Source organism: Actinosynnema sp. NPDC049800 (assembly GCF_040656635.1).
In the GTDB taxonomy this organism is placed as follows: Bacteria; Actinomycetota; Actinomycetes; order Mycobacteriales; family Pseudonocardiaceae; genus Actinosynnema.
The window spans coordinates 66311-111417 of sequence record NZ_JBFAMT010000027.1; the positions used below are offsets into that span (position 1 = coordinate 66311).

The window sequence follows — 45107 nt, forward strand, 5'->3', positions numbered from 1 at the left end:
ATCGCCACGTTGGCGCGACCGAAGTGCGTGTGGTGGACGGCGTAGTGAGGCTCCATGCGTTCCGCCGCGTGGAGCGCTTCCTCGTGCATCGCCAATGCCGGCCCGGCGTTCTCCTGCTCGGCGGCGGAGATGGCGGCGGCCAGGTAGAGCATCCCGTAGAGGGAGAGCAGGGCGCCGGGGTCGCGCTGGACCTCGAAGCGCATCCGGTCGGTCATGCCGAGGAGGACCTCGACGGCTTCCGCGCGTTGACGGGCGGCGGTCATGGCGCGGGCGACGCTGCGGGTGGCCCGCGCTTGTGACCAGGTGTCGTCCACTGCCAGAGCGGTGTGCATGGAGCGGTCGGCGGCCAGCCAGGCCAGGTCGTGGCTCTCGAACTTGAGCAGCATCGACGACGCCAGGCGGTAGGACGTGACGAGGACGCGGTGGGCTTCCACCTCCTCGTCCGGCGAAGCCGCCAGAGCGACCACCTGTGCGTTCTCCAACAGCTTCGGGAGCTGTTGGGCGATCGTGGTGAAGTGCGATGAGGCCCAGGCGTGGTCCAGGTACTCCGCCTGGCGGGTCAGCTGAGCGACCGCACGCGGTTCCCGAACCGGGTTCGCCAGGCCCGGGTAGCGACCGAGCGCGGCACGGATCGCCGTGACCTCTGCCGCGTCCACGCAGTTCGCGGCGCGAGCCGCCGCGGACGCGTCGGTGAGGACGGTCGAGTCGATCGACAACGCGTCCGCGACCAACTCGATGATCCGGATGCGGGCCAGGTCGCGCTCACCGGACTCGACCTTGTCCAGCCACGACGTCGACCGGCCGATCATGTCGGCGAACTGCTTGCGGCCCAGGTTGCGGCGCAGGCGCCAGTAGCGGACACGATCGCCGATCTCCTCGGGGGTGTCCGACATCCGCCCTCCGCTGGTCATCGGCCCTGGGTACGACCTCAGCGTAGCCGGTCGTCCGTCACACATTTTGTACGACTTGTGACGCTCAGTGGTGCCTACCGTGACCCCGCCATCCACTTCCGCGATGGCCACCGGAGATCACCGCAGAAGGGCACGAGAGTGCGAACCAGCCCACCGGACACGCCAACACGGATCACCCTGCACGCAGCTCTGACCTACGCCGAGCTGGGCTGGCCGGTCCTGCCGGGAGCCATTTGGCACAACGGGCACTTCGCGGATCCGGAGGACGAAGCCCCGGTCACCGACCCTTGTCTCCAACCGTCCGGTAAGGCGACCACGGACGTCGCCCGGGTGCGCGAGTGGTGGTCGAAGCCCGGACTGCACCAGCCCAACATCCTCACCGTCACCGGTCCGCGCTTGGGCGCGTTCATGGTCTCCGAGAACCTTGTGATGGCGTTGGCCGACGACGCTCGGTTCGCCGCCGTGCCGACGCCGGTGGTGGCTTTCCCGAACATGCCGATCGCCTACTTCCTCGTCCGGCCACCGCTGCCCTCGCTACTGCTGGGCGACGAGGCTCGGGTCGTGGCCGAGGGCATGCCCATGCCGCTGCCACCGAGCGCCCTCGGCGACACGGCGGCGATCTGGCTGGTCACTCCGGAGGAGGCGGGCAACGTCCTGTTGACCGGCGACGAACTCGTCGAGCTGATCGAGTCGGCGGAAAGGAGGACCGCGTGAACGAGTCGATGCACGAGCTGGCGGCCGGTGAAGCTCCGCGGCTGTTCGCGATCGTCGAGGAGTACGGCGACGCGGAGGACCTCCGGGTCGCGGCCTACGGCTTGGCCTACGACGACCGCGCCGAGGTCAACTCGGTCGAGGGCGACTTCCGCCTCGACTCCCAGAGCCCGGAGCACGCACGGACCCTGTTCGAGATCAGCTCCCGTTCAGCAGGCGTCCAGCGGGTGCACGTGATCTGGCTGGACGAGACCCGAGGCCCGCAGCCGGACCACAGCGGATCTCGAAAGGGCGGAGCGAAGGCGCGACAGCGCTGAAGCGAAGCCCGCCGATATGGGGGCCAGGGGCGACAGCCACGGCGGGGGTCCGGGGGCGGAGCCCGCCGGGCGGGGTCCGGGGGGGTTGCACCCCCGGGGACGCAGTGGGCGCGGCAGGATTCGAACCTGCGACCGCTCGGGTGTAAACCGAGTGCTCTTCCGCTGAGCTACGCGCCCCCGAAGCGCCGGCCGGCTCCGCGACCGGCGCCGGACGGTATCAGGACAAGGCTGCCACGGCCTTCTTCCACGCCTCCTGGTCGCGCGGCTCACCGGGGGCGTTCACCTCGGCGTAGCGGACCACGCCGGCGGTGTCGATGAGGAACGTGCCGCGGTTCGCCAGACCCGCCTGCTCGTTGAACACGCCGTACGCCTGGGCCACCTGCCCGTGCGGCCAGAAGTCCGACAGCAGCGGGAACTGGTAGCCCTCCTGGGCCGCCCACGCCTTCAAGCTGAACGGTGTGTCCACCGACACACCGATGACCTGCACGTTCTCGTCCTCGTACGCGGCCAGCTCGTCGCGCACCTGGCACAGCTCGCCGGTGCAGATTCCGCTGAACGCGAACGGGTAGAACACCAGCAGCACGTTGCGCTCACCTCGGAACGAGGACAGCGTCACGGGCTGCTTGTTGTAGTCGTTGAGCGTGAAGTCAGGTGCCTGCGCGCCGACCTCGACCATGCAACCCTCCACTGGAACCGTGCAACCCGAAGAACGGGCTCCACCCGATCGGGGAGCCCGCCGTCGAGCCTAGGGCATGTCCGGCGGTCGGCGTGCCTGGTCGCGGTCAGCGCTTCGTCTTGGCCGACTTCGGCGCGACGAGCCTGATCGCGGACCAGTCGCCGCTCGCCGGGATGTTGGAGGTCTGGGCGAGCCCCGCGGTGGACACGGCCTCGGCGATGTCACTCGGCTCGACGTGACCGGACCGGCCTGTCTTGGGCGTCAGCACCCAGATCACGCCGTCGTCGGACAGGGCGGTGGTGGCGTTGATCAAGGCGTCGGCGAGGTCGCCGTCCTCCTCGCGCCACCACAGCAGGACCACGTCCATGACCTCGTCGGAGTCCTCATCGAGCAGATCACCGCCCACCCGCTCCTCGATCGCGGCACGGAGGTCGTCGTCGACGTCCTCGTCCCAGCCGATCTCCTGGACCACGCTGCCCGGTTCGATCCCGAGCCTGTCGGCGACACCGATCTTGCCGGCGTCTTCCGCGGCGACCACGGCTTCCACTCCTCCAAGTACACAAGAGCGGCAGTCGGGGTACGACTGCCGCGATGTCACTACCAGTCGCGGCTAGCGAACACTGTCAGCCCCACCACGCGCAACCGTAAGGGCCAAGACACGCCGCATCGGGTACCCCCGAGTGAGGTGCCCGAACGGCATGAGGCAGGCTCTGCACACCTCCTATTCGCGCGCGCGAGAGAAACGATCCAGAGTTACTCACCGGTAGAGGTGACGGGACCGTGACTGTCGGGCGACGATGGAGTTGAGAAGACCCCGGAACGAGGAGATCCCTTGGCCCCGCAGAACCCCCCCGAGCGGGTACGCGTCATCCGTGACGGTCTGGCCGCCCACCTCCCCGACATCGACCCGGAGGAGACCGCGGAGTGGCTGGAGTCGTTCGACGCCGCGCTCAAGGGCGGCGGGCAGCAGCGCGCCCGCTACCTGATGCTGCGGCTGCTCGAGCGGGCCAGGGAGAGCCACGTCGGCGTCCCGTCGCTGACCAGCACGGATTACGTGAACACCATTCCCACCGAGCGCGAGCCGTGGTTCCCCGGCGACGAGGAGGTGGAGCGCCGCTACCGGGCCTGGATCCGGTGGAACGCGGCGATGACCGTGCACCGCGCGCAGCGCCCCGGCGTCGGCGTCGGCGGTCACATCTCGACCTACGCGTCGTCGGCCAGCCTCTACGAGGTCGGCTTCAACCACTTCTTCCGGGGCAAGGACCACCCCGGCGGCGGTGACCACGTGTTCGTGCAGGGCCACGCCTCTCCCGGCGTGTACGCCCGCGCGTTCCTCGAAGGCCGGCTGTCCGCCGAGCAGCTCGACGGCTTCCGCCAGGAGTTCTCACACGCGGGACCGGGCGGCGGCCTGCCGTCGTACCCGCACCCGCGGCTGATGCCGGACTTCTGGGAGTTCCCCACCGTGTCCATGGGCCTCGGCCCGATGAACGCGATCTACCAGGCGCGGTTCAACCGCTACCTGCGCGACCGCGGTATCAAGGACACGTCCGACCAGCACGTGTGGGCGTTCCTCGGCGACGGCGAGATGGACGAGCCGGAGTCGCGCGGCCTGCTGCAGGTCGCGGCGAACGAGCAGCTGGACAACCTGACCTTCGTGGTGAACTGCAACCTGCAGCGCCTCGACGGCCCGGTCCGCGGCAACGGCAAGATCATCCAGGAGCTGGAGGCGTTCTTCCGCGGCGCGGGCTGGAACGTCATCAAGGTCATCTGGGGCCGCGAGTGGGACTCGCTGCTGCACGCCGACCGCGACGGCGCGCTGGTCAACCTGATGAACACCACGCCGGACGGCGACTACCAGACGTACAAGGCCAACGACGGCGCCTACGTCAAGGAGCACTTCTTCGGGCGCGACCCGCGCACGAAGGAGCTGGTCGCGCCGATGTCCGACGACGAGGTGTGGAACCTCAAGCGCGGCGGGCACGACTACCGCAAGGTCTACGCGGCGTACAAGGCGGCGGTGGAGCACCACGGCCAGCCGACGGTCATCCTCGCCAAGACCATCAAGGGCTACGGCCTGGGCCCGCACTTCGCGGCGCGCAACGCCACGCACCAGATGAAGAAGATGACCCACGAGGACCTGAAGCTCTTCCGGGACAGCCTGCGCATCCCGATCGAGGACAAGGACCTGGACCCGTACCTGCCGCCGTACTACCACCCCGGCAAGGACTCCCCGGAGATCCAGTACCTGCTGGAGCGGCGCAAGCAGCTCGGCGGGTTCGTGCCGGAGCGGCGGACCAAGTCCAAGGCGCTGGTGCTGCCGGGCGACAAGGTCTACGACGTGATCAAGCGGGGCTCGGGCAAGCAGGAGGTCGCCACCACGATGGCGTTCGTCCGGCTGGTCCGCGACCTGGCCAAGGACCCGGAGATCGGCGGCCGGATCGTGCCGATCATCCCGGACGAGGCGCGCACGTTCGGCATGGACTCGATGTTCCCGGCGCAGAAGATCTACAACCCGAACGGGCAGATGTACACCTCCGTGGACGCCCAGCTGATGCTGGCGTACAAGGAGAGCGAGCAGGGCCAGATCCTGCACGAGGGCATCAACGAGGCCGGTTCGACCTCGTCGTTCACCGCGGCGGGCACGTCCTACGCCACGCACGGCGAGCCGATGATCCCGATCTACATCTTCTACTCGATGTTCGGGTTCCAGCGGACCGGTGACGGCCTGTGGGCGGCGGCGGACCAGATGGCGCGCGGTTTCGTGCTCGGCGCCACGGCCGGTCGCACCACGCTGACCGGCGAGGGGCTCCAGCACGCCGACGGGCACTCGTTGCTGCTGGCGCACACCAACCCGGCCGTGGTGGCGTACGACCCGGCGTGGTCGTTCGAGGTGGCGCACATCGTCAAGGACGGCCTGCGGCGGATGTACGGCGAGAACGCCGAGAACATCTTCTACTACATGACCGTCTACAACGAGCCGTACCAGCAGCCGGCCGAGCCCGAGGGCCTGGACGTGGACGGCCTGCTCAAGGGCCTGTACCGGTACCAGGTGGCGCCGGCGCAGGCCGGGCCGCGGGCCCAGCTGCTGGCCTCGGGCGTGGCCATGCCGTGGGCGGTCAAGGCGCAGCAGGTGCTGGCCGACGAGTGGGGCGTGCAGGCCGACGTGTGGTCGGCGACGTCGTACTCGGAGCTGCGGCGCGAGGCGGTCGAGGTCGACCGGCACAACCTGCTGCACCCCGACCAGGAGCCCCGCGTGCCGTACGTCACGCAGGCGCTGGCGGACGCGGCGGGTCCCGTGGTGGCGGTGTCGGACTGGATGAGCGCGGTGCCGGACCTGATCCGGCCGTACGTGCCGACCGACATGACCACGCTGGGCACCGACGGGTTCGGCTTCTCCGACACCCGGCCGGCGGCGCGGCGGCACTTCCTGGTCGACACGGAGTCGATCGTGGTGGCCACGCTGGCGGCGTTGGCCAAGCGCGGTGAGATCCAGCAGTCGCTGGTCGTGCAGGCGGCCCGGAAGTACAAGATCGACGACGTGAGCGCGGCGGGCCCGTCCACCTCGGACGCCGGTCTGGCCTGATCGTCACCCTCGGGGGCGGCACGCGTGGTGACGCGGCCGCCCCCGAGGCGTGTCCGCAGTAGTGCGGCCGACCAGCGGAACTATCCGCTTTGCCGCTGCGGGATGTGATCCGCCCCATAGACTTGCCCCCACAATCCGGCGTTCCAACGAGGGGTCGGGGTGGGGACGCAGCCGCAGCACGCGTTGCACCGCACGGTCGTGGTCGTCGACGTGTCCGCGTTCGGTCGGCGGTTGCGCGTGCCGCAGGAGGAGATCAGGCGCGGGCTGTACGCGGCGCTGGAGGCGGCGTTCGACGACAACGGGCTGGACTGGTCGGCGACCCACCACGAGGACCGCGGGGACGGCGTGTTCGTGCTCGTGCCGCCCGACGTGCCCAAGAGCCGGGTGGTGGACGGCGTGCCGCACGCGTTGCTCGGTGAGCTGCGCCGGTACAACGCGACCCGCAACGAGGACGCCCGCATGCGGCTGCGGATGGCGATCACGGCGGGCGAGGTGCAGCACGACGAGCACGGCGTGGTCGGCGACGAGGTGACGCTGGCGTTCCGGCTGCTCGACTCCAAGCCGCTGCGGGAGGCGCTGGACGGCTCGACCGCGGTGTTCGCGCTGATCGTCTCCGACCGGTTCTACGACGACGTGGTGCGGCCCGACCCGGCGCTGGACCCGGAGTCGTTCCGCCGCGTGAGCGTGGACGTCAAGGAGGTCCACGGGCGCGCGTGGCTGCACGTGCCGGACCGCGCCGCGCCCGCCCCCGCGCCGAAGCCGAAGAAGGCGCCGCGCCGACGCCCCAAGCCGCCGTGGGCTCGGCTCGGGCTGACCGTGCTGCTGGTCGGGGCGGGCGCGGTGGACGCCTTCGGCGCGCGGCCGCCCGTCGTGCCGCCCTGCCCTCCCCCGGTCCAGTTGAACGTGCTGGTGTCGGCCGAGAAGGAGGCGGTGGTCCGCTCGCTCGCGCTGGAGCTGGAGAACGACTCCGCGGGCTGCAAGGAGTTCAACGTCCTGGTGTTCACGGGCAAGTCGTCCGACCAGGGCGCGGCCGAGGCGCTGGGACGCGGCTGGCAGCCGGGCGACCTGACGGCGGAGGGCCCCGAGCCGCACGTGTGGCTGCCGGACAGCACCGCCGAGGTGCGGGCGATCGAGGACGCCCTGAGCCGGCGCTCGGACGTGGAGCTGCACGTCCGGGCAGGGGTGGCGCTGTCGCCGGTGGTGCTGGGCGCGTCGGAGGAGCTGGCCGGGCAGATCGCGCCGGACGACGAGTTCGAGTGGCGGCACGTGGCGCGGCCCGCGGCGGTGGACACGACCTCGGGCGTGGGCCTCCTGGCGGCGTCCGCGTTGGCGCAGGCGGAGCTCGGCCCGGACCTGGACTCGCACCGCGCGGCGCGGGTGCTGCACGACATCACCCGGCGCACGAGCACCGACGCGCCGTGCGCGGGCGACGTGGCGCTGGTCGGGTCGGAGCAGGCGGTGGCGCGCACCGAGGGCTGCCGGGTGCTCTACCCCCGCGACGGCGCGCTGGTGCTGGACCACCCGTTCGTGGAGGTCGCCCGGCCGCAGCGGCCGAACCCGCGGCGGCAGCGGATCGTGCAGCGGCTGCTGGAGCACCTGCGGTCCCCCTCCGCGCAGGACCAGTTCAAGCGCGCGGGGTTCCGCGACCTGGCCTGGAACGTGATCGCGCGACCGGGTTCGGGCGTGCGGCCGGACCGACCGCAGGCGCTGTCACCCCAGCTCGACCCGAGGGAGGTCCGGGAGGCGTGGGAGGCGGCGAGCAGGCCGCGGGTGATCGGGGTGGCCGGTGACGGCTCGGCGGCGGCGGACCTGTTCGCGTCCCGGGTCCGGACGTTGGCCGGTCCGCGTGACCGGGTGGTGACGCTGCCGTTGACAGAGGGCGTGTTCGAAGCGGGCGCCGCGCAGCACGCGCACGTCGTGGTGCTGGTGTCGGCGACGCAGGTCCCGTCGATCCCCAAGACCGCCGGCGGTCCCGTCCGGGTGGTGGCCGTCGGGTTCACGGAGGGCGCGTGCGCGGCCTCAGCGCCTCTCTACGAGGCCGCGCTGGCCCACGGAGGGCAGTGCCAGGGGATCTTCGACCGGAACGGCTCCGGGGCCACTCAGCGCCAGGAAGACGCCCTGGACGCCATAGCGCGCGCTGCGTGGGGAGGGTGACCTTGATCCGTGTCCCGCTGTCGCTGGTGGCGCTCCTGGCGCTCCTGGCGGCCTGCACGACCCCGGTCCGGGACGACGCGGCGGACGGCGTCGGGCCGATCACGTTCGTGGACGGCCGCGACACCACCGCGGACCGGCAGGTGCACGAGCTGGTCGACCGCTGGAACGAGCGGGCCAGCAGGCGCGAGCAGGTGGAGTTCGTGGAGATGCCGACGTCCACCGACGCGCACCGGGCCCAGCTGACCGCGCGGTCGCAGGACCTGAAGGGCGTGCGCGGCAGCCCGGAGTGCTACGACGTGATGGCCGTGGACACGGTGTGGACGGCGCCGTTCGCCGCGGCGGGGCACCTGGAGCCGCTGGACCCGGCCGAGTTCGACGTGGGCCGGATGCTGCCGGAGTCGGTGAACGCGGCGAGGTCGCCGGACGGGGGCGAGCTCTGGGCGATCCCGTGGCGCAGCGACGCCGGGTTGCTCTACTACCGCAAGGACGTGCTCGCGGAGGAACGGGTGGACCCGCCGACCTCGTGGCAGGAGCTGCGGCGGCAGGCGAGCGAGATCGCGCCGCACCACGACCTGGACGGCTTCGTCGGCCAGTTCGGGCGCTACGAGGGCCTGGTCGTGAACATGGCCGAGGCGGTCTGGGCGCACGGCGGCGACCTGGAGCGCCTGGACGCCGCCGAGACGAAGGCGGGCGTGCGTGCCGTCGCCGACGGCTTCGCGCAGGGCTGGATCCCGCGCGAAGCCCGCGACTACGACGAGCTGGCCTCGCTGGAGGCGTTCCAGTCCGGTCGGGCGCTGTTCATGCGCAACTGGCCGTTCGCCGGGCCGGTGCTGGACGGCGACGAGTCGGAGGTGCGCGACAAGTGGGGCAAGGTGGCGCTGCCGTGGCCCAGCGCGCTGGGCGGGTGGAACCTGGCCGTGTCGCGGTGCTCGGCGAACCAGAAGACCGCCCGCGAGTTCATCAAGTTCATCACCCGCGACGACAACCAGCGGCGCATGAGCAGGCTCGCCGGGTGGGCGCCCACCTCCCGCGCGCTGTACGAGGAGCCGGACCTGGTGCCGCGCGAGCTGCGGGACAGCCTGCTCGGCGCCCGGATCCGACGCCCGTCGCCGCACTACGACGAGCTGACCGGCGTGATGCAGGAGAGCCTGCACCACGTGCTGGACAACCCGGACTCGGTCGACCAGTCGCTGGACCAGCTCGCGGACGACCTCGCCAGGGCCGCCGAGGGCCGTTAGGCGGCGGCGGCGACGCGCCTGGTGGTCTGCTTCGCGGCGCGGTTCCAGTCGATCCAGCCGCGGATCACCAGGACGGCGAAGACCGTGTAGACGAGCGCGCTGAACCACAGCCCGGACTGGATCTGCAACGGCACGCCGATCGCGTCCACCACCAGCCACACCAGCCAGAACTCGACCAGGCCGAGGCCCTGGAGGGTGAAGGCGAGCACGGTCCCGACGAAGATCGCGGCGTCCGGCCACGGCGCCCACGAGGCGTCCAGCGCGTCCAGCAGCAGCGCGAACGCGACCGTGCCGAGGACGAAGGCCGCCGCCACGGCGAGGCGTTCCCGCGCGGTGCCCTTGCGGACCACCACGCCGAACACCGGGTCGCGCCGGCGCGTCCACGCCCACCAGCCGTAGAGCGTGATCAGCGCGATCACCACCTGGCGCGCGGCCGTGCCACCGAGCTGCGCGGACACGTAGACCACGAACAGCAGCGCGACCGAGACCAGCTGCACGGGCCAGGTCCACAGCGAGCGCTTCTGCGCCAGGTACACCACGACCAGCGCGAAGACCTGGCCGATGAACTCGGCCCAGGACACCTTCTGCCCGAACACCGTGAAGCCCTGCTCCATCAAGACGTGCACCGCGTCCTCCATCCCCGACAGGCGTCCCCGGGGCATGGCAGGCCGACGGCACACGCGCGCCTCCCATCCGGACTTTCACCGTCGGCCCCGGAATTCCACCGGATCAACCGCCCTGGTGGGCGGGTCGCGGGCTGTCACCGCCGGTTCGGATTTCCACCGAGCCCCGGAGCGCGTGTCTCTCATTGCGTCGGAACATCATCTCGCCCGGAACTGTTCCTGGGGTGATCGACGGCACAGTGCGCACGATCCGAGAACGCACCCACTCGTGGTCATCTCGACTTCAGCGCCGGTACACCGGCGGCCGGTAGCTTCCGCCGAATGCGAATCCTGCTCATGGCCGCGGTGGTGCCGCTGCTCATCGCCTCTTCACCCGGGCCGGACGTGGTGGTGCCGGTCGCGCAGACCCGCGCGTTCGTCGACGACGCGTCCGGGCTGCCGGCCAACGCCGACGCCGACGACCCGGCGATCTGGGTGCACCCGCGCTCGGCCCGGCAGAGCGTCGTGCTGGGCACGTTGAAGGAGGGCGGGCTGGCCGCGTTCGACCTGGCCGGTCGGACCGTCGGCACCTACCCGGCGCCGCTGCCGCCGACGCCGGAGGCCAAGCCCGGCCGGTTCAACAACGTCGACGTGCTCGGGCGGGTGCCGGTCGGCGGGCGTTCCCGGGACCTGGCGTTCGTCAGCGACCGCGGCCGGGACCGGATCCGGGTCTACGAGATCGACGGTCGCGGCGCGGCGGCGGGTGCCGCGGTGGTGCGGGACGTGACCGACCCGGGCGCGCGGCCGGTGTTCTCCTCGTCGGAGGAGGAAGTGGACGACCAGCGCACCGCCTACGGCCTGGCGGCCGGGTTCGTCGGCCGCACGCCGGTCGTCGTGACGAACCGGCGCAACGAGACCAGGGTCGCGTTGCTGCGCGTGACGGCGGGCCCGGGCGGTTCGGTCGGCACGGCGGTGGTGGCGGCGCTGGACCTGCCGTCGTCGTTCCCGCTGCCCGACGGCACGACCTGGACGCCGTGCGGCGAGCCGGGTGAGGGCCCCCAGTTGGAGGGCATGGTGGTCGACTCCGAGCACGGCGTGCTGTACGCGGCGCAGGAGGACGTCGGCATCTGGCGCGTGCCGCTGCGGGCGACCGGTTTCGGCACGCCCGCGCTGATCGACAAGGTTCGCTCGTTCGGGGTACCGCAGACCTACGACCCGGAGACCGAGGAGTGCTCCGTCTCCGGCGCCGACCCCGGCTTCGGCGGCCGGCACCTGACCGCCGACGCCGAGGGGCTCACCGTCGGCGACGACTACCTCATCGCGTCCAGCCAGGGCGACTCGCGGTTCGTGGCCTACGAGCGGACCGGCCGCAACTCCTACGTCGGCGAGTTCGTCGTCGGCGCGGGCCGGGGCAACGACTCGGTCGAGCACTCCGACGGCGCGCACCTGGTGACCGCCGACCTCGGGCCCGCCTACCCGGAAGGGCTGCTCGTCGTGCACGACGGCGAGCGCACCCCGACCGCGGGCGACCTGCCGACCACCGGCTTCGCGTACGTGAGCTGGGAGGACGTGCTCGACGAGCTGGACTGACCGAGAACGCCGACAGGCCGCCGCCCGTGCTACCGGGTGGCGGCCTGTCGGCGTTCTCGGGGGTGTCAGCGCCCTTCGGGGCGGGGCGGCATCTGCATGCCGGCGGGCGGGGTCGGCGGGTCCACCGGGCCCTGCCTGGCCGGGCGGGCCGCGGCGGTCACGGGCTCCTGCGCGCGAGCCGTCGCCGAGTCCTCCGCGCGACGCGGGGCGGGCGTGATGTGCGCCGACTCCTCCTGGATGCGGTTGAGCCAGCCCTCCCAGCGCTGCTGCATCGGGCGGATCAGGCCGCCGCCGACGCCGATCACGATCACGCCGCCGACCGTGGCCAGCACCGTGATGAGGACCGGCATGGTGACCGCGACGGCGATGCCGAGCTGGTTGAGCGCGGCGATGACACCGAGCGCGACGATGAAGCCGTACGTGATGTTGCCCAGGATCCGCGCGTACGGGCGGCCGCCCAGCGCGCCGGTCACCAGGCCCTTGAGGGCCTTGCCGATCGCGGCGGCGACGAGCACCAGGACGATGGCCACCACGATGCGCGGCAGGTACGCGATGACGTCGTTGAGGAGGGCGCTCACCGCGTTGCCGGTGCCGAACACGCCGAACGCGAGCTGCAGGGCGATCAGCAGCACGAAGTAGTAGACCAGCTTGACGATCAGGTTGGAGGCGTCGATCGGGGACTTCGACATCGCGCCGCCGAGGCCGGACCGCTCCACGAGCCGGTCGAAGCCGACCCGCTTGAGCAGGAACCCGACCGCCTTGGACAGCGCCTTGGCGATCAGCCACCCGATGAACAGCACGACCAGGAAGCCGAGGAGTTTCGGCACGAACGTGGCCACCATCGTCCACGCCTGCCCGAGTCCTTCGGTGATCTGGGTACCCACGACGACCCTCCTTCGCTTTCGCTTGTGGTCGAGATCGTTTCTCAGCCCGCATCACCCGGCAACCTGAAGTGGTGGCACGAAAGGGTGACTGACGTGGCGGTTCTCGCGTCGGCAGTCCAGAGTGGAATCACCGGTGGGGACCGGGGAGAGGGAAACGCCCGGCGCGGAGGTTCTCGCGCCGGGCGTTTTCGCGTCTCGTGCTCGCCTGGGTGGCGGTCTCGATTCAGAACAGGGCGGACAGGCCGCGGCCGGCGAGGTAGGCCTGCACGTGCGCCGCCGAGGTCGCCTGGTTCACGTCCGGCCGCGGGTCGCCGGGGCAGTTGGAGCTGCTCGGCGGCAGCACGCCGTCGATGAGGTACCGGTTGACGGCCCGGTCCACGCACGCGTTGCCGCTGCCGTAGACGCCGTGCTTGCCCTCGTCCCGCACGGTGACCAGGTTGTGCCCGAGGCGTTCCGCCATGGCCGGTCCGCTCTCGTACTGGGTCTGGGTGTCGCCCTCCGCCTGCACGATCACCCCGACGGGGTAACCCTCGCGCTTGAGCGTCACGGGGGGCTCCGGCGGCGTGAAGCTGCGGAAGGCGCAGGTGGTCGGCGCCGCGCGCAGGACGCCGAAGCCGTACGGGTAGCGGTCGCGGAAGACCCTCATGTCCTCGTAGTACGTCTCGAGGTCGGTCGGCCAGTCGACCTCGCACGTCACCGTGTGGAACACGCCGGAGACCAGCTCCTCGCGCGCCTCGCCGGCCATCAGCGCGCCGGACTCGGACGACGAGCCCGCCTTGAGCCCGGCCACCAGCACGGCGAGCTCGGACCACAGTGGACGGTAGCGCGCGCCGACGCCGACGGCCGCGTCGAAGCGGGTGCGGTCCTGCTCGCCGACCGGGGCTTGGGCGAGGGTCGTCGCGACCGCCTCGACGGTGCCCACCACCTCTTCGGCGGTCGCGCCGAGGGCGAACCGGGCGTGGTGCTCGGCGACCCAGGCCGACCACGCCTCGACGTTGCGCCGGTACGCCACCGCCTGCGCCCGGAACTGCTCGCGCCAGACCCACTCCGGGTGCACGGCCGAGTCCAGCACGCTGCGGTCCAGGCGCGCCGGGAACAGCGTGCCGTACACCGCGCCCAGGTAGGTGCCGTAGGAGTAGCCCAGGTAGTTGATCTTCTCCTCGCGCAGCACGGCCCGCACCACGTCGAGGTCGCGCGCGGTGTTGGCGGTGTTGACGAACGGCCGGATGCCGCCGGCGGAGCGGTGGCAGGCGTCCTCGGCGGCCTGCGCCTCGGCGGCCCACTTCGGGAACTCGGAATCAGCCGGTCGGGTGTCGATGGTGGCCAGTTCCGGGACCGTGCGGCAGTTCAGCGCGGTCGACCCGCCGACGCCGCGCGGGTCGAACCCGATCAGGTCGTACACCTTCGCCAGCTCGCTGCCGGCCAGGAACGACGGCATGCCCAGGCCCGAGCCGCCCGGACCGCCCGGGTTGAGCACGAGGACGCCGCGCCTGCGAGCGGGCTCCAGGGCCTTCTTGCGGCTGATGACCAGCGATATCCGCTCGGCGCCCGGTCGTGCGTAGTCCAGCGGCAGCACCAGTTCGGCGCACTCCAGCTGCTGCTTGCAGGCCGACCAGGTGAGCTGCTGGGCGTGGAACTCGGCCAGCGGATCGCCGCGCTCCGTTCCGAACGACGGCACGACCGCCGTCGCCAGCACGGCGGCGACCACCAGGCCGACTGACATGTACCTGCGCACGAGACCCTCCCAGGCGAGCCGGTCAGAACGCCACCGACGGTAAGGGGATCGGCGCGGAGCGTCAGGGCGTGTCACTCGTTGGTGGCGTTGTGCGCACCCGTGCGATCGTGAGGGGTATGACCAGCTCAACCTCGTTGTCGCGGGCCACCTTGCGAACGCTGCAACGGGCGTCGGGCGACCTGGCCGCGGCGAGCGTGGCCGAGATGGAGGAGCGCCTGCCCTGGTTCCGGCGGATGCCCGCCGACCAGCGGGCGGGCGTGCTGCTGCTGATCCAGAACGGGGTCGCCGGGTTCGTGTCCTGGCTGCACGACCCGCAGCAGGCGATCCGGCTGACCGCCGAGGCGTTCCGCTCCGCGCCCAAGGACATCTCGCGGTGGGTGAGCCTGCGGCAGACCGTGGAGCTGGTGCGGATCGCGCTGGGGCTGTTCGAGGAGCTGCTGCCCAAGCTGGCCGAGAACGAGGCCGAGCGCGCGTTGCTCACCGAGGGCGTGCTGCGGTACGGGCGGGAGATCGCGTTCTCCGCGGCCACGTCGTACGCGGCGGCGGCCGAGGCGCGCGGCGCGTGGGACGCCCGGCTGGAGGCGCTGGTCGTGGACGGCATCGTGCGTGGCGACGCGGAGGAGTCGTTGCTGTCGCGGGCCACCGCGCTCGGCTGGGACCCGGCCGCCGAGGCGACCGTGCTGGTGGGCAACCCGCCGTCGGACGACCCGCCGGCGGTGGTGTTCGAGGTGCGCAGCCGGGCGGCCCGGGTCGGGCGGCCGGTGCTGCTGAGCGTGCAGGGCTCGCGGCTGGTCGTGGTGGTCGGCGGCGAGACGGAGCGCAGCGAGTCGCTGGTGCGGATGTCGGAGGCGTTCGGGCCGGGCCCGGTGGTGGCCGGCCCGACCGTGACGAGCCTGGCCGACGCCCACCGCAGCGCGGGCGACGCGCTGTCCGGGCTGCGGGCCGTCGTGGGGTGGCCCGCCGCGCCACGGCCGGTGCGGTCGCTCGACCTGCTGCCGGAGCGGGCGCTGGCGGGCGACCCGGAGGCCGAGTGGCAGCTGGTCGACCGGGTGGCCAGGCCGCTGGAGGAGGCGAGCGGCTCGCTGCTGGAGACCGTGGACGCGTTCCTCGAGGTGGGCGGCGTGCTGGAGGCGTGCGCGCGGAAGCTGTTCGTGCACCCGAACACGGTCCGCTACCGGCTCAAGCGGGCCACCGAGCTGACCGGGCGCAACGCGAACGACCCCCGTGACGCCCTGGTGCTGCGGGTCGCGCTCGCCGTGGGACGACTGGCCCGTGCCCGCGGTCTTTGGTGACCCGTGCGGACGACCCCCGTCCGAGTGTGACGGACGACGCATCTGGCGTTTGGGCCGGGATCGACAACACGCGACGTCGTTCTACGTTCATCTACGAGTCACATTTGTAGAGACCCTACAAGCCACGGTCTCCGGTTTCGTCAGTGGCGACATCACCGGAAAGCGCCCCGAGCGTGTTCAGTGAGCGGGTGATCGCGCTCCTCGCCCCCGGACAGGGGTCCCAGACACCCGGCATGCTCGCACCCTGGCTCGAGGTCGAGGGTGCCGCCGAGCGCGTTGCCGCGTGGTCCGAGGCAACCGGTCTGGACCTGGCCCGGCTGGGCACCACGGCGGACGCGGACGAGATCAAGGACACCGCCGTCACCCAGCCGCTGGTGGTCGCGCTCGCCCTGCTGGCCTACGAGGAGCTGCGCCGCCGGGTCGAACTGCCCGCCGACACCATCGTCGGCGGCCACTCGGTCGGCGAGCTGGCCGCCGCCGCCATCGCGGGCGTGCTGAGCACCGACGACGCCGTGGCGCTCGCCGCGGTGCGCGGCGCCGAGATGGCCGCCGCCTGCGCGTTGACGCCGACCGGCATGGCCGCGGTGCTCGGTGGCGAGGAGGACGAGGTGCTGGCCCGGCTCGACGAGCTCGGCCTGGTCGGCGCGAACCGCAACGGCGCGGGCCAGATCGTGGCCGCGGGCCCGCTGGACGCGCTGGCCGCGCTCGTGGAGCAGCCGCCCGGCCGGGCGAAGATCCGCACGCTGAAGGTCGCGGGCGCGTTCCACACCCGGTTCATGGCGCCCGCCGAGGAGGCGTTGCGCGCCCGTGCCGCCGGGATCGTGGTGAAGGACGCCGCGCTGCCGCTGCTGTCCAACGCCGACGGCGCGGTCGTGTCCGCCGGCGACGAGGTGCTGAGCCGACTGATCTCCCAGGTGACCCGCCCCGTGCGGTGGGACGCCTGCCAGGCAACCCTGGCCGGGCACGGCGTGACCGCGGTGGTCGAACTGCCGCCCGCGGGCGCGCTGACCGGCCTGGCCAAGCGCGAACTGAAGGGCACACCCACCTTGGGCCTCAAGACCCCCGACCAGCTCGACCAGGTCGTCGAGATGATCACGGCGACACCGTCGGAGGTGGCCGAGTGACCACCTTCTCCATGCCGACCGGCTCGGTCGGCACCCGCATCCTGGGCCTGGGCAGCTACCAGCCCGAGACCATCGTCAGCAACCACGACCTGAGCCTGCGGATGGACACCTCGGACGAGTGGATCCGCGACCGGGTCGGCATCGCCAACCGCCGCGTGGCCAAGCCGGACGAGCTGCTGGTCGACATGGCGGTCGAGGCGGGCGTCAAGGCCGTGGCCGACGCCGGGTTGACGCCGTCGGACATCGGCGCGGTCATCGTGGCCACCTGCACCATGCCGTCCCAGATCCCCAACGCGGCGGCGCAGGTCGCCGACCGGATCGGGATCGCGGGCGCGCCCGCGTTCGACCTGAACGCCGCGTGCGCGGGCTTCTGCTACGCCCTGGGCACCGCGTCGGACCTGGTCCGGGCGGGCACGGCGAAGCACGTGCTGGTCATCGGCGCGGAGAAGCTGACCGACTGGGTCGACCCCGGCGACCGGTCCACCGCGATCATCTTCGCCGACGGCGCGGGCGCGGCGGTCGTGGGTCCGTCCGAGGACCCGGCCATCGGCCCGGTGTCGTGGGGCAGCGCGGGCGACCTCGTCGACATGATCCACATCAAGGACCGGGCGTCGTTCATCTTCCAGGAGGGCCAGTCGGTCTTCCGCTGGGCGACCACGCAGATCGCGCCGATCGCGCTCAAGGCGATCGAGCTGGCCGGCCTGCAGGTGTCCGATGTGGACGTCTTCGTGCCGCACCAGGCGAACCTGCGCATCGTCGAGGCCATCGCGAAGCGGTTGCACGCCAAGGGTGCGCGTGAAGACCTCGTGATCGCGCGTGACATCGTGGACTCCGGCAACACCTCGTCCGCTTCGATCCCCCTCGCGCTGGACCACATGCGCGCGGCGGGAGAGGTGCGCAGCGGTGACGTGGCGCTGCTCGTCGGCTTCGGAGCGGGCCTGTCCTACGCGGGACAGGTCGTCCGGCTGCCGTGACCGCAAATCGAGACTCCGGTGGGACCAACCAGCCGGCGAAGCACGAAGGAAGGGATTTTCAGTGAGCAACGAGGACATCCAGAAGGGGCTCGCCGAGATCGTCGAGGAGGTCGCCGGTGTCGAGGCGGCCGACGTGACGGCTGACAAGTCCTTTGTGGACGACCTGGACATCGACTCGCTGTCCATGGTGGAGATCGCCGTGCAGGCCGAGGACAAGTTCGGCGTGAAGATCCCGGACGACGAGCTGGCCAACCTCAAGACCGTGGGCGATGCGGTCAACTACATCGCCAGCAACGCATGACCAGTAGCAACGACGTCGTCGTCACCGGGCTGGGTGCCACCACCCCGCTCGGTGGCGATGTCGCCTCCACCTGGGATGCGCTCCTGGCCGGCCGCAGCGGTGTGAAGCCGCTGATCGGTGGCTTCGCGGAGCGGTTCGAGCTGCCCGTGCGGATCGCCGCGCAGCTCGCGGTCGAGCCGACCGAGGTGCTGCCGCGCGTCGAGGCGCGCCGGCTGGACCGCTGCGAGCAGGTCGCGGTGGTCGCCGCCCGCCAGGCGTGGGCGGACTCGGGGCTCGGCGAGGACGAGGTCGACCTGGAGCGGCTGGGTGTCGTGATCGGCACCGGCATCGGCGGCGCGATGACGCTGCTGGACCAGGACGACCTGATCGAGGCGTCCGGCCTGCGCAAGGTCTCGCCGCTGACCGTGCCGATGCTCATGCCCAACGGCCCGGCCGCGCACGTCGGCCTCGCCCTCAAGGCGCGCGCGGGCGTGCACGCGCCGGTGTCGGCCTGCGCGTCCGGCGCCGAGGCGCTGGCCTGGGCGTGGCGGATGCTCAAGACCGGCGAGGCGGACGTGGTCGTGGCCGGTGGCGCGGAGGCGTGCATCACCACCATCACCATGGCGGGCTTCATCCAGGCCCGGACCATGAGCACCCGCAACGACGACCCGGAACGCGCGTCGCGCCCGTTCGACGTCAACCGGGACGGGTTCGTGCTCGGCGAGGGCGCCGGGATCATGGTGCTGGAGCGCGAGGACTTCGCCCGCGCCCGCGGCGCCCGGATCTACGGCAAGCTCGCGGGCATCGGCACCACCTCCGACGGCTACCACATCACCGCGGCCGACCCGGAGGGCATCGGTCAGTCCCGGGCCATCACGAAGGCGCTCCGCTCCGCGGACGTCGACCCGGCCGACGTCGGCCACGTCAACTGCCACGCGACGTCCACCCCGGTGGGCGACGTGATCGAGCCGCAGGCCGTGCGCCGCGCGATCGGCGACCACCCGGTGCTGACCGCGCCCAAGGGCAACCACGGCCACCTGCTCGGCGCCTCGGGCGCGGTGGAGGCGATCACCACGCTGCTGTCGGTCCGCGACGGCATCGTGCCGCCGACGCTGAACCTGGACGACCAGGACCCGAGGGTGCAGCTGGAGGTCGTGACCGGCGAGCCGCGCAAGATCGAGCTGAGCGCCGCGGTGAACAACTCGTTCGGGTTCGGCGGGCACAACGTGTCGCTCGTCTTCACCCAGGCCTGATCCGTCCCACGAGGAGCTCCGCGATGACTGCCCTTGCGTCCAGGCCGGTGGACCCGGTCGCGGACGGCGACGCCGACCCGCGCGATCCGGAGGTCCGGCTCGCGCAACTGCTCGACCCGGGGTCCGTCGCACCGCTGCGGCCCCGCGACGGCAGCGGCATGTTCGCCGTGCGCGGCCGGATCAACGGCGCGAAGGTGGTCGCGTACTGCAGCGACGCCACGCGGATGGGTGGCGCGCTCGGTTCCGAGGGGTGCCGGCACATCGTCGAGGCGATCGACGTCGCGGTGCGCGAGCGCACACCGGTGATCGGCGTCTGGCACTCCGGCGGCGCGCGGCTGCCGGAGGGCGTGGAGTCGTTGGACGGCATGGGCCAGATGTTCGCCGCGATGATCCGGGCGTCCGGCCGGGTGCCGCAGATCTCCGTGGTGGTCGGCCCGGCGGCGGGCGGTGGGGCGTACGGCCCGGCGCTGACCGACGTGGTGATCATGGCTCCGGCCGGCAAGGTCTTCGTGACCGGGCCGGACGTGGTCCGCTCGGTGACCGGCGAGCAGATCGACATGGACGGTCTCGGCGGCGCGGAGGCGCACGGGCGCAAGTCCGGTGTCGTGCACGTGATCGCGGACGACGAGCCGGACGCCTACGAGCGGGCGCGGCGGATCACCGGGCTGTTCGCCCAGCCCGGCGTGTTCGACCTGCACTCGGTCCCGGACGGCGACGACCTGCGGGCGTTGCTGCCGGAGCAGCCGCAGCGGGCCTACGACGTCAAGCCGCTGGTGCGGGCGATCCTGGACGACGACTCGTTCGAGGAGTTGCAGGCCAAGTGGGCGCCGAACGTCGTGGTCGGCCTCGGTCGGCTCGGCGGGCGCACGGTCGGCGTGATCGCGAACAACCCGATCCGCAAGGGCGGGTGCCTCGACTCGCTGTCGGCGGAGAAGGCGGCGCGGTTCGTGCGGATGTGCGACGCGTTCGGCGTGCCGCTGCTGGTGCTGGTGGACGTGCCGGGGTACTTGCCGGGCGTCGGCCAGGAGTGGGACGGCGTGGTGCGGCGCGGCGCGAAGCTGCTGCACGCGTTCGGCGAGGCGGTCGTGCCGCGGGTGACGTTGGTGACGCGCAAGTCGTACGGCGGCGCGTACATCGCGATGAACTCGCGGTCGCTCGGCGCGACGGCGGTGTTCGCGTGGCCGATCGCCGAGGTGGCCGTGATGGGCGCCAAGGCCGCGGTCGGCATCCTGCACCGCAAGAAGCTGGCCGCCGTGCCGGACGAGGAGCGCGAGGCGTTGCACGCGCGGCTCGTCGAGGAGCACGAGCGGATCGCGGGCGGCGTGGACCGGGCGATCGCGATCGGCGTGGTGGACGAGGTCGTCGAGCCGACCAGGACGCGGCGCAAGTTGGCGCAGGCCCTCGCGGCGGCGCCGGCGGGCCGGGGCGCGCACGGCAACATCCCGCTGTAGGGGGTGCCGGCGTTCGGTGGGGTCGCCGCAGTCGGGGGGCGACCCCACTGCCGCGTGTTCCGAACGTCCGGCTCGGGGGTCCTGAACGCAGGGACACGCGTGGTCAGCAGGCGGTGAACTGGGAGGTCGAGCCCTCGGTCCCGAGGTCGACCCGGAACGCGCCCCGTTCCTCCTGCAAGGGGTAGACGACGCGCCAGTGGATGCAGTCGGCCTGGAGCTCGGCCGGCGCCTTGACCACGTCCTGGGTGCTGGTGAACGTCATCAGCACCCGCAGCCTGCTCTGCGAGACCGACTCGATCCGGTGCACCAGGATCGACCCGTCCCGCGAGCTCTCGTAGTCCGACAGCCACCGCGACTTCGGCGTCTGGCCGACCCGGTGCGCGGTCACGGTCTTGGCCCACTGCTCGTAGTCGTGGCCGTTGATCGCGTCGAAGAACTGCTGGAGCACCTCGCGCACGCGCTGGCCGTCGGGGTGCTGCGCCGCGTCGACGCTCAGCTGCACGACCCCGCTGCCCGGCTGCGCGCTGCGGGGCACCGAACCGGACTGCCCCGAACCGGGCGCCGCGACCTGGTCGCCCTGGGGCACGGTGGGCCGCTGGTAGGCCTCACGCGCCAGCACGCCGACGCCCGCGGTCGTGGCGGCGATCAGGAGCACGGCGGGCAGCAGCAGGCGTGCGGACACCCTTGGAGGGTGCCACAGCACCCGCACGTGCCGGTAACCACCCGGACGGCCCAGCGGATGACCCGCACAATGCGGTTTGAACGCCCGGACACCACTACCCACAATGACCATCAACCGGTCGAATCCGCACTTTCCCGCAATATAGGGACGACACCGTCCCGAATAGCCGGAACAGAACCCGACCGGCTCTTGCGACACGCTCCGTGACCGATCCCGCAATTCAGCGGAGAAGCCTCGAAACCGCAGGTGAGCACCGTCGAACGCGAAGAACGATCGCGTTTCGTTTAGTCTCCTCCGGTAGGAGGTTTCCGCACTCTCGTGAGGCTAAACATCGCGATCGGGTGACTTCTGAGCACCTATACCCACCTGCAGTGCGAAACCGAGCCCTACTCATTCGCACGAACGGACGTCAACACCCCCCGAAATGGTGGATTGGCTTGTCCGCCACCGGCGTGCGGGAATATCCCGGTCCCGCAAATCGCAAGGAGGCGAATCCCCGTGGACCTCCGCTATGAGGCCTACTGCTTCGCGGACCGTCTGTTCTACGACGTGCAAAGCCACGCGGAAACCGCCGAAGACGATTTTTCGCAAGTGCTCCCCGCGTTGCCGGAAGGGTGGACGCAGGGTGACCGCAACATCTGGCGGCACGTGCACCCCGAAGGCGTCGCACTGCCCAAGCAGGGCTGGAAGGTGCACGTCTCGGCCACCGTGCTCAACGCGGGCGAAGTGCTGCTGAAGTCCTACGAGTACCTCATCGCGCGCCGCATCCCCTTCAAATACCTGCGCACCCGGTCGATCGTGCTGGCCCGCAACTCGAAGTACGCGCCGCGCGAGGGCAGCGGCAAGCTCATCACCATCTACCCGGCCGACGAAGCGGAACTGGAGTCGACGCTCCTCGAGTTGTCCGAGATCCTCGACGGCCAGGCGGGCGCGTACATCCTCAGCGACCTCCGCTACGGCGCCGGCCCGTTGTTCGTCCGCTACGGCGGGTTCGTCGAGCAGTGGCTGGAGCGGGACGGCAAGCGCGTGCTGGCCATCGAGGGCCCCGACGGCGCGCTCGTGCCCGACCAGCGCAAGGCGACGTTCTGGCTGCCGGACTGGGTGAAGCTGCCCGCGTGCCTGGAGGAGCACCTGGCCGTGCGCCGGTCCGGTGACGCCGACGCGTTCCCGTACCGGGTGGTCCAGTCGCTGCACTTCTCCAACGGCGGCGGTGTGTACGAGGCCGTCCGCAAGGCCGACGAGACCCAGGTCGTGCTCAAGGAAGCCAGGCCGCACGCCGGGCTGGACCGCGAGAACGTCGACGCGGTGGCCCGGCTGCGCCGGGAGCACGCGATGCTGACCAGGGTCGCCGGGGTGCCCGGCGTGCCCGAGGTCTACGAGCACTTCACCGCCTGGGAGCACGAGTTCGTGGCCATGGCCCGGGTGCCGGGTGTCCCGCTCGGCCAGTGGCTGGGCCACAACTACCCGCTCACGCACCACGAGGTCACCGACGAGGCGATCACCGCCTACGCCGAGCGCGCCCTCAAGCTGGTCGCCGACATCGAGCGGATCGTGGCCGCGGTGCACGAGCGCGGTGTCGTGTTCAGCGACCTGCACCCGCTCAACGTGCTGGTGGACGACGACGACTCGGTGTCGCTGATCGACTTCGAGCTGGCGTTCGGCATCGAGGAGAACGGCAGGCCGACGCTCGGCGCGCCGGGCTTCCAGGCGCCGCCGGACCGCACCGGCTTCGAGATCGACGAGCACGCGCTCGCCGCGCTGCGGCTCTACGTCTTCCTGCCGCTCAACGCCGTGATCGAACTGGCGCCGGTGAAGCTGCGCTCGCACGTCGACTTCGTCCAGCGCCGGTTCGGCCTGCCCGACGAGTACTGCGCGAAGATCCTGGCCCACCTGACGCCGCGCGGCGACACGCCGACCGTCGCCGCCGCCAACGCGCTGGAGGTGCCCGAACCCGACTGGCAGGTGGTGCGCAAGTCGATCGCCGCGGGCATCCTGGCCAGCGCCACGCCCCAGCGCACCGACCGGCTGTTCCCCGGCGACGTCGAGCAGTTCGAGGTCGGCGGCGCGGGGTTCGGCTACGGCGCGGCCGGCGTGCTGCACGCGTTGGACGTGACCGGCATGGGCCGCTACCCCGAGCACGAGCAGTGGCTGCTGGACGCGGTGCGCCGCGAGCCGCCGAAGGAGCCCGGCTTCTTCACCGGTGCGCACGGCATCGCGCACGTGCTGGAGAACTTCGGCCACCACGACCTGGCCGGGGAACTGGTCGCCTCCTACGCGCAGATGGTGCCCGACACCCGCGACCACGGCCTCAGCGCCGGTCTCGCCGGCATCGGCCTGAACCTCCTGCACTTCGCGGGCACGCGGGACGACGAGTCCTACGCGACCCAGGCTCTCGCGCTGGGCGAACGGCTCGACACCGCGCTCGCGAACGCCGAGCCGCCCGGCCCGAAGGCACGTGCGGGCTTCGAGCACGGCTGGTCCGGCCCGGCGCTGCTGTTCCTCCGGCTGTTCCAGCACACCGACGACCGCCGCTGGCTCGACCTCGGCGTGCGGGCGCTGGAACGGGACCTGGCCGAGACGATGACCGCGCTGGACGGCTCGACGCAGGTCCGCGACGGCAACTTCCGCACCCTGCCGTACGTCGGCGTGGGCAGCGCGGGCATCGCGCTGGTGCTCAACGAGTTCCGCCTCGCCGCGCCCGACCTCCCGGTCGTCGAACGCCTGCCGGAGCTGGTCGGCGGCACGACCGGCGAGTTCGTGATCCAGCCGGCGCTGATGCTCGGCCGGGCCGGCCTGCTGGCCACCCTGGCCCACGCGAACGGACCGCGGACCGCGATCGACCGGCACCTCGCCGCCCTGTCCTGGCACGCCGTGCCGTACCAGGAGGGCCTGGCGTTCCCCGGCATCCAGTTGCGGCGGCTCTCGATGGACCTCGACACCGGCGGCGCGGGCGTGCTGCTCGCCCTCGGCGCCACCTTGGACGGCACACCCGTGCTGCCGTTCCTCACAGCCCCGGCCCTCTCGGACCGGTCGCAGTAACCCTTTTCGATCCCCCGAAACACTAGGAGCGACAATGGACTTCATCCTCGACATGCAGGACCTCGAGACCCCCGAGGCCCAGTCGAACGCGATGGCCAGCGGCGGCAGCAGCGGCGGTGGCGGCGGCAGCACCACGGCGTCCAACGCCTCCCTGCTGCTCCCCTGCAGCCACTCCACCGTCAGCCTGGTCCTCTGCTGACCTCCCGCCACGCGGGTCCGGGTGAGCGGCGCAGTCGAAGTGCGCCGCTCACCCGGCTTTTTCCACCGCGAGATCGCCTCGCGAGGTCATGATGCGCCCAACCGCGGCAATCGCCTAGGAGTCCCAGATCGTGGTGCTGTCCGCCGTCGTCCGTCGCGATCTCCGGTGGCTGCTGCTGGCGCTGAACGCGCTGCCCGCCACCGTCGCCGGGCTGCTCCTGCCCACCGCGCTGGCCTCGGCCGTCGACATGGCGCTGGGCGGTCGGCTGGACAGCGGCACGGTGTGGTGGCTGGTCGGGCTCGCCGGCGTGGAGGTGCTCGGCGACGCGATCGGCGTGGTGCTGGCCGCGGCGATCACCGCGCGCGGCGCGGCCTGGCTGCGCCACCGCCTGACCGCCCACCTGCTCGCGCTGGGCCACCCGGCCCGCTTCGAGCCCGGTGACGCGGTGAGCAGGCTGACCGGCGACAGCGCGATCGCGGGCGGTGTCTCCGTGCTCGCGGTCAACCTGGGCATCTCGGTGGTCACCGCCGCCGGCGCGATCACCGCGTTGGCGCTGCTGGACTGGCGGCTCGCGCTGGTGTTCCTGCTCAGCGTGCCCCTGGCGGCCCTGCTGGTCCGCTCCCACCTCCGCCTCACGGCGGCCGACGTCGCGACTTATCAAGAGGTGTCAGGCGAGTTGTCCGCACGACTGGTGGACGCCGTCGGCGGCCTGCGCACGATCGCCGCCTCCGGCCGCGCCGACCAGGAAGCCGACCGCGTCCTGCGCCCGCTCCCCCGGCTGACCGCCGCCGGCGTCGGCATGTGGAGCACCCAGGCGCGGATGATCTGGCGGGCCGGCCTCCTGCTGCCCGCCGTGGAGCTGGCCGTCCTGACCGCCGCCGGCTTCGGCGTGGTCGCGGGCCGGCTGAGCGTCGGCGACGTCCTGGCCGCACTCGGCTACGTCGCACTGGGCATGACCGTCGTCGGCCAAACCGCCCTGCTCACCGCCCTCCAGCGGGCCAGGGCATCCGCCCGACGACTGGAGGAAGTCCTCTCCACCCCCGTGCCGCCCCACTCGCCACCAAGCCCGACCACGACCGGCGAAGTGGTGCTGACCGGCGTGAACGTCCCGGGCGCGCTGCACGACGTCGACCTGACCGTGCCCCCCGGGACCTTCGTCGCCGTGGTGGGCCGGTCCGGCTCGGGCAAGTCCGCGCTGGCGGCGGTGATCGGCGGCCTGACCCAGCCGTCGACCGGGAAGGTCCGGCGAGGCGGATCCGTCGGCTACGCCTTCGAACGCCCCGCGCTGGTCGGCGCCACCGTCGCCGACGCCGTCCGCTACGGCACCTCGCTGACCCGGGCCGACGTGGAAGCGGCCTGCCGCGCCGCCCAGGTCCACGACGTCGTGGTGCGCCTGCCCGAGGGTTACGACACCCCGATGGCCACCGCGCCGATGTCCGGCGGCGAGGCGCAACGGCTCGGCCTGGCCAGGGCGTTCGTGCGCGACCCGGCCGTCCTCGTGCTCGACGACGCCACGGCCAGCCTCGACATGGTCACCGAGTCCACTGTGGAGCGCGCGGTCGAGTCGGCCCTGCCCGGCCGGACGCGGGTGGTCGTGACCCACCGCGCCGCCACCGCCCGCCGTGCGGACACCGTCGTCTGGCTGGACGACGGCCGGGTGCGCGCGGTGGGACCGCACGCCGAACTGTGGGACGACGACGAGTACCGGGCGGTGTTCGGCTGATGACCTACCTGCGGGCGTTGCGCGAACAACGGCGCGGCATCGTGGTGCTCCTCGGCTGGTCGGTGCTCGAAGGCGTGCCCGCCCTGCTCTCCGGCCGCCTGGTCGGCCTGGCCGTGGACCGCGGCTTCGCCGCCGGCCGCCCGTGGATCGGCGTCGGCTGGCTGCTGCTCTTCGCCGCGGTGGCGGTGCTCGGCGGCTTCGGCCTGCGCCAGGTCTTCATGCGCTTGGGCGCGGTCGTCGAGCCACTGCGCGACGCCCTGGTGCGCCAAGTGGTGCGCGGCGTCCTGCACGCGGGCTCGCAAACCCGCCAACCGGACGCCAGCGCCGTCGCCCGGATCACCCGGCACGTCGAAGTGGTCCGCGACGCCACCGCCGGCGTCCTGGTCCAGGCCCGCGCCCTCCTGGTGACCACCGCCGCCGCCCTGATCGGCCTCGCCGCCACGGTCACGTCCCTGGCCTGGCTCGTGATCCTGCCCGTGATCGCCGCCCTGATCCTGTTCACCCTCCTGCTCCCCTCCCTGGCCCGCCGGCAACGCACCCTCGTCCTGGCCGACGAACAAGCCGCCGCCGTCGCCGGCACGGTGTTCCTCGGCATCCGCGACGTCACCGCCCTGACCGGCGCCGACCACGCCCTCCGCGACGTGGCGGAGCAGGTGGACCGCCAGGCCTCCGCCACCGTCCGGATGGCCTTCGCCACCGCGCTGCGCGGCGTCGTGATCGCCTTGGGCGGCTTCGCCCCACTGGTGTTGTTGCTGCTCATGGCCCCAGGAATGGTCCGCGCCGGAACCCTGACGGTCGGCGACGTCCTCGCCGCCGTGGTCTACCTGAGCACCAGCGTCCAGCCCGCACTGCGCCGCCTGGCCGACACGACCAGCACCATCGTGCTGCGGCTCGTGGTGGCGTTGCGCCGGCTGGCCGAGGCCGCACCACCGATCGCCGCGCCGGCCGGCGACGCCATCCCCGAGAGCAACGACCTGGAACTGCACGGCGTGACGTTCGGCTGGAGCCCCACGGCCGAACCCGTCGTCCGCTCCCTGGACCTCGCCCTACCGGAAGGTTCCCACCTGGCCGTGATCGGCCCGAGCGGCATCGGCAAGTCCACCTTGGCCGGCCTGATCACGGGCATGGTGGAACCACAGGAGGGACTCGTGCGCTTCGGCGGCGTCCCCGTGCGCTCCGTCGCCCCCGAAGCGCGCCACGAGCGAATCGCCCTCGTCCCCCAAGAGACCTACCTCTTCACGGGCACCGTCCGCGAGAACCTGGCACTCCTCGCACCAACCGCATCAGACGCCGCCCTGCTGACAGCCGCCGAAGCCGTCGGCGCATCAGCCCTGATCACCAAGCTGGGCGGCCTCTCCGGAACCGTGGGCCACTCCGCCGGCGGCCTCTCCGCCGGAGAAGCCCAACTCCTGGCGTGCGCCCGCGTCTACGCCTCACCTGCCGACGTGGTGATCCTGGACGAGGCAACCTCAGCCCTCGACCCGTCCGCGGAAGCCCGGGTGGAACAGGCCTTCGCCACCCGCCACGGCACCCTGATCGTGATCGCCCACCGCCTCTCCTCGGCCCTGCGGGCAAACCTGGTCCTCCTGATGGACGGCGGCCCACCACTGCTGGGCAGCCACGAGGACCTACTGGCCACCTCTCCCCTCTACCGGGACCTCATGGCCGCCTGGCAACCAACCCCAACCGCCCCCTGACCCACCCACAACGCCCCCACGCGCCAACCTTCTGCACAACGGCCCCGCAACCGCCCCACCAGGGCCGCCACCCATCACCCACCCACAACGGACCCGCAACTCCCCCACCCAGGCCCGATTTGACATGGGTTCGGGTGCTTTAGGCTGGTCGAAGCCGGCAGGCCTGGCGGGACGCTTTTCCCCGCCGGGCCTGCCGGCTTTGGCCTGCCTGGAGTGCCCGTAAGGGCCCCATGTCAAATCGAGCCGGACCTGACCCGAGCAGCCGAACCTGGGCGTGACCATCGAACCGACCGCAACAGATCGGCCGTCATCCAACCCGGTGCAACCAAGTCACCGGCGCGCCATCGCCCGCCCGCCGGAACGGTTCCAGGGCGTCATCCCAGGCCGCGCCCAAGATCTCATCCACCCCGTGCGCGAATGACTCGCCACCTCTACTCCGCGCGGCCAGCGCTCGGAGTTGGTCTTCTGAAACAACTATGTCGCCGTTGGCACTGGTGCGCGCGTGCCACAACCCCAACACGGGCGCGAAGCAGTACCTCACGCCGTCCACTCCCGGACTCGGGTCTTCCGTCACCTCGAACCTGAGCATCGGCCACGCCCTGAGCGCGGACACGAGTCGGGCACCGGTGCCGGCATCACCGGTCCAGTTGCATTCGGCGCGCAACTGACCAGGCGCCGCGGGTTGCGCCGCCCACTTGAGGTCCGCTCGCTCACCGAGGGTGCCCGAGATCGCCCACTCGACGTGCGGACAGACCGCAGACGGCGACGAGTGGACGTAGACCACGCCACTGCTGCTGCCACGGGTGCTCACAGCTGACCTCCGCTACTCGACGAGGGACGTCTTCCCCTACGACCTCTCGAGGATGCGGACGATCTTGCGAATTCCCGACTTGGTCATTCTGCCCGCTACGGCACCAGTCCGCCATAAGAACCATCGCGTTCCTCACCCAGGCGGGTCAGATACAGGACTTTCGACCCTAAATCAGCGACCTCGCGACCCGAGACCGGGCCGCGAGGTCACTTTCCGGGATCAACCGGCCACGCGATGCCGACCGGAAGCCGACCTCAGCGGGACCGACCCGCGATCACACCGCCCACGATCACACCGCCGGCGATCACTCCCCCAACGCCCGCACCGCGGCCACCACGTCGACCAACCCCGTTCCCTTGTCATAGCTGGTCGTGTACGGCCCTACCACCCGATACCCGGCCCCTGCCCCGTACTTGTACGCCGTCGACTTCAACGCCGCCTCGACCTGCCCGGCCGTCGCACCGGGCCTGGCCTGGAACAGCTGCGCCACGATGCCGGTGATGTGCGGCGCCGCCATCGACGTGCCGCTGATCGTGTTGAACGTGCCGACATCCAGCAACCCAGGCCCGTTCTGCGGCTGCAACCCGGTCGCGCAGATCACCAGGTACGGCCGGCACGCCGACGTGATGTCCTCACCGGGCGCGGAGATGTCCGGCCACGTCGACGAGTCCGTCGCCAGCCCGCGCGACGAGTACTCCGACACCGCGCCGTCACGCGTCCCCGTGCCCAGGTCGTGGTACGACGCCACCGACAGCACACCGGGCGTCGGGTCCTGACCGGCCGGGTTGGACAGGTTCGCGCTCCCGTCTCCGCCGTCGTTGCCGTTCGCCCACACCGTCACGACGCCCTCGGCCGCCAGCGCCCGCTGCAACTTGACCGTCGTCGAGTTCGGGTCGAACGCGCCGCCGCCGGACGGTCCGTACGAGTTGTTGACCGCCTTGATCGGCGGGCAGACCGACGCCGGGACACCCGCGCCGCACGGCGCCCGGTGGTTCTCCAGCACCCAGTTCAACGCCGCGTCGGCCCCGATGATGAACAGCACCGCGCCGGTCGAGATCACCACGGCCTTCGCACCCGGCGCCGCGCCGCGCACCACCGTGCCGTCGCTCAACGTCGTGTCACCGCCGACCGCGATCCCGGTGACGTGCGTGCCGTGCCCGCCCACCGACAACAGATCCGTGTCGACCGACGTCGGCACGTCGAGGATGCACCCGGTCCCCGCGCTCGCTTCGTCCAGGCACACGCTCTTCAGGTTGCGCACGATCTTGGTCTGGCTGTTCGCCTGCCGGAACGCCGGGTGCGTCGGGTCCACGCCCGAGTCGATCACCGCGACCGTGACGCCGCTGCCGTCCAACGCCAGCCCGTTCGCGCCGGTCAGGGTCTGCCGCGCCGCCAGCCCGCGGGTCGCCGTGTGCGACGTCGACCCGGTGAACTCGATCGGCCGGTTCGCCTCGACGTACGTCACGCCGACCGCCGACCGCGCGGCCGTGATCTGCGCGGCGGTGCCGCGCGCCGCGACCACGCCGATCCGGTCGAAACCGGTGATCCGGCTGAGCCCGGCCTCCCTCACCGCCCTCTCGGCGGCCGCGAGATCGGCGCCGTGGACGAACACCGTCCCGGCCCGACCACCGGACAGTTCACCACTGGACAGCTGGCTGGCGAGCAACGTCGACACGGGGGCGAGCAGGCCGGCGGAGGCGGACGGAACGACCGCTACCGACAGTGCCAGCGTGCCCGCCGCGAGCAGGGCGGCTTTGCGCATCACGGACAAACCTCCAATGCAGGGTTGAGCAACCCCTTAACGAGTCACACACGTTCAGGTGATGGTCGTCACGCAACGTCATCTCCAGCGATGCGCGCGACCGGCCGTCCCCCCACGGCGCTACCGTGTCCGACCGTGTGGAACGCCGAACGTCAGACCGGGTGGAACGCCGACGCGTGGACCGCCGAGCGGCGCGAGCTCGTGGTGATCCCGTGCGGCTGATCCGACTCGGGACCGAACCCTCCGCGGTGGGCGCCGACGTGCGCGCCGCGTTGAGCACCTGGGGCAACGGCGACGCCGTGCTCGGCGGTGTCGCGCTGCTCGGGGTCCGCCCGCCGGACAGCCCGCGCGACCTGGACGCGGTGATCGTGCTGCCGCGCGGCGTGCTGGTGGTCGTCGGCGTGGACCTGCCGGACCCGGCCATGCGGCTGGAGGCGCCGCTCAACGGGCAGTGGAAGATCGACGGCTGGCCGCTGACCCGCCCGGACGGCGCGACGAGCCCGGCCGCCGAAGCGCTCGCGGCCACCACCGCCGTCGCCCGCCGCATCCAGGACATGCGCGGCGAACCGCTGCCGGTCACCACCGTGGTGGCCGTCGGCCCGTACGTGGGCCAGGTCGTGCAGTCGACCGTCGACCTGAACCGCGGCGTGCGCGTCCTGCACCCGAAGCCGACCACGCTGCTCGCCGCCGCGCGCGAGCTGGCCACCAGCGACCGGCCGTGCTCGGCCGAGCACGCCGCCAAGCTGGTCGCCGTCCTGGCGCCGACCGGGGCGCCGCCCACCCGCCAGCACCTGATCGCCGAGGGCTTCTCCGACGCCGCGGCCGACCTGGCGTCCGCCAGCACGATGCTGCTGCCGAAGGTTACGCCCCCGCCGGCCCGCCGCAAGGCGCTGCCCTACGCGGCCGGCGCGGTCGTCGCCGTGCTGCTGGTCATCGCCTTGATCGTCTCGCTGTCGTCGGGCGACACGGCGGACAGCTCGACGACCACCACGCCGACGCCGCAGCCGACCACGGTCGTGGTGGACGGCCGGAACTTCTCACCGCGCGGCGCGGACCGGACCGACGACTGCGCCTCGCACGCGTTCGGCGACGTCCGGGGGTGGCTGACCGGGCACCTGTGCATGCAGCTGCGGCGTGCCCAGTACGAGACCACAGTGGACGGCCGCAAGGTCGGCGTCGCGATCGCCGAGCTGAGCCTGCCCGACGCGACCCGGGCGACCGAGCTGCACGCGGTCGCGTCGACGGCGGGCTCGGGCGGCATCACCACCCTCGTCAAGGAGGGCAAGGGCTGGCCGGGCGGTCCGGAGACGTTCGACCGCTCGGCGATCCGCGTGTCGGCGAAGGGCGCGCAGCTGCGCATCACGCAGGCGGTGTGGACCGAGGGCGGGCAGGACCCGGCCGACCCGAAGCTGGCCGAGATCGCCGATCAAGCCCTGCGGCTGCCCGCCTCACAGGGGTGAGCGGTCGCCGGGCTTGATCACCGCACGAACGAGGACCAACTCGAAACCGGCGACCACTGGACCAACGCGCGAACCCGAGCCGGACCAGCGCCTCACCGTCCCGTGCGCACCATGCCGACCCCGATCAACCCGAACGCCACGTGCAGCACGATCACCAACCCGGCCACCGCGCACAGCGTCTCGGTGCCCGGTTTGCCCGCGATCGCGCCGAACGAGAACAACCACCCGCCCACCGCGATCGCGAATCCGGTGAACAGCACCGGTTTCGGCACGTGGGCCAGGCACAGCAGCGCGTTGGACCGCGCCCGGAACAACGTGTGCAGCACGACCGGCACGATCAGGAATCCCGGCAGGTGCACCGCGACCGGCGGCCACGAAGGGCCGCCGGGCAGGAACGTGGACGCGATGACGAAGGCGCACCACAGCACCGCGCCGATCGCGAGAGCCACAGTTCCCCTGGTCACGACCGCAGTGTAATGAGCTGAAGCCGCATTTTGAGGTTAAGAGTCTTTATGGACGCACGGTCGATACGGCACTCGGCGGAGGGTGTACACGATGTGCTGACACACCGTGCACGCAGCGTCAGAGACCGTAGGCCTCGAGGAGCCTCAACCACACCTCACTGATGGTGGGGTACGCCGGAACCGCGTGCCACAACCGGTCCACGGTGACCTCGCCGACGATCGCGATGGTGGCCGCGTGGATCAGCTCCGCCACGTCCGGGCCGGCGAACGTGACGCCGACGAGCGTGCGCTTGCGCTCGTCCACGATCATCCGCGCCTTGCCCCGGTACCCGTCCGCGTGCAGGGACGACCCGGCCACCGCGATGTCCAGGTCGACGACCCGGATCTCCAGCCCCGCCTCGCGGGCCTGCGCCTCGGACCAGCCGACCGACGCCACCTCGGGATCGGTGAACACCACCTGCGGCACGGCCGTGTGGTCGGCCGTGGCGACCGGCGCGGTCCACGGCTCCGGGTCGGTGGCGCCGGTGACGATCGCCGTGCCGACCGCCCGTGCCGCGTACTTGCCCTGGTGGGTCAGCAACGCGCGGCCCGTGACGTCGCCCGCCGCGTACAGCCAGTCCACTCCGGACACCCGACCGGTGTCGTCGACCTCCAGCGCCCCGCCCGCCGTGAAGCCGAACTGCTCCACGCCGAGGTCGAACGTCGCCGGCTGACGACCGGTCGCGATCAGCAGGTGCGCACCTCGCGCCTCCGACCCGTCCGACAGCTTCAGCGAAACCTCGTCCGATCCGTCCGAAGTGGACACACCGACCGCCTTGACCCCGGTGACGAGCCGAACGCCGTCCTCCCGCAGCCCTTCCGCGACCAGGTCGCCCGCGAACGCCTCGAACTTCGGCAGCGGCCGGGCGCCGGAGACGACCAGCGTGACGTCGGAGCCGAGCCGGGCCCACGCCTGCGCCATCTCCACGCCGACCACGCCGCCGCCGAGCACCACCAACGACTCCGGCACCTCCTGCGCGGAGGTCGCCTCGCGCGACGTCCAGTACGGCACGTCCGACAGACCGGGCAGCGACGGGATGCGCGGCACGCTGCCCGTGCACACCACGACCGCCTTGGTCGCGGTCAGCACGCGCCCGTCCACGTCGACCCGGCGCTCATCCGCCAGCCGGCCGCGGCCGCGCACCACCGTCAGCCCGGCGCCCTCGGCCCACTCGACCTGGCCCGAGTCGTCCCAGTCGGAGGTGAAGCTGTTGCGCCGCTTCAACACCTCGGCCGGGTCGAGCCGCTCACCGACCGGCACGCCGGGCACCCGACGGGCGGCGGCGAGCGCGTGACCCGGGCGCAGCAACGCCTTGCTCGGCATGCACGCCCAGTACGAGCACTCACCGCCGACACGTTCGGCTTCCACCAGCGCGGTCCGCAGGCCACCGGCGGCGGTCCGGGCGGCGGCGTTCTCGCCCACCGGGCCGCCGCCGATCACGATCACGTCGAAGTCGTCGCTCACCGGTCCACCCCACACCACCCGGACCGGCGCGGCAAGTCACGAGGGGTCGAACACCCCGGACAACATCTTCAAGATCACGCCGTCGGCCGTGCCGAGCACCACCGCGCGCTCGTCGGGATCGACCCGCTCGGCCAGTTTGAACATGGCGTCCGCGGTCTGGGCGGCCATCCGGAACGTCAACGTGACCGGCGCGTCGCCACGCACCGCGAAGCGGGTCAGGAACAGGTCGCGCAGCCGTTCGGCCATCAGCTCGTACTGGTCCACGGAGGCGTCGAGGCGGTGCCCGTCGAGCAGGTCGCTGAACCGCACCCGCCCGAAGCCGGGGATCTCGACCAGCATCCGCAGGTAGACGGCGACGACCTGCTGCACCGCTTCCCGCCAGTCCTCGGCGAGTCGACCCTCGGTGAACAGCGATTCCACGCGACCCAGGTACTCCTCCATGCCGCGCAGCGCGAGCGCGTGCACAACAGAACGCTTGTCCGGGAAGTATTGGTAGAACGATCCAATTGGCACGCCTGCTAGCTCGACGATCCGGGCGGTGGTGATGTCGTCGTAGTCGTAGTCGTTGAGCAGCGTCGCGCAGGCATCGACAATCGCGGACACCGTCGCGGCGCCGCGCTGCTGAACAGGCTGACGACGCATCACCTTGGCTAAGCGGTTTTCGGCGGGATTTTCTGGCACTCGCACATCTTGATGGATACGGACCGGTAAGCCCAAACAGGCGATTCCGGAATGTGATGTGAGGTCTGCTCATCTTTCCCGGATAGATTGTTGGGGCGCAAAACTATTTGCATACCCTGACCTGATCGCGAAATCCGGTCGGACTCACCGCGGGCCGCGCTGCGCCGGAACGGGTTCGGGCAGTTCACCGGGTGTTTCACCGACCGACGGCCGTTCGGCGGAAGCCGGGCGGGCGATCGGCGCCCCCGGCCGTCGGCGCGGTGGCCGAGTCACGTAGGGGCCGACCAGCCGGGCCAGCACCAGCCCCGGCGCGACCAGCGGCACCACCGCCGACAGCGCCAACGCGGTCGCGCCGGCCCTGGCCACGTCCCGCGGGATGACGGCCACCCGGTCGACCACGAACGCCCGCCGCCCGGTGATCGACACCAACCCCATCACCGCGAGGAACACCGCGAACGACAGCAGCGCCCACCGCACCGCGACGTAGCCCACGTCCTCGGCCGCCGCCATCACCGCGAGCCAGCCGACCGACGCCGACGCCTGCCGGCCCGCGCTCGTCATCGCCCACAGCAGACCGCCCGCCACGGCCAGGAACCCGGTGCGGCCGTCGAACCACCCGCGCGCCGCGTCCAGCCACCCCGTCGGCAGGCCGGCCCACCGCACCGGCAGCACCTCCAGCGGGCTCGGCGCGCCGAACGCCTGACCCGCCACCCACGCCAGGGACCACGCCGACACGACCGCGGCGAACCCGAGCTGCCACTTCGGCCGGTCCACCGCGACGCGGCACAGCCTCGCCAACTCCCGGCACCTCTCCTTCACCCGTCCCAGCGTGCCGGAGTGATCATGTCCCGCGATCCGGTTTCACCCGCGTGCCTTCGTAGAGCCGCTCATCGGGTGGTGGGGCGACCGGCCCGCCATCACCCGACGTGGCGCACGGCCCCACCCCGGCTCGGCATCCGACCCGGCGCCACCGTCGTGAACACGCTCGGGTGATCTACCCCGGCTCACCGGCACGCTCCTGCGGCCCAGACCACATCATGGCCAGCGGACACCCCCGATCACGAAGAGGAGGCGGTCGTGCGCAGGCTGCTACCGGCGTTGCTGGCGGCGTTGTCGATCACCTGGACGACCGGTGCGGCGGTCGCCGAACCGGGCTACGAGTACGTGGCGCTCGGCGACTCGTCGGCCGCGGGACCGCTCATCCCGCAGCAGGACCCCGAAGCCCCGGGCTGCCTGCGCTCGACGAACAACTGGCCGTCGGTGCTGGCCGCCCGGATCGGGGCCCGGCTCACGGACGTGACGTGCTCCGGCGCGGTGACCGACGACCTGGCCGGGTCGCAGGCGACCGTCGACGGCGAGCAGCAGGCGCCGCAGGCGGACGCGTTGGGCCCGTCGACCGACCTGGTGACGCTCACCATCGGCGGCAACGACGTCGCGCTGGGCGACGCGGCGTTGCAGTGCGTCAACCTGCTGCCCCCGCCGTTCGGCACGTCGTGCCGCGACGTGTTCACCGCCGGCGGTCGGGACGAGCTGGCCGAGCGGATCGACGCCTACGCGGCCGAGTTCGCCGCCGCGCTCGACCTGGTCTCCGCCCGCGCGCCGCAGGCGCGGGTCGTGGTGGTCGGCTACGGCACCCACATCCGGCCCGGCGGCTGCTTCCCGGACCAGCCGATCTGGCCCAAGGACGCGACCTACCTGCAAGCGAGCATCCACCGGATGAACGTGCTGTTCGCCCGGGCGGCGGCCGAGCACGGCGCGACGTTCGTCGACGTCGAGTCGCCGAGCACGGGCCACGACGCGTGCGCGCCGGCTCGCGTGAGGTGGTTCGAGGGCGTGACCCTGACCGGCCCGGCCGCGCCGATGCACCCGAACAAGGACGGCATGGCCGCGATCGGCGGGATCGTGGCCGCCCAGCTGTAGCGAGCCCAGGGCCGCAGCCCGCCACCAGCACCGCCGGACCAGCACCGCCAGGCCGCCGTCGAGCACCCGCTCGGCGGCGGCCTTCGCGCGTTCACGGTGTCGGGTCGCGGGCGCGGACTTGTTCACGCACCGGCGGGAAGAACGTGTAGTAGATTAGACGTTCTGCGCATGACGAGCGCAGGACTGTGAGCCCGCAAGAAACCGTCAGCCGCAATGCGACACACAGGCTGATAAAACACGCTATCCAGAAATGAGGCACGTTGTCAAGCCCCTCCGATGACCTCCGGCTCGCGGAAACCGAGTCGGAGCAGGAATACGTGTCGATGCTGTACCGCAGGCTGGACGACCTCCGCGAGCAGAGCTCGAAGCGCCTGGCCGGCGCGCTGCGGCAAACCGGCGGGACGCACCAGATGCGCTCCGAGCGGGACACCTCGGTGGCCATGTACTCCGACCAGCTGGCGCAGTACAGCGCGGTGGAGAACGGGTTGTGCTTCGGCCGGCTCGACTTCCACACCGACGAGCGGTTCTACATCGGCCGGATCGGCTTGTTCGACGAGGACAAGGAGTACGAGCCGCTGCTGATGGACTGGCGCGCGCCCGCCGCCCGCCCGTTCTACCTGGCCACGGCCGCCGCGCCGGAGGGCGTGCGCAGGCGCAGGCACCTGCGGACCAAGCAGCGCAAGGTCGTCGGGTTCGACGACGAGGTGCTCGACATCAACTCGGTCGACCTCGACCGCCGGTCCGAGGGCCTGACCGGCGAGGCCACCCTGCTGGCCGCGGTGAACGCGAGCCGCACCGGCCAGATGGGCGACATCGTCGCGACCATCCAGGCCGAGCAGGACAAGATCATCCGCACCGAGCTGAACGGCGTGGTCGTCGTGCAGGGCGGTCCGGGCACGGGCAAGACGGCGGTCGCGCTGCACCGCGCCGCGTACCTGCTCTATACGCACCGGCGGCAGCTGGCGAAGCGCGGCGTGCTCGTGGTCGGGCCGAACGCGACGTTCCTGCGCTACATCGGGCAGGTGCTGCCGTCGCTGGGCGAGACGGGCGTGCTGCTGTCGACCGTCGGCGAGCTGTTCCCCGGCCTCACCGCGGTCGGCCGCGAGCCCGCCGAGGTGGCCGCGCTGAAGGGCCGCATCGAGATGGCGGACGTGGTCGCGCACGCGATCCGGGACCGGCAGGAGGCGCCGAGCCTGGTCGAGGTGCCGTTCGACGGCGACGTGCTGCGGCTGGACCGGCGGGCGATCAGCGACGCGCGCGGCCGGGCGCGGCGCACCAGGCGACCGCACAACGAGGCGCGGCGGACGTTCCAGCGCGAGATCATCTCCACGCTGGCGTCGCAGGCCGTGTCCCGGCTGGGCAGGCACCTGCTCGACCAGGCCGACGTCGACGACATCCGGCGCGAGCTGCGCGAGGACCCCGCCGTGCAGTCGGCCATCGAGAAGCTGTGGCCGACGCTGTCGCCCCAGACCCTGCTCGAAGACCTGTACGCGTCGCCGAAGCTGATCGCCAAGGCCACGCCGAAGCTCTCCCCCGCCGAGCGCGAACTGCTGGCCCGGCCGCGCGGCGCCGAGTGGACGCCCGCCGACGTGCCGCTGCTCGACGAGGCGGCGGAGCTGCTCGGCGAGGACGACACCGAGGCCAAGGCGCGCGCCGAGCGGCAGCGGCGGCAGGCGATCGACTACGCGCAGGGCGTGCTGGACATCCTCGACCTGGAGGACGACGCCGACCCGGAGATCCTGATGGCGACCGACCTGGTCGACGCCTACAAGCTGGCCGAGCGGCACGGCGCGGAGCGCTACGAGACGGCGGCCGAGCGCGCGGCGGCGGACCGGACGTGGACGTTCGGGCACATCATCGTGGACGAGGCGCAGGAGCTGTCCCCGATGGCGTGGCGGACGTTGATGCGCCGGTGCCCGTCCAAGTCGATGACCGTGGTCGGCGACATCGCGCAGACCGGCGACATCGCGGGCGCGTCGTCGTGGCACGAGGTGCTGTCGCCGTACGTGATGGACCGCTGGAAGCTCACCGAGCTGACGGTCAACTACCGGACGCCGTCGGAGATCATGGCCGTCGCGGCGGACGTGCTGGCGTCGGTCGACCCGGACCTCGTGCCGCCGACGTCGGTGCGGGACAGCGGTTTCGCGCCGTGGAGCCTGCGGGCCGAGTCCCTGGTCGAGGCGCTGCCGACGCTGGTGGACAAGGAGGTCGCCGCGATCGGGGACGGCAAGCTGGCGGTGATCGTGCCGGCGGCGTCGGTGGCGTCGCTGCGCGCCGCCGTGCCGGGCGCTTCGGACGACCTCGACGCGCAGGTGGTGGTGCTGGCCGTGACCGACGCGAAGGGCCTGGAGTTCGACTCGGTGCTGGTCGTCGACCCGGCGGGCATCCTGGCCGAGTCGCCGCGGGGCGCGAGCGACCTGTACGTGGCACTGACCCGTGCCACCCAACGGCTGGGCGTCGTGCACACCGACGACCTGCCGGAGGTGCTGGGGCGGTTGGCTGCCGTGTGAGCGGTGACCGGTTTAGAGGCGGCTGCGGGCCGCACCGCAGCCAAGGTCGGCGGCAAGCTCTTCGGCGCCGCGAAGCAGTCCCTCGCCAAGAAGCGGTCCGCCACGACAGCCGCACGTTGACGGCCGTCAGAGTCGCCGGCCCACGCCCGAGGCGCTGTGGTCGGCGCTGGAGCCGATCGTCACCTACAGGAAGTCCGAAGTCATCTCCCAGATCGCGCTCCAACTGCTCGACGAGCGGCAGGACGACGGTGCCGGCGAAGTTCTGCGGTTGGTGCTCCGCCGCGGCGGCTACTCCGACATCGAACTCGCCGCCCGGACGCTCGGTTACCTGGTGCATGAGTGAGAGGGACGTGCCCGAAGGGGTGCGGGACTTCCTCGACCGGTGGATGAGGAGGGAGTTCGACGTCATCGGGTGAGGGCGTAGCCGAGGGCGGCGGCGGCCAGGCCCGCGGTCAGGCTCGCGGTGACGTTGGCCAGGGCCTGGAGGTAGCGGCCGTCCTCGGTCAGTCGCACGGTCTCGTAGCTGAACGTGCTGTAGGTCGTCAGGCCGCCGCACAGGCCGATCCCGACCAGGGCGAACAGGTGCGGTGACGTGCCGGCGACGCAGCCGAGCACGAACGAGCCCACGACGTTGACCGCGAAGGTGGCCCAGGGGAACGACCGCTGGACCAACCGACCGGCCGCGTAGCGCAGCGACGCGCCCACCGCCGCGCCGACGAAGACCAGCAGGACCGTCATGGCCACACCCGGCGGGTCGCGGCCATGGCGGCGAAGGTCGCGCACAGCGCCAGGAACAGGGTTCCGAACAGGTAGGCGACGGCGGTCAGGCCGCCCAGCCGCACGGCGTCCAGCGCGTAGCCCGAGAACGTGGTGAAGCCGCCCAGCACACCGATGCCGAGGAACGGCCGGGCGAGCGGGTGCAGGCGCGGCACCAGGACCATCAGCACACCGATCAGCGCGCAGCCCACCACGTTGACCAGCAGCGTCCCCCACGGGCCGGGGACGACCGCGGACAGGCCGAACCGCGCCAAGCCGCCGACGCCACCGCCCAGGGCGACGGCCGCGACGGTCCGGACCTCAGTGCGCACGCAGGTGGTCCACCAAGTGGTCCAGGGCGGCCAGGGCGCGGACCACGTCGGCGCGCTCGCCCGGCTCGAGCTTGTCCAGCGCCGACCCGATGCGCTTCTCGTGCGCGGCCTGCCAGACGGCCAGCTGCTCGTGCCCCTGCGGCGTCACGGAAAGCCGGGCCACGCGCCGGTCGCTGGGGTCGCCGCCCCGTTCGACGAGACCGTTCTCGATCAGCTGGCCGACGAGCCCGCTGACCGTGTTGGGCGCGAGCCGCAGCTCGGCCGCGAGGTCGCCCACGCGCATCGGGGGGCGCTCGGCGAGCGTCTGGAGCAGCTCGACCTGCGCCATCGGCAGGGAGTCCCACGGCCATTCCGACCGGATGCTCGTGCGCAGTGCCCGGCGGAGCCTCGTGACCACGTCGGTGAGCGAGCGTGCCTCGTCTGACATGCGCGAATGGTACTGGGTCGCAATATGTCGGATACCGAGATAGTCTGGCCGCGATGAATCGCTCCCTGCGCTGGTTCGTCGCGGAGTCACCCCGCCCGCGGCGGGTCGCGACCTGGGCCGGTGCGCCCTGGCTGGCCGTGGCCACGGTGTGCCTCGGCGCATTCCTCGGTCAGTTCGACGCGAGCGTCGTCACACTCGCCCTGCCCGCATTGCGGGACGACTTCGGCGCGTCACCCGAGTGGGTGTCGCTGGCGTACCTGTTGACGCTGGCCGCGTTCGTCGCGCCGATCGGGAAGTGGTCGGACCGGCGGGGTCGCAAACTCGTGTACCTGTACGGGTTCGTGGTGTTCACCGGCGCTTCGGTGGCATGCGCGTTGTCCCGGGACCTGGACGTGCTGATCGCGTTCCGGGTGGTGCAGGCGTTGGGCGCGGCGATGTTGCAGGCCAACAGCGTGGCGCTGGTCGTGGCGGCCGTGCCGCGCGACCGGATGCGCCGGGCGTTGGGCGTGCAGGCGACCGCGCAGGCGTTGGGGCTGGCGCTCGGCCCGACGGTCGGCGGCCTGCTGGTCGAGGCGTTCGGGTGGCAGTGGGTGTTCCTGGTCAACCTGCCGGTCGGCGTCCTCGCCCTGGTCGCGGGCCACTTCCTGCTGCCGCGCACGCGTGAGCGCGGCAGCGGCCCGGTCGACGGGATCGCCGTCGTGCTGCTCGCCACGGCCACCACGGCGTTGCTGCTGGTGCTCTCCGGCGCGAGCCCGTTCCTGCTGCTGCTCGCCCTGCCGGCGGGCGCCGGCTACGTGTGGCGCGAACCGCTGGTGCGCCGGGTCAAGGGCGGCCTGTTCGGCGCGACGTGCGGGTACCTGGTGCTGTTCGGACCGCTGGTCCTGGTGCCGTTCACGTCCGACCGCGGCCCGCTGGCGACCGGCGTGCTGCTCACCGCCCTGCCGGTCGGGTTCGCGCTCGGCGCGGCGCTGCCGTGGCGAGTGCCGCAGGCGGGCGCGGCACTGTCCACAGTGGCCTGCGGGGTGCTCGCCTGGCACGTCCACCCGGTCGCCCTGGTGGCGTTGGGCCTCGGGCTCGGCCTCTTCATCCCGGCCAACAACGCGGCCGTGCTCGCCGCCCTCCCCCGAGGCGACGCCGGGTCGGGTGGCGGCCTGGTGAACCTCGCCCGCGCGCTCGGCACCGCGTTCGGCGTGGCGGTCCCGCTCTTCGTTCACGCGCACTGGGGACCACGAGTGGCGTTCGGGACACTGGCGGTGATCGTTCTGATGATCCTTTGTACGCCGATCGGGGACAAGCTGCCGCGTCTCGGCCCACGGGTACGGCCGCATCAGTAATCTCGCCCCGGTGGGGCGAGAGCTGGGGCTGGCACACACACGGGTGAGGACGCGGTGGCGGATCGGCTGAACTGGGTCCCCGACGACGTGAACACCGGGCTGCCCAGCGCCGCGCGGCTCTACGACTACCTGCTCGGCGGCGGGCACAACTTCGCGGCCGACCGCGAGCTCGCGGAGCAGTTCCTCCGCGCGCAGCCCAACGCCCGCACGATCGCCCGCCTCAACCGCGCGTTCCTGCGCCGGGCGGTGCTGCACCTGGTCGAGGCCGGCGTGCGGCAGTTCCTCGACCTCGGCTCCGGCATCCCGACCGTCGGCAACGTGCACGAGGTCGCGCGCAAGGTCGCGCCCGAGTCGCGCGTGGTGTACGTGGACTTCGAGGACGTCGCCGTCGCGCACAGCCGGATGATCCTGGCGGGCGACGACCGGTCCGCCATCCTGCACCAGGACCTGACCGAGCCGGACGCGGTGCTGGCGGACGTCCGCGACACCGGCCTGATCGACTTCGCCGAGCCGGTCGGCGTGCTCGCGGTCGGGATGTTCCACTTCGTGGCGCCCGAGCGCGACCCGGCCGGCGTGGTCGCCGCGTACCGCGACGCCGTGCCGCCGGGCAGCCACCTCGCCCTGTCCCAGTTCACCTACGACCTGCAACCCGAGGCGATGGCCCGCGTCGTGGCCGTGATGCGCGACAGCCCGGACCCGATGTTCCCCCGCACGCACGCCGAGATCACCGCGCTGTTCGACGGCTTCGAGCTGGTCGAGCCCGGCGTGGTCCCGCTGCCGCGGTGGCGGCCGGAGGAAGGCGCCGTCGAGGAGGACGCCGAGCGGGCGGGGATCTTCGCCGGGGTGGGGCGCAAGAAGTGAGCCGACGTGTCGCCACGCGCTAGGACCCGGCGGCAGGACGTCGCCCGCGAGTGGATGCGGGCGGTCTACCCCACCGCGTACGTGCCGATGTCACCGGTCGAGATCGAGCTGTACCTGCTCGAACTCGTCGATGTGATCGCCGACGCGGTCCAGGCCGAGCCGTTCACCGTCGACCCGGTCGCGGTGGTCGGCCAACGGCTGGTCGAGGCGCACTTCACCGGCCCGGACACGTTGCAGCGCACGGTGGACGTGCTCGGGCACGCCCTGCTGTTCAGCCCCGAGCTGCGGGACGTGCCGCGGCTGGCGGAGAAGGTCGTCGCGATCCTGGGCGCCGTGAGCGCGGGCTTCGCCACCGCGATGCGGCTGGACGCGCTGGACCAGCAGGAAGAGGTCAAGCTCGCGCTCATGGCGGCCAAGCTGCGCGCCGAACGCGTGCTCGAGGCCAGCGAGGCCAGGTTCCGCGAGGTGTTCGACGCCTCCGCGTTCGGCATCGTGATCACCGACCTGCGCGGCCGGTGCGTCGAGGTGAACGGGGCGCTGGCCGAGATGATCGGCCGCGACCGCGGCGAGCTGACCGGGCGGCGGCTGGTCGAGCTGTTCGACCCGGCCGACGCCGAGGCGCTCGCGGTCAGGTACCGGGCGGTCGGCGACGGCCGGGTGGCGCGGATGCGCGAGCAGCGACGGCTGCTGCGCGAGGACGGCGAGCCGGTGTGGGTGCACCTGGCGGTGTCGTCGCTGCGCGACGCGGACGGCGAGCCCGCCTACCACGTGACCATGGTGGAGGACGTCAGCGAGCTGCACCTGCTGCGGAAGAACCTGGACTTCCAGCTGCTGCACGACTCGCTCACCGGCCTGTCCAACCGGCAGCGCTTCGCCACCCGGCTGGAGGCGCTGCACGGCAGGTCCCAGGGTGGGATCACGCTCTACCACCTCGGCCTCGACGCGTTCTCGCTGGTGAACAACGGCCTCGGCCACGCGTTCGGCGACCGGCTGCTCACCGAGGTCGGCCACCGGCTCGAAGCCCTGCTCGAAGAGGACGTCGCGCTGGTCGCCCGGCTCGGCGGCGACGAGTTCGGCATCGTGGTGGACAACTCGCCGACCACGCCGAGCGTGCCCGACATGGTCGACCGGATCAACGAGGCGCTGCGGCGGCCGATGGAGGACGGCGTCGCCCTGTCCGCGTCCATCGGCGTGGTCGACCGGCCACCCGCCGGGTGGGACGTCGCGGAGATCCTGCGCGCGGGCGACACGACCCTGCGCCGGGCCAAGACGTGCGGCAAGCGGCAGTGGCTGCCCTACGACAAGCACGCCGACCGGGCGCTGCGGGAACGGCACGCGCGGGCCGCGCGGATGCCCGGCGCGTTGGCCGAGCAGGAGCTGGAGGTCGAGTACCAGCCGGTCCTCGACCCGGCCGACGGGCGGGTGCTCGGGCACGTGGCCCGGCTGCGCTGGGACGACGTCGGGCACGCCGAGTGCGTCGCCCTGGCCGAGGAGACCGGGCTGTCGCCGGCGCTCGGCCAGTGGGCGCTGCACGAGGCCGCCGTCGCCGCAGTCGGAGCTTCCACGCCGGACTCCACTGCGTCGGATTCTTTCGGGCACCTGTACTTCGAGCTCTCCCCGATGCAGTCCCGCGACGAGGACCTGGTGCGCACGGTGATGCGGACATTGGACGTGACCGGCCTGCCCGCGTCCCGGCTGCGGATCTTCCTGGACACCCGGTCGATGCTCGACGGCATGGGCGACGACAACGCGCAGGTGTTGCGGGACAACGGGATCGCCACCGGGCTGACCCGGTTCAACGGCGGGCAGGCCGAGCTGTCGCTGCTCGACGAGCTGCCGGTGGACGCGCTGGTCCTCGACCCGTCGGTGGTCGGCAGGCTCGCCGACCGGCCCGAGTCGTTCCTGCACACCGCGGTGGAGCGGATGGTCGCGCTGATCCGCGAGGCCGGGGTGTCGGTGCTGGTGCCGGACCTGGCCACGGCGGAGCAGGCGGCGTGGTGGACGCGGGTCGAGGTGGACGCCGCGTACGGCGACCACCTCGCGCCCGCCGTGCCGTCCTACGAGCTGTCCGACGCCTAGCGCCTGTTTCACAAGTCTCGTTCGATGAGAGTCGCGCCTGAGGTGGTTCCCGGCGGTGCGGCCGAATGGGCCGCATACCGCTGTTGTATGT

Annotated in this window: 38 protein-coding genes, 1 tRNA gene and 1 riboswitch (1 of these 40 cut by a window edge); of the genes, 22 read left to right on the forward strand and 17 right to left on the reverse strand. The window is 72.0% G+C overall.

Annotated elements, in window-relative coordinates; genetic code table 11:
• Positions 1-893 carry the 5' portion of a helix-turn-helix domain-containing protein gene (locus tag AB0I91_RS26840; RefSeq protein ID WP_499639376.1) on the reverse strand. It extends 322 nt beyond the left edge of the window, so the window shows 893 of its 1215 coding nt (coding positions 1-893); its start codon is at positions 891-893; its stop codon lies off the left edge, out of view.
• A 156-nt stretch (positions 894-1049) separates the two neighbouring features.
• Here AB0I91_RS26840 and AB0I91_RS26845 point away from each other — a divergent pair, with 156 nt between their 5' ends.
• Together AB0I91_RS26845 and AB0I91_RS26850 are read left to right on the forward strand one after the other, a co-directional pair.
• Positions 1050-1625 (forward strand): bifunctional DNA primase/polymerase, encoded by a 576-nt coding sequence (locus AB0I91_RS26845; protein ID WP_499639378.1) that lies wholly within the window; start codon positions 1050-1052, stop codon positions 1623-1625.
• Positions 1622-1939 carry a hypothetical protein gene (locus AB0I91_RS26850; RefSeq protein WP_499639380.1) on the forward strand — a complete coding sequence of 106 codons (318 nt, stop codon included), beginning with the start codon at positions 1622-1624 and terminating at the stop codon, positions 1937-1939. Before AB0I91_RS26845 ends, AB0I91_RS26850 begins: the two co-directional genes overlap by 4 nt.
• A 105-nt stretch (positions 1940-2044) precedes the next feature.
• Here AB0I91_RS26850 and AB0I91_RS26855 read toward each other — a convergent pair.
• The 3 genes from AB0I91_RS26855 to AB0I91_RS26865 form a co-directional block, all read right to left on the reverse strand.
• Positions 2045-2116 (reverse strand) — tRNA-Val (locus AB0I91_RS26855).
• A gap of 40 nt (positions 2117-2156) precedes the next feature.
• Positions 2157-2615, reverse strand: coding sequence for a peroxiredoxin (locus tag AB0I91_RS26860; RefSeq protein ID WP_387488623.1), 459 nt, complete (start codon positions 2613-2615; stop codon positions 2157-2159).
• Positions 2616-2721: 106 nt separating this feature from the next.
• Positions 2722-3153 (reverse strand): DUF3052 domain-containing protein, encoded by a 432-nt coding sequence (locus tag AB0I91_RS26865; RefSeq protein WP_498773535.1) that lies wholly within the window; start codon positions 3151-3153, stop codon positions 2722-2724.
• 294 nt (positions 3154-3447) lie between these two features.
• Here AB0I91_RS26865 and aceE point away from each other — a divergent pair, with 294 nt between their 5' ends.
• The 3 genes from aceE (at position 3448) to AB0I91_RS26880 (ending at position 9590) form a co-directional block, all read left to right on the forward strand.
• Positions 3448-6198 carry a pyruvate dehydrogenase (acetyl-transferring), homodimeric type gene (aceE, locus tag AB0I91_RS26870; RefSeq protein ID WP_498773533.1) on the forward strand — a complete coding sequence of 917 codons (2751 nt, stop codon included), beginning with the start codon at positions 3448-3450 and terminating at the stop codon, positions 6196-6198.
• 159 nt (positions 6199-6357) lie between these two features.
• Complete coding sequence (locus AB0I91_RS26875; protein ID WP_499639381.1) at positions 6358-8352, forward strand: substrate-binding domain-containing protein; 1995 nt, start codon at positions 6358-6360, stop codon at positions 8350-8352.
• A gap of 2 nt (positions 8353-8354) precedes the next feature.
• On the forward strand, positions 8355-9590 hold the full coding sequence (locus AB0I91_RS26880; RefSeq protein WP_498773529.1) for an extracellular solute-binding protein: 1236 nt from the start codon (positions 8355-8357) through the stop codon (positions 9588-9590).
• Here the strand turns inward: AB0I91_RS26880 and pnuC are convergent.
• Positions 9587-10216 (reverse strand): nicotinamide riboside transporter PnuC, encoded by a 630-nt coding sequence (gene pnuC / locus AB0I91_RS26885; RefSeq protein ID WP_499614978.1) that lies wholly within the window; start codon positions 10214-10216, stop codon positions 9587-9589. The genes AB0I91_RS26880 and pnuC overlap by 4 nt on opposite strands.
• A gap of 51 nt (positions 10217-10267) precedes the next feature.
• Positions 10268-10391, reverse strand: a riboswitch (FMN riboswitch).
• A gap of 143 nt (positions 10392-10534) precedes the next feature.
• On the opposite strand from pnuC, the gene AB0I91_RS26890 reads away from it, so the two are divergent.
• On the forward strand, positions 10535-11782 hold the full coding sequence (locus AB0I91_RS26890) for a phytase (RefSeq protein ID WP_499639383.1): 1248 nt from the start codon (positions 10535-10537) through the stop codon (positions 11780-11782).
• A gap of 65 nt (positions 11783-11847) precedes the next feature.
• Here AB0I91_RS26890 and AB0I91_RS26895 read toward each other — a convergent pair whose 3' ends face one another.
• Together AB0I91_RS26895 and AB0I91_RS26900 are read right to left on the reverse strand one after the other, a co-directional pair.
• Positions 11848-12666, reverse strand: a complete 819-nt coding sequence (locus AB0I91_RS26895; RefSeq protein WP_499614975.1) for a mechanosensitive ion channel family protein — start codon at positions 12664-12666, stop codon at positions 11848-11850.
• A 223-nt stretch (positions 12667-12889) separates the two neighbouring features.
• Entirely contained in the window at positions 12890-14401 is a 1512-nt protein-coding gene (locus AB0I91_RS26900) for an alpha/beta hydrolase (RefSeq protein ID WP_498773521.1), read from the reverse strand.
• 116 nt (positions 14402-14517) lie between these two features.
• On the opposite strand from AB0I91_RS26900, the gene AB0I91_RS26905 reads away from it, so the two are divergent.
• The 6 genes from AB0I91_RS26905 (at position 14518) to AB0I91_RS26930 (ending at position 20775) form a co-directional block, all read left to right on the forward strand.
• Entirely contained in the window at positions 14518-15693 is a 1176-nt protein-coding gene (locus AB0I91_RS26905; RefSeq protein WP_498773519.1) for a PucR family transcriptional regulator, read from the forward strand.
• A 173-nt stretch (positions 15694-15866) separates the two neighbouring features.
• On the forward strand, positions 15867-16817 hold the full coding sequence (locus AB0I91_RS26910) for an ACP S-malonyltransferase (protein ID WP_498773517.1): 951 nt from the start codon (positions 15867-15869) through the stop codon (positions 16815-16817).
• A gap of 11 nt (positions 16818-16828) precedes the next feature.
• Complete coding sequence (locus AB0I91_RS26915) at positions 16829-17791, forward strand: beta-ketoacyl-ACP synthase III (RefSeq protein WP_498774077.1); 963 nt, start codon at positions 16829-16831, stop codon at positions 17789-17791.
• Between the two features lie 61 nt (positions 17792-17852).
• Positions 17853-18092 (forward strand): acyl carrier protein, encoded by a 240-nt coding sequence (locus AB0I91_RS26920; RefSeq protein WP_053720023.1) that lies wholly within the window; start codon positions 17853-17855, stop codon positions 18090-18092.
• A complete protein-coding gene (locus AB0I91_RS26925) occupies positions 18089-19324 on the forward strand; it encodes a beta-ketoacyl-[acyl-carrier-protein] synthase family protein (protein WP_498773514.1) in 1236 nt (411 codons plus the stop codon). The genes AB0I91_RS26920 and AB0I91_RS26925 overlap by 4 nt, the downstream gene beginning before the upstream one ends.
• Before the next feature lie 23 nt (positions 19325-19347).
• Positions 19348-20775 (forward strand): acyl-CoA carboxylase subunit beta, encoded by a 1428-nt coding sequence (locus AB0I91_RS26930; RefSeq protein WP_499614971.1) that lies wholly within the window; start codon positions 19348-19350, stop codon positions 20773-20775.
• A 103-nt stretch (positions 20776-20878) separates the two neighbouring features.
• Here the strand turns inward: AB0I91_RS26930 and AB0I91_RS26935 are convergent, their stop codons facing one another.
• On the reverse strand, positions 20879-21457 hold the full coding sequence (locus AB0I91_RS26935) for a hypothetical protein (RefSeq protein WP_498773510.1): 579 nt from the start codon (positions 21455-21457) through the stop codon (positions 20879-20881).
• Positions 21458-21955: 498 nt separating this feature from the next.
• On the opposite strand from AB0I91_RS26935, the gene lanKC reads away from it, so the two are divergent.
• From lanKC to AB0I91_RS26955, 4 genes are all read left to right on the forward strand, one after another.
• On the forward strand, positions 21956-24496 hold the full coding sequence (gene lanKC, locus AB0I91_RS26940; protein WP_499639385.1) for a class III lanthionine synthetase LanKC: 2541 nt from the start codon (positions 21956-21958) through the stop codon (positions 24494-24496).
• A 34-nt stretch (positions 24497-24530) separates the two neighbouring features.
• Entirely contained in the window at positions 24531-24695 is a 165-nt protein-coding gene (locus AB0I91_RS26945) for a SapB/AmfS family lanthipeptide (RefSeq protein WP_230566808.1), read from the forward strand.
• A 130-nt stretch (positions 24696-24825) separates the two neighbouring features.
• A complete protein-coding gene (locus tag AB0I91_RS26950; RefSeq protein WP_499639387.1) occupies positions 24826-26418 on the forward strand; it encodes an ABC transporter ATP-binding protein in 1593 nt (530 codons plus the stop codon).
• Complete coding sequence (locus tag AB0I91_RS26955; RefSeq protein WP_499639389.1) at positions 26418-28115, forward strand: ABC transporter ATP-binding protein; 1698 nt, start codon at positions 26418-26420, stop codon at positions 28113-28115. The genes AB0I91_RS26950 and AB0I91_RS26955 overlap by 1 nt, the downstream gene beginning before the upstream one ends.
• A gap of 307 nt (positions 28116-28422) precedes the next feature.
• Here AB0I91_RS26955 and AB0I91_RS26960 read toward each other — a convergent pair whose 3' ends face one another.
• Positions 28423-28926 (reverse strand): DUF3145 domain-containing protein, encoded by a 504-nt coding sequence (locus tag AB0I91_RS26960; protein WP_123743506.1) that lies wholly within the window; start codon positions 28924-28926, stop codon positions 28423-28425.
• 304 nt (positions 28927-29230) lie between these two features.
• Positions 29231-30688 (reverse strand): S8 family peptidase, encoded by a 1458-nt coding sequence (locus AB0I91_RS26965; protein WP_499639401.1) that lies wholly within the window; start codon positions 30686-30688, stop codon positions 29231-29233.
• Positions 30689-30900: 212 nt separating this feature from the next.
• Here AB0I91_RS26965 and AB0I91_RS26970 point away from each other — a divergent pair, with 212 nt between their 5' ends.
• Positions 30901-32148, forward strand: a complete 1248-nt coding sequence (locus AB0I91_RS26970) for a hypothetical protein (protein ID WP_499639391.1) — start codon at positions 30901-30903, stop codon at positions 32146-32148.
• A gap of 92 nt (positions 32149-32240) precedes the next feature.
• Here the strand turns inward: AB0I91_RS26970 and AB0I91_RS26975 are convergent, their stop codons facing one another.
• From AB0I91_RS26975 to AB0I91_RS26990, 4 genes are all read right to left on the reverse strand, one after another.
• Positions 32241-32612, reverse strand: coding sequence for a hypothetical protein (locus AB0I91_RS26975; RefSeq protein WP_498773498.1), 372 nt, complete (start codon positions 32610-32612; stop codon positions 32241-32243).
• 118 nt (positions 32613-32730) lie between these two features.
• On the reverse strand, positions 32731-34098 hold the full coding sequence (locus AB0I91_RS26980; RefSeq protein WP_498774073.1) for a dihydrolipoyl dehydrogenase family protein: 1368 nt from the start codon (positions 34096-34098) through the stop codon (positions 32731-32733).
• Between the two features lie 54 nt (positions 34099-34152).
• Positions 34153-34833 (reverse strand): TetR/AcrR family transcriptional regulator, encoded by a 681-nt coding sequence (locus tag AB0I91_RS26985; protein ID WP_499614956.1) that lies wholly within the window; start codon positions 34831-34833, stop codon positions 34153-34155.
• A 108-nt stretch (positions 34834-34941) separates the two neighbouring features.
• Positions 34942-35616, reverse strand: coding sequence for a hypothetical protein (locus AB0I91_RS26990; RefSeq protein WP_499639393.1), 675 nt, complete (start codon positions 35614-35616; stop codon positions 34942-34944).
• A gap of 258 nt (positions 35617-35874) precedes the next feature.
• On the opposite strand from AB0I91_RS26990, the gene AB0I91_RS26995 reads away from it, so the two are divergent.
• The gene (locus AB0I91_RS26995; RefSeq protein ID WP_499639395.1) at positions 35875-36717 is read left to right on the forward strand and encodes an SGNH/GDSL hydrolase family protein; all 843 of its coding nucleotides are present in this window, start codon (positions 35875-35877) and stop codon (positions 36715-36717) included.
• Positions 36718-36977: 260 nt separating this feature from the next.
• Complete coding sequence (locus tag AB0I91_RS27000; RefSeq protein WP_499639397.1) at positions 36978-39227, forward strand: HelD family protein; 2250 nt, start codon at positions 36978-36980, stop codon at positions 39225-39227.
• A 405-nt stretch (positions 39228-39632) separates the two neighbouring features.
• Here AB0I91_RS27000 and crcB read toward each other — a convergent pair whose 3' ends face one another.
• The 3 genes from crcB to AB0I91_RS27015 are packed head-to-tail and all read right to left on the reverse strand — an operon-like array spanning position 39633 to position 40742.
• Positions 39633-39965 (reverse strand): fluoride efflux transporter CrcB, encoded by a 333-nt coding sequence (gene crcB / locus AB0I91_RS27005; RefSeq protein ID WP_498773486.1) that lies wholly within the window; start codon positions 39963-39965, stop codon positions 39633-39635.
• Complete coding sequence (locus tag AB0I91_RS27010; RefSeq protein ID WP_498773485.1) at positions 39962-40315, reverse strand: fluoride efflux transporter FluC; 354 nt, start codon at positions 40313-40315, stop codon at positions 39962-39964. The genes crcB and AB0I91_RS27010 overlap by 4 nt, the downstream gene beginning before the upstream one ends.
• Positions 40305-40742, reverse strand: a complete 438-nt coding sequence (locus AB0I91_RS27015; RefSeq protein WP_230566821.1) for a MarR family winged helix-turn-helix transcriptional regulator — start codon at positions 40740-40742, stop codon at positions 40305-40307. The genes AB0I91_RS27010 and AB0I91_RS27015 overlap by 11 nt, the downstream gene beginning before the upstream one ends.
• 53 nt (positions 40743-40795) lie before the next feature.
• On the opposite strand from AB0I91_RS27015, the gene AB0I91_RS27020 reads away from it, so the two are divergent.
• Genes AB0I91_RS27020 through AB0I91_RS27030 form a run of 3 tightly spaced genes read left to right on the forward strand, consistent with a single transcriptional unit; the run spans position 40796 to position 45016 of the window.
• Positions 40796-42076, forward strand: coding sequence for an MFS transporter (locus AB0I91_RS27020; RefSeq protein WP_498773482.1), 1281 nt, complete (start codon positions 40796-40798; stop codon positions 42074-42076).
• A gap of 54 nt (positions 42077-42130) precedes the next feature.
• Positions 42131-42937, forward strand: a complete 807-nt coding sequence (locus AB0I91_RS27025) for an SAM-dependent methyltransferase (RefSeq protein ID WP_498773480.1) — start codon at positions 42131-42133, stop codon at positions 42935-42937.
• Positions 42938-42943: 6 nt separating this feature from the next.
• Positions 42944-45016, forward strand: a complete 2073-nt coding sequence (locus AB0I91_RS27030; RefSeq protein WP_499639399.1) for a putative bifunctional diguanylate cyclase/phosphodiesterase — start codon at positions 42944-42946, stop codon at positions 45014-45016.
• Positions 45017-45107 lie beyond the last annotated feature (91 nt).

Excerpts from the sequence above, each read along its gene's own strand:
- AB0I91_RS26860 (WP_387488623.1), bottom strand. The coding sequence starts at position 2,615 with ATGGTCGAGGTCGGCGCGCAGGCACCTGACTTCACGCTCAACGACTAC.
- AB0I91_RS26890 (WP_499639383.1), top strand. The coding sequence starts at position 10,535 with ATGCGAATCCTGCTCATGGCCGCGGTGGTGCCGCTGCTCATCGCCTCT.
- AB0I91_RS26905 (WP_498773519.1), top strand. The coding sequence starts at position 14,518 with ATGACCAGCTCAACCTCGTTGTCGCGGGCCACCTTGCGAACGCTGCAA.
- AB0I91_RS26915 (WP_498774077.1), top strand. The coding sequence starts at position 16,829 with ATGCCGACCGGCTCGGTCGGCACCCGCATCCTGGGCCTGGGCAGCTAC.
- AB0I91_RS26925 (WP_498773514.1), top strand. The coding sequence starts at position 18,089 with ATGACCAGTAGCAACGACGTCGTCGTCACCGGGCTGGGTGCCACCACC.
- AB0I91_RS26930 (WP_499614971.1), top strand. The coding sequence starts at position 19,348 with ATGACTGCCCTTGCGTCCAGGCCGGTGGACCCGGTCGCGGACGGCGAC.
- AB0I91_RS26945 (WP_230566808.1), top strand. The coding sequence starts at position 24,531 with ATGGACTTCATCCTCGACATGCAGGACCTCGAGACCCCCGAGGCCCAG.
- AB0I91_RS26955 (WP_499639389.1), top strand. The coding sequence starts at position 26,418 with ATGACCTACCTGCGGGCGTTGCGCGAACAACGGCGCGGCATCGTGGTG.
- AB0I91_RS26965 (WP_499639401.1), bottom strand. The coding sequence starts at position 30,688 with ATGCGCAAAGCCGCCCTGCTCGCGGCGGGCACGCTGGCACTGTCGGTA.
- crcB (WP_498773486.1), bottom strand. The coding sequence starts at position 39,965 with ATGACGGTCCTGCTGGTCTTCGTCGGCGCGGCGGTGGGCGCGTCGCTG.
- AB0I91_RS27015 (WP_230566821.1), bottom strand. The coding sequence starts at position 40,742 with ATGTCAGACGAGGCACGCTCGCTCACCGACGTGGTCACGAGGCTCCGC.
- AB0I91_RS27020 (WP_498773482.1), top strand. The coding sequence starts at position 40,796 with ATGAATCGCTCCCTGCGCTGGTTCGTCGCGGAGTCACCCCGCCCGCGG.